Consider the following 56,388-nt stretch of genomic DNA (forward strand, 5'->3'; position numbering starts at 1 on the left):
GGGGGGGGGGGGGGGGGGGGGGGGGGGGGGGGCGCGCCCCCCCCCCCCCCACCCCGCCCCCCCCCCCCCCCCCCCCCGCCCCCCCCCCCCCCCCCCCCCCCCCCCCACTTCTGCGATCTCGGCGAGGAGGGCTACACGTGCCCTGTCGCCGATGCTCTCCGCCGGGAGAGTGCGTCGACGCTGGCCGCGACCAGGAGAACCAGGCCGGTGACCATCCAGACGGTGCCCTGGGGCTGGTCGAGCAGGCCCATCCCGTTGTCGATGACGGCCACGACGGTGCCGCCGATGACGGCATCGATGACCCGGCCCTTGCCGCCGAAGAGCGAGGTGCCGCCGATGACGGCGGCGCCCACGGCGTACAGCAGGGTCGTCTCGCCGCCCGTGTTCGGGTTCACCGAGTTGGTCCGGCTGGCGATCATGATGCCGGCCACCGCCGCCATGGTGGAGCAGAGGACGAAGCACGACAGGCGCACCCGGAACACGTTGATCCCGGCCCTCCGTGCCGCCTCGGCGTTGCCGCCGACCGCGTAGACGTGCCGGCCCCAGGCGGTGCGGGTCAGCGTGAAGGTGAGCAGGATCAGCAGGCCGACGATCACCACCAGCGAGACCGGTACCCCCTTGAGCGAGGTCAGCGCCGGGTTGCGGCTGCGCTCGACGGAGAGGTAGCCGACCACGGCGAGCACCACGACCGTCAACAGCCCGGTCTTCAGCGCCCACAGCAGGATCGGCTGCACCGTGAGGTTCTTGGCGCGGCGGCGCGCATCGGTGATGTACGTCGAACCCGCATAGCCCACGATGCAGACGATGCCGAGCACCCAGCCGAGCCAGACCGGCAGGTTGGCGTTGTTGAGGCCGTTGATGAAGTCGTTGCGGATGGGGATCGTCCCGCCCTCACCGATCATCGTCAGGAGTACGCCCTGCAGCCCGAGGAACGCGGCCAGCGTGACCACGAACGACGGGATCCCGAGTCGAGCCACCAGCAGCCCGATGGTCAGGCCGATCACCGCTCCGGTGAGAAGAGCCGCCAGCAGCGCCGGGATCAGTGGCCACTCCTGTCGGGTCAGGCACACCCCGAGCACCCCGGCGCACGTCCCGCCCGCGAACCCCGCCGACAGGTCGATCTCGCCCAGCAGCAGCACGAAGACCAGGCCCATCGCGAGCACGGTCACGCCTGCCGACTGGCCGATCAGGTTGGCGAAGTTGAACGAGTTGGTGAACTGCTCGGGACGCAGCGCGGAGAAGACCACGACCAGGGCGATCAGACCCAGCACCGCGGGCAGCGAGCCGACCTCACCACCCCTGAGCTTGGCCATGTAGGCCCGGAAGATCCCGCCCAGCGAGTTGTCGGGCTCCGGGTCCGGTGCCGCGGCGATCGTCGGGTCATCGGTGTCGGTACTCATGCCACACCTCCGTGGCGCAAGCGCCAGAATACGGAGGCGGTGGCATGCAAGGCCCGATCGCTCGCTCGCTTGCGCTCGCTCATGCCGCACCTCCCTCAGGGACGACGCCGGTGGTGATCGCCTGGACGACCCGTTCGCGCGTCGTGGAGGCGGCCTCGATCTGCCCGACCATGCCGCCCAGATACAGGACCGCGATGTCGTCGGCGACCTCGAAGACGTCGTTGAGGTTGTGGCTGATCAGCAGGACGCCGAGACCCCGGTCGGCCAGGCGCCGCACCAGCCGGAGAACCTGCTCGGTCTGCGCCACGCCGAGAGCCGCGGTCGGCTCGTCGAGGATGACCAGCTTCGAGTTCCACAGCACGGCGCGGGCGATCGCCACGGTCTGGCGCTGGCCACCGGAGAGGGAGGCCACCGGCGTACGCACCGATTTCAGCGTACGCACCGAGAGACCGTCCAGCGTCTCACGGGCACGCTGCTCCATGCTGTCCTCGTCGACCAGCCGGAGCCGCTTCATCTCCCGGCCGAGGAACATGTTGTGGACCACGTCGAGGTTGTCGCACAGCGCGAGGTCCTGGTAGACCACCTCGATCCCGAGCGCGGCGGCGTCCTTGGGGTTGGTCACCTTCACCGGCTCTCCCTCGAAGAGGTAGTCACCGGCGTCGAAGAGATGGATCCCGGCCATTCCCTTGACCAGCGTGCTCTTGCCGGCACCGTTGTCACCGACGAGCGCGGTGACCCGGCCCGCCTGCACCGTGAGGTCCACTCCGCGCAGGACCTGCACGGCGCCGAAGGACTTCTCGACGCCGTGCAGCTCCAGCAGCGAACTCACTGAGGCACGCCGTTCTCGGTGCACAGGTCGGCGATCGCGCCGGCGCACACCTCGGCGGCGTCGGCCTGGCCGTCCTCGATGACCGTCTTGACGCTCTCCTTGGTGACCCAGACGGGCTCGGCGAGCACCGAAGGCACGTCCGTGCCGGCCTCGGTGTCCTCGACGCTGCCGGTGGCCAGCGCCTCGGCAGCCTCCTCGTCGCCCTCGATCAGCGCGATCGCCAGGTCCGCGGCGGCCTTGGCCTCGAGCGCGGTGTTCTTGTAGACGGTGCCGCACTGGAAGCCCTGCAGGATGTTCTGCAGGCCCTCGACCGAGGCGTCCTGGCCGGTCACCGGGATCTTGCCCTGGGCGTTGTTGGCCTTCAGCCGGGCGATGATGCCGCCGGCCATGGTGTCGTTGGCCGAGACCACGCCGTCGATCTTTCCGCCGTTGGCGGTGTACATCTGGTCGAAGACCTTGCCGGCCTTGGTGGCGTCCCACTCCCCCGACTGGTCGCCGACGAGCTTGTAGGTGCCGTCGGCGATCTTCGGCTCGAGCGCCTTCTCGTAGCCCGACTTGAACAGGGCCGCGTTGTTGTCGGTGGCCGCGCCGTTGACGTAGACGATGTTGCCGCCCTTCTTGCCCCCGGCGGTGATGCACTCGTCGAGGCCCGTGCCCATCAGCTCGCCGACCTTCACGTTGTCGAAGGAGACGTAGTAGGAGGCACCGCCGTTGAGCGTCAGCCGGTCGTAGTCGATGCTCGTCACGCCCGCGTCGGCGGCCTTCTTCAGGCAGGCCGCGCCCGACTCGGAGTCGAGGTTGGTGATGATGATGACCTTGACGTTCTCGTTGATCATGCTGTCGCACAGCTGACCGAACTTGGCGGTGTCGCCCTGGGCGTTCTGGATCGTCGCCTCGAGGCCGGCGTCGGCGAACGCCTTCTCGAGGTTGGGCCGGTCCTGGGACTCCCATCGGGGAGACGTGGTCGCGTCGGGGAGGATCACTCCGACGTCGGTGCCGCCCGAGTCTCCCGAGTCGCCACCGTCATCCGAGCCTCCACATGCCACGAGCGATGCGGTCGACAGGGTCGCCACCGCTGCGACCGCCATCAGGCGGCCGATCTTGTGCGTGTTCATCGTCGAACTCCTCAGTCCTGGGTGTGATCTAAGTCACGTCGGGGTGCAACCTATCTCCTTCAGCGGCGATGTGAAGCGGTTCTGAGGAGATCTCGACAGCGGATTGATAACGGCCGTATGCCTTCAGGTCACCAATGCTCGTTACGTTGCGACGGCTCCCACCCGCCCACGTCCACTAGAACAGCGATCACGTGACCGCCATCTCGGATTTCCGCACGCCCACGACCAGCCGGGCAGACAGCGAACCCAAGAGCCCCAAATCTGGGCACACCTCTGGACACATCAGCGAGATCCACGGCCTGCGCGGCATCGCCCTGGCGCTCGTGGTCGCCTTCCATCTCTTCGGCAACGGCCGGGTCTCGGGCGGGATCGACGTCTTCCTGGTGATCTCCGGCTTCCTCGCCACCCGGTCGCTGGTGGGCAGGGCCGAGCGCGGCCGGGTGAGACTGGGCGAGCACTACGGACGTACGTTCGCACGGCTCGCCGCGCCGGCGCTGATCGTGCTGGCGGCGACTGCCGCGCTGATGGTGGTCTTCATCCCGCAGACGCTGTGGACGCAGACGACCCGCGAGCTGATCGCGGCAGCGACCTACACGCTCAACTGGGAGCTCATCGCCAGCCAGCTCTCCTATGGCGCCGCGGGGCCGTCCTCGACGCCGGTGCAGCACTTCTGGTCGCTCGCGGTGCAGGGGCAGTTCTTCCTGCTGTGGCCGCTGGTCGTCGTCGCGCTGGCTCTGGTGCTGCGCGTCGTGGCGCGCGGCCGGCCGGGGCGGCACAGCCTCGCCCGGGTGCTGTTCGTCCTGACCGCGGCCGCCTTCGCCCTCTCCTTCGCCTATGCGATCAAGGTCACCGGAGCCGACCAGGCGGCTGCGTACTTCAACTCCATCACGCGCTTCTGGGAGATCGCCGCCGGTGCCCTGACCGCGCTCGCGCTGCGCCGCCTGAGCCTGCCCGAGAAGATCAAGCCGTACGCCGCGTGGACCGGCCTCGCCCTGGTCGTGACCTGCGGTTTCGTGATGGACGGGGCGGACCACTTCCCGGGGCCGCTGGCCCTGTGGCCGGTCGCCGGGGCGCTGCTGGTGATGGTCGGCTCCACCCCGTCGCCACGTGGGCCGCGGCGCCTGCTGGAGACCCGCCCGCTGCGGTTCGTCGCCGACATCTCCTATGAGCTCTACCTGTGGCACTGGCCGCTGCTGATCGCGTGGCTCTACTACGCCGGCGGGGAGCGGCTCACCGTCGCCTCGGCCGCGGGCGTGCTGGTCGTCGCGACGCTGCTCGCCTGGGCGACCAACCGGCTGGTGACCCGCCAGGTCCAGACGTACGTCATCAGGCCCGGCGGTCCGCGAGCCCTGGTCGCAACGCTGGCTGCTCTCGTGGTCGCCGTCGGCGCCGGCTGGAGCGGCCTGGCCGCGATCGAGCACTCCGAGGACAGGGCGATCGCGGCGGCGGCCCGGCTCGCCACCGCCGACCCGTTCACGACCGAGTGCCTCGGTGCGTCGGCGCTGGCGTCGAGCTCCACGGGAGGCTCGTGCCGCAACCCCGACCTTCGAGGCGAGCTGATCCCGGCGGTGGCCGCGATCGGCGCGGACGACGAGAACCGGGGCGAGTGCTGGTCGTTCGAGGAGCGTCCGGTGCGCTTCAGCGCCTGCCCCAACGGGGCACTCGAGGGCTACCGGAAGCGGCTGCTGATGGTCGGCGACTCGCACGCGGTCGCTCCGGTCGGCGCCCTCGACCTGATCGGCGACCAGCGCAACTGGCGCATCGACGTCGCCGCCCGTGCCGCCTGCCACTGGAACACCCGGCCGCTCGGCCGGAGCATCGCCGACAACCGCCCCGCCTGCGCGGAGTGGAACCGGCAGCTCGAGGCCTACCTGCGCGCTCCCGAGCAGCAGGACCTCGACGCGATCATCGTCACCCACTCGGCCCGCAAGACGACCCAGCCGCTGGGCGGCGAGACGCCGTACGAGTCGACGGTCGACGGTCTGGTCGAGGCCTGGAGCCACCGGCCCTCGAAGAAGGTCCCGGTGATCGCGCTCGTCGACAACCCGATGTTCGAGCCCGACAACGCCGCCTATCTGCGCACCACACTGGGCTGCATCCAGCGGCATTCCCCCGAGACCGCCGGCGAGGCGTGCGGGCGGCCGCGCACCGACGTACTCGTCAAGGACCCGCACCGCGACGCGGTCGCCCGCGACCCCAACGCGCACCTCGTCGACCTGACCCACCTGTTCTGCGAGGACGAGGTCTGCCCGGCGGTGATCGGCAACGTCATCGTCTACCGCGACGGCAACCACATCACCTCGCGCTACGCCCGCACCCTGGCGCCCTACCTCAGCCGGGAGCTCGCCCGGGTCGTCGACTAACGGGCGACGGCGAGCGCGTCGATCTCGACGAGCATCTCCTCGCGCGGCAGGCCGGTCATCACGGTCGTGCGGCACGGAAGGATGCCGCCCTCGGCGACACGCGAGCCGATGAACTCGCCGTAGGCGTCGTTCATCGCGGCGAAGTCGTCCCGGGTGGTGAGGTAGACCCGGAGCATCAGCACGTCCTCGAAGCCCGCACCGGCGGCGGCCAGGATCGCCTCCACGTTCTGCAGGGTGCGTACGGTCTGGGCCTTCACGTCGCCGGGGAACAGGTACTCGTTCGTGGCGGGGTCGACCGGGCCCTGACCGGAGACCTGGATCAGGCCGCCGCGGACCACGCCCTGGGAGAAGGTGTGCGCCGGAGCCGGGACCTGGTCGGTGGAGATGCGGATGTCGGACATGGGATGGGTTTCCTCTCGGGGTGTTCTCATGAGCTCCGGCCGGCCCAGTCGGCGGAGATCGCTTCGGTGGCCGCGAGGAGCTGCGGCACCAGGGCGCGCACCCCCTCGCGGGGCAGGATGACGTCGGGCACGGAGACAGAGACCGCGGCGACGACGCGCCCGGCCTCGTCGCGTACAGGCGCCCCGACGCAGTTGATGAAGTCCTCGTGCTCGGCGGCGTCCTCGGCCCAGCCCTGCTCGCGGGTCCGGGCGAGCACCTCGTGGTAGCTCGCCGCGTCGGGGATGGTGCGGCTGGTGAACGGCCGGAAGTCGATGCCGGCGACCACCGCCTCCTGCTCCCCCGGAGGCAGCCCCGCGACCAGCACCTTGCCGACGGCTGTCGCGTGCAGGGCCGCGGGCAGACCCACCCGGGAGTACATCCGCACCGAGTGGGTGCTCTCCACCTTGGCGAGGTAGATGGCCGTGCCGTTCTCGTACGCAGCCAGGTGGACGGCCTGGCCGCCCGTCTCGGCCGCGAGGCGGGTCAGGTGGGGCTGGGCCACGTCGCGGATCGCGTGCTGGGAGAGCGCCGCCGTGCCGAGGGCGAACAGCCGGGAGCCGAGGTGGTAGCGCTGGCGGTCGTCGCGGCGTACGAAGCGGTCCGCCTCCAAGGTGTGCAGCAACCGCATCGCGGTGGTCTTGTGGACGCCGAGGCTGGCGGCCACCTGGTCGAGGGAGCGCTCGCCCTCACCGAGCTCGATGAGGATCTGCAGCGCGCGGGAGAGACTCTGGCTCATCGGGCCGCCTCACGGATCGCCGGGGAGTCGATGCCGGCGGCGCTCACCCGGGTCGCGGCCCAGTCGTACTCGGAGCAGTCGAGCAGCCTGGCGCGTACGTCGGCGGCCGGAGGCCGCGCGTGGTCGCCGGTCGCGGCCAGCACCCCCGCCGCGACCAGGTGGCCCTGACGCAGCCGGCCGACCGGGCCGGTCCCGTCGACAAGTGCGGCGAGGTAGCCCGCCGCGAAGCCGTCGCCCGCGCCGACCGGCTCCACGACGTCGACCCGGAGCGCCGGGACCTGGGTGGCGCTTCCGTCCGCGTCGTACTCCCCGGCCGCGTGGGAGTCGGCCTTGATCACCAGGCGAGGGCGCTCGCCCAGGAGCTCGCGGAGGTCCTGCGGAGCATGCGCGCCGAGCGCTGCGCGTGCCTCGTCGGCCCCGAGCAGAACGATGTCGGCCGCGCGCAGCAGGTCGATCAGCGGCGCGGTGCTGCGCCCGGCCCACAGGGCCGGTCGCCAGTTGAGGTCGACGCTGAGCCGGAAGCCGAGCTCGTCGCGCAGCGCCAGCAGGCGGGTGACCAGCGTCGATCCCTCCTCGAGGATGCCGAGGGTGATCCCGGAGGTGTGCACCACCTCGGCCGAGGCCAGCGCCTCCATGACGCCGGGTCGGTCCAGCAGGGCGGCGTCCATCGCGGCCGCCGCGGATCCGGCTCGGTAGTAGTGCATGCGGCTGCCGCCGGGGGCGGGGTCCTTGACGTAGATCCCGGTCGGGCGCTCGGGATCGCGCTCGGCCTCGACGATCACGCCGCGGCCGGTCAGGTCGTCGGTCACGACGTCGCCGAACGGGTCCTGACCGAGCCGGGACACCCAGGCGGTCCGCACCCCGAGGGCGGCCAGGGCGCCGGCCACGTTGGCCTCGGCGCCACCGACCGAACGGCGCAGGGTCGTCGCCCCGGCGAGCGGCTGGTCGCCCTCCGGACGCAGGACGACCATCGCCTCCCCGAGACAGACCACTCGCACGTCTCCGCTGCTGCCCACGGATGGAGCTCCTCCCCTGTTGGTTCATCGCCGAGCCGTTGACGCCCGGTGTGCCCGATGCTACAACTAACGAATCGAAATACGCAATCATCGTTGCATAATGTGCAACAAAGGAAGGATGGGCCATGGATCACCCGGCAGCCCACATCGACACAGCGGCCGTCGCGGCGCTGCGCGAGGAGCGGGTCGACTGGCGCCACAAGGCGATCCCGCCCGCGCTGTGGGGACGTACGGTCGCCGAGGTGCTCGAGGCTGCGCCCCGGCTCTCGCAGCTGCCCACGCCCGTGCTCTCCCTCTCACGCGTCGCGATGACCCACAACCGTGACGTGCTGGCCGCCTGGTGCGCGGAGCGCGGCATCGCCCTGGCTCCGCACGGCAAGACCACGATGGCTCCGCAGCTGTGGGCCGAACAGCTCGCCGCCGGCGCCTGGGCGATCACCGTGGCGAACCTCCCCCAGCTCGCCGTCGCCCGCGCCTTCGGCGTCTCCCGGGTGATCGTGGCCAACGCGATCGTCTCCCCGCTCACCCTGCGCTGGATCTCCGACCAGATCACCGACGACGCGGGGCTGGAGGTGCTGGTGTGGGCCGACTCGCCACGGACGGTCGCCCTGATGCACGAGGCGCTCGCCGCCCATGCCGCCGAGGCCGGGCCACGCCGACCGCTCGGCGTCCTCGTCGAGCGTGGCGCCACGGGCGGTCGCACCGGCGCCCGTGACGAGGCGACCGCGGTCGCCGTGGCCGAGGCCGTCGCGGGCTCACCCCACCTGGAGCTCGCCGGGGTCACCGGCTACGAGGGCGCCCTGGCGCACACCACCGACGAGGCCGCGCTCGGCGTCGTCCATGCGTACGTCGACAGCCTGGTCTCCCTGCACCGGCGGATCTCCCGCCTGCTGCCCGCCGGTCGGACGCCGGTGGTGAGCGCGGGCGGCAGCGCCTACTTCGAGCAGGTCGCCGACGCGCTCGCTCCGTTGGTGGCCGACGAGGAGGCCCGCATGGTGCTCCGCAGCGGCGCCTACATCACCCACGACGACGGCTTCTACCGCGGCATCTCGCCGCTGGGGAGCGAACCCCGCACGACCGGCCCCGGCCTGCGCAGCGCTCTCCACGGCTGGGTGCGAATCTCCTCCCAGCCGGAGCCGGGCCTCGCGCTCTTCGACGCTGGCAAACGCGACCTTCCCTTCGACGAGGGCATGCCCGAGGCGCAGCTGCTGCGGGCACGGACGACCGGCTCCCCCGCGACCCCGCTCTCCGGGGTCGCGGTGACCGCGCTCAACGACCAGCACGGCTTCCTCCGCTGGGACCCCGCCACCGAGGCGCCCGTCCTGATCGGCGACGAGCTCCGTCTCGGGCTCTCGCACCCGTGCACCGCCTTCGACAAGTGGGGCCTCATCCCGGTCCTCGACGACGCCGACGCCGACGACCCGCTCGTCGTCGACCTCGTGCGCACCTGGTTCTGAGAGGACCCCACCATGACCGACCTGCTCATCCGGGACGCGACCGTCATCGACGGCAGCGGCGCTCCGGCCTTCCACGCCCACGTCAGCATCGACGCCGGGCGGATCACCGGCATCCACACCGATGCTCCGGCACCGGTCGCGCGGCGCACCATCGACGCCGCCGGGCGGGCGCTGACACCGGGGTTCATCGACATGCACGCCCACTCGGACCTGCAGATCCTGGTGAACCCCGACCACACCGCGAAGGTGAGCCAGGGCGTCACGCTCGAGGTCGTCGGCCAGGACGGCCTCTCGTTCGCGCCCGCCGACCCGGCGGCGCGCGCCCACCTGCGCCGCCAGATCGCGGGCTGGAACGGCGAGCCGGACGACTTCGACTTCGACTGGGACACCGTCGCCGGCTACCTGGACCGCCTCGACCACGGGATCGCGTGCAACGCGGCGTACCTCGTGCCGCAGGGGACTCTGCGGCTGATGGTCGTCGGCCCCGACGACCGGCCCGCCACCCCTGCCGAGATCGCCGAGATGGCTCGGCTGCTCCGGGTCGGCCTCGACGAGGGTGCCGTGGGCATGAGCAGCGGTCTGACCTACCCGCCGAGCATGTTCGCCGACGACGACGAGCTGGCCACGCTGTGCCGGGTCGTCGCCGAGGCGGGCGGCTACTACAGCCCGCACCACCGGTCCTACGGAGCCGGTGCGCTGGAGGCGTACGCCGAGATGATCGAGGTCGCCCGGGCCTCCGGGTGCGCTCTGCACCTGACCCACGCGACCATGAACTTCGAGCCCAACCGCGGGCGCGCCGGGGACCTGATCGACATCATCGACGCGGGGCTGGCCGACGGGGGCGACATCACCCTCGACACCTACCCCTACCTCCCCGGCGCCACCACGCTCAGCGCCGTGCTGCCCAGCTGGTCGACCTCCGGCGGTCCCGACGCCCTGCTCGCGCGGATCGCGGACCCCGGGGACCGTGCCCGGATCGCGCACGAGCTCGACCATGTCGGCACCGACGGCTGCCACGGCTGCGTGACCGACTGGCGCACGATCCAGATCAGCGGCGTACGCAACCCCGAGCTGTCGCGTCACGTCGGCCGGACCGTCGCCGAGATCGCCGAGGAGACCGGCCAGGTGGCCACGGACGTCTTCTTCGACCTGCTCGTCCGCGACCGGCTGGCCACGACGATCCTCCAGCACGTCGGCCACGAGGAGAACGTGCAGACGATCATGCGGCACCGCACCCACTGCGGCGGCAGCGACGCGATCCTCGTCGGCGAGCGCCCGCACCCGCGCGCGTGGGGCACCTTCCCCCGCTACCTCGCCCGCTACGTACGCGAGCTCGGTGTGCTCGACCTGGTCGACTGCGTCCACCACCTCACCGGCCGTCCCGCGGCCAGGCTCAAGCTGCGCGAGCGTGGCCTCGTCCGGGAGGGGTACGCCGCCGACCTGGTGCTCCTCGACCCCGACACGGTCCAGGACACCGCCACGTTCGAGCAGCCGCGGCAGCAGGCGCGCGGCATCGACTGGGTGCTGGTCAACGGCACCGCCGTCATCGAGGACGGCCAGCGCACGGACGCACTGCCCGGACGGGCACTGCGCCGCACCGACGAAGGGACCCGAGCCCGATGAGCAACCACGTGATCGAGACGCTACGGGCCGACCAGGCGCTGGTCGTCGTACGCGCCTCCCGGCTCGACGACCCCGTCGCGCTCTGCCACGCACTGGCCGCCGGGGGCATTCGGACCGTCGAGCTGACCTACACGACCCCGGGCCTCACCGATCTCCTCGCCCAGGTCAGCGCCCGGATCGAGGCCGACGACATCGTGGTCGGCGCCGGAACGGTGCTGAGCGCCGATCAGGCTCGCGCCGCGCTCGCGGCCGGCGCCCGGTTCCTGGTGACGCCCGGCCTGCCGCCGGAGGCGGCGGAGATCGTCGCAGAGGGTCACGCCGCGGGTGCAGCCGTCGTCCTCGGTGCCCTCACCCCGACCGAGGTCCTCACCGCGACCACGCTCGGCGCCGATGCGGTCAAGATCTTCCCGGCACGGGCCGTCGGCCCGCGCTACTTCTCCGACCTGCGGGGACCTTTCCCCGAGGTCGCCCTGATCCCTTCCGGCGGAGTCGACGAAGACAACGCCGCGGAGTTCCTGCGGGCCGGCGCCATCGCCGTGACCGCCGGGACGTCGGTGGTCCAGCCCGCCGACGTCGACGAGGCCCGGTGGGAGCAGATCACCACCAACGCCGCCCGGTTCCGTGCAGCTCTGCGCTGAATCCATCCCCCACCCGACACCACGGGAGAACCAACCATGCATTGGCTCCAGACAAGCACCACCGGCCTGCTGCTGCTCTGCGCAGCGGCGATCGCCGTGCTCCTCTTCCTGATCATCAAGGTCAAGCTCGAACCCTTCATCGCCCTCTTCATCAGCGGCATCGGCCTCGCCGTCGCGGCCGGCCTGTCCGTCGAGCAGATGGTGGGCACCGCCCTCTCCGCGAAGGAGTCGCTCATCGAGACCGGCTTCGGCGGCGTACTGGGCCACATCGCGCTCATCATCGGTCTCGGCACCGTCCTCGGGTCGCTGCTCGAGCGGTCCGGCGGCGCCGATGTCCTCGCCGCGAGGCTGATCGGCATCTTCGGCGAGCGCGGCACCCCGGTCGCGATGGGCCTGGTCGGCCTGATCTTCGGCATCCCGGTCTTCTTCGACATCGGCATCTTCGTGCTCGCGCCGCTGGTCTACGTCGCGGCTCACCGCGGCGGCAAGTCGCTCGTCCTATACGCCCTCCCGGTTCTCGCGGGCCTGTCGATGACGCATGCCTTCCTGCCTCCCCACCCCGGCCCCACGGCGCTGGGCGGCCTCCTCGGCGTCGACCTCGGCTGGCTGATCATCATGGGCCTGCTGTGCGGCCTGCCCGCGTTCGCCGCGGCCGGGATCCTCTTCCCCACGTGGATCGCCCGTCGGGTCCAGGTCTCGGTGCCCGAGGAGTTCCTGGTCGCGGAGACCGAGTCGGAGCAGGACAAGACACCCGCCACGCCGGTCGCGCTCTCCCTCGTCCTCGGGGTCATCGCGGTGCCACTGGTCCTGATCCTCGGCGCGACCTTCGGCACGATGCTGCTCGACCCGGGCCGGCTGCTCAGCCTGCTCACCTTCTTCGGCAACCCGGCGATCGCGCTCACCATCGCGGTGCTCCTCGCCTTCTGGCTGCTCGGCATCCGGCGCGGGATGAGCCTCGAGGAGATCTCCGAGTTCACCGGCGCCTCGCTGCGGCCGGTCGGCATGATCCTGCTCGTCGTCGGCGCCGGCGCCTTCTTCGGCGCGGTGATCACCGCGACCGGTGTAGGCACCGCGCTCGCTGACGTGCTCTCCGACGCCGGACTGCCGATCCTGCTGCTGGCCTACGTCATCTCCTGCGCGCTCCGGATCGCCCAGGGCTCCGCGACCGTGGCGATCGTGACCACCGGCGGCATCATCGCGCCGACCCTCGGCACCGGCTACTCGCAGCCCGAGCTCGCGGTGATCGCCGTCGCGATCGCCGCCGGCTCGATCATCCTCAGCCACGTCAACGACGGCGGCTTCTGGATCGTCTCGCGCTACTTCAACCTCACCGTGAAGCAGACCCTGGCGACCTGGACGGTGCTGGAGACCGTGCTCTCGATCGTCGGCTTCGCGGCCGCCGCCGTGGCCTGGGCGATCGTCTGACCCAGGTCGAACTGCTAGGCCGACGCCCACGCCTGCGCGAGCAGGTCGCGGGTGTCGGTCAGCAGCTGCGGCAGGGTCTTGGTGCGGCCGATGATCGGCATGAAGTTCTGGTCGCCGACCCAACGGGGCACGATGTGCTGGTGCAGGTGGGCGGCGATGCCGGCGCCGCCCGCGGTGCCCTGGTTCATCCCGATGTTGAAGCCCTCGGCCTGCGAGACGCCTGCGAGGGTGCGTACGGCCTGCTTGGTGAGCACCGCCATCTCGGCGGCCTCCTCGTCGGTGGTCTCGACGTAGCCGGCGATGTGGCGGTAGGGGCACACCATCATGTGGCCCGGGGCGTACGGATAGAGGTTGAGCACCACGAAGCAGGTCTCGCCGCGGTGGACGACCAGGCCCTCGGCGTCCTCGAGCGTCGGCACCCGGCAGAACGGGCACTCCGTCTCCGAGGGGTCGGTGGGCTTGTTCTCGCCGCGGATGTAGGCCATCCGGTAGGGCGTCCACAGCCGCTCCAGACCGTCGCCCTCGCCGATGCCGTCCTGGGTGAGTACGCCGTCCATCTCTGTCACGCGGCAAACACTACTTAACCCCTCACAGGCCCCTTCAGGACAGGCTCAGTCGGGCGCTTCCCCGCCCCGCAGCGCGTACGCCCCGGCGACGGCGGCGGCGAGCAGCACGACCAGGCAGGCCGACGTGATCCCGGACAGCGCCTGCCAGGGGAACGTCAGCGGCGCCTCGGGCACGTCGCGTACGACCGCCTGCCGCATCAGCCAGCCGGTGAACCCGGTGACCGCGCCGCCGACCAGCAGAGCGCCGGCGCCGGTGAACACCGTCTCCCAGAGCGCGGTCCGGCGCACCTGGGCAGAGGTGGCGCCGACGAGCCGGGCGGTGGCGGTCTGGCGGCGGCGCTGGCTCGCCCCGATCAGGACCGCGTTGACGGCCGCGATCGCGGCGTAGACCCCGGCCGGGCCGAGCATCACCCACAGCACGACCGTGTTCATCTCGCGCGCCTCTGCCGAGACCGTGCCGACCCACTCCTCGCCGGTGCTCACCTTTGCCCCGGTCTCCCGGATCGAGCGTGCGGTCCCGCCGACGTCCGCGCCGGCGTCGGTGCGCACGAAGACCGTGCCGGTGTCGCGGGCGACCCTGTCGATGCGTGGCAGGTCGTCGGGCACGATGATGTCGCTCCACAGGTTCGGGGCGTCGGGGACGACGGCGACCAGACGCACCTCGACGACCCGGCCGTCGATGCGCATCCGGCGGGTCTGGCCGACCCGGCCGCCGAGGTCGGTGACGTAGGAGGCGGTGACCGCCATCGCCCGGCCGTGCAGGTCGGTGAGACTCCCCTGCGTCGCCTGCAGGCTGCGCGTCGCGGCAGCGCTGGAGACGTCGACGACCTCGACGTCGTCGGGACCGCCCCCGAACCCGACCTGCGCCGTGCGGCGTACGTCGCTCACCCCCACCCCGGGCACGTCCTGGATCCGCTCGGGGCGCTCTGCCTCCTCGACGACCAGCTCCGACCTGAGCGCGGCCCGGTCGGCGCCCTCGCTCCAGTCCGCGGTCGCACCGACCGCGAGCACCATCGAGCCGGCCACCGCCATGATGGCCACCACCGGCGCCGCCACAGCGGCGGTCATCCGGCTGCTGGTGCGGGCGAGGTCACGGGCCAGGTGCGCCGCCGGGTCCCGGCGCGCCACCGTGGCACCGGCGTACGCCGCGAGCTCGGTGTAGAGCAGGCCGCCCACCGCGTTGGCCCCGATCACGGCGACGATCGGCAGGAACATGCCCACGAGCAGGGCGAACAGCAGCGGCATCTCGGGTGCGAGCACGGCGGTCGCGACCAGCGCGCCGGCCGCGGTGAGCGCGACCAGCGCCTGGATCACCGTCGGTCGTCGTCGCTCGAGGACCGCGTCGCGGAGCGCCTCGACCGGCTGCGTACGTCCGGCGCGGGCGCCCGCGCGCCAGGCCCCGACCAGGGCGACCCCGACACCGCAGGAGGCGGCGATCGCCCATCCGGTGCCCTGGCTCGGCATCGCCAGCAGGACCGGGGTGACCCCGGCCTGGTGCAGGATGCGCAGCACCGGCACCGTCACCGCGGTGCCGAGCAGGCAGCCCGCGAACGTGCCGACGGCCGCGACCGCGAGCGCCTCCCCGAGCAGCAGGGTCCGGACCTGGCGCGGGGTGGCGCCGAGCAGACGGAGCAGGCCGAGCTCGCGGCGCCGGGTGGCCACCACGAACCCGAAGGTCGAGGAGACCACGAAGAGCGCCAGGAAGAGCGAGATTCCGGCCATGATGCCGAACAGCGACCCGAGGTCGTCGATCTGCGTCCGGGTCTGCGGGTCCAGCCCGTCGGTGGCGGTGCCGAGCGCTCCCAGCATGTTGGTGGCGAGGGTGATCAGGGCGATACCGCCGGCGAGAGCGACGGCGGCCCCGGCGTAGGGAGGCCAGGACTGGCGCAGGCTCTTCAGGCTGTGCGCGACCATCGCGACGACGCTCATCGCAGCGGCTCCAGCTCGGCCATGCGGGCGGCGATCCGGGCGGCGTCGCTGCGCTCCATCTGCCCGACGACTTGGCCGTCGGCGAGGAACAGCACGCTGTCGGCATACGAGGCGGCGAGCGGGTCGTGGGTGACCATCACGACCGTCTGCGCCGGCCCGTGGGTCACCGGCGCGTCGACGAGGTTGCGCAGCAGCTCGAGCACCTCGCGTCCGGCGTGACGGTCCAGCGCGCCGGTGGGCTCGTCGGCGAAGAGCACAGCCGGCCGGGCGTGCAGCGCACGCGCGATCGCGACGCGCTGCTGCTGGCCACCGGAGAGCTCCGGCGGCCGCCGCCTGGCGAGCCCATGCAGACCGACCTGCTCGAGCGCCCCGACCACCTGAGCGCGATCCGGGCGCCGCCCGGCGAGGCGGGCGGGCAGGGCGACGTTGTCGTACGCGGTGAGAGCGTCGAGCAGGTTGTACTGCTGGAACACGAAGCCCATCATCTGTCGGCGCAGCTTCGTAAGGGTCGTCCGGTTCAGGCCGGCCAGGGCGGTGCCTGCGACCCGGACGCTGCCCCGGGTGGGCCGGTCGAGGCCGGCGGCGATCTGCATCAGCGTGGACTTGCCCGATCCCGAGGGGCCCATGATCGCGGTGAACGTCCCGGCGGCGAAGGCATGGCTCACGCCCCGCAGTGCGTCGACCTTGCCGGAGCGGGAGCGATAGGTGCGGGTGACGTCGTCGAGCACGACGGCGGGCGGGCCGGGCGGCCGGGGAGCGTGGACGGCGTCCGGGATGGTGGCGGTCATGGTTCCAGCAAACGCCTCCTAGGCGGCGCGCACACGGGCGCAGACGCCACGGCGAGGTAGCGCGTGCGCTACCCCGCCGCGGGGTCGTGAGTGCCTAGGCTCGAGGGGCATGAGACCTCCACCCGACGTCTGGGCCGCGCTGCGCTCCTCGCCCTGGCGGCTGCTCGCCTCCAGCTGGCCCTGGCGCGCCCTGGCCTACCTGGCCTCCGGTGCGCTGGTCGGTCTCGTCGTCGCCGTCCTGCTGTTCGTGCTGGTCGGCGTCGGACTGCTCACCCTGGTCATCCTGGTCGGGGTGCTGGTTCTCGCCGGGATCCCGCTGCTGGCGGCGCTCGTCGCCGACGTGGAGCGGGTACGCCTCCGGCTGATCCTGCCCGAGGCACGTCCGGGATCGGCCGAGCCTGCGCCGATCGCCTGGAGCGACCGGCTCCGGGCACTGCGCCGGCTGCGGATCTCCGGACCCGAGGTCGGCTACACCGTGCTGTTCGCCACGGTCATGTGGCTGGTCGACGCCGTCGCGCTCAACCTGATCATCACCATCCCGGGCGTGCTCGTGCTCGCCCCGGCCCTGGTCCGGATCGACGGTCCCGTCGCCTTCGGACCCTGGCAGCTCACCACGCCCACCGAGGCCTGGATCGCCGTGGCCCCGGGGCTGCTGCTGCTGATCGCCGGCCTGTACGCCGCCACCCTCCTCGCCGCCGCCCAGGCCAGCCTAGCGCGGCTCCTGCTCGAACCGGCCCAGGCCCGGCTGGCCGTGGCAGTCGCCGACCTGCGCCGGTCCCGGGTCGACCTCGTCGACGCCTTCGAGACCGAGCGCAGCCGGATCGAGCGCGACCTGCACGACGGCGCGCAGCAGCGGCTGGTCGCGCTGACCATGACGCTCGGCCTGGCCGAGCTGGAGGTGTCCGAGGGTGCTGGGCTCGACCTCGTCCGGCAGGCCCACGCCCAGGCCGAGACGGCGCTGGCCGAGCTCCGCGCCACCGTCCGCGGGATCCATCCGCGGGTGCTGGTCGACCACGGGCTCACCGCTGCCGTCCGCGAGCTCGCCGACGCCGCCGGGCTGCCGGTCTCGGTCGACCTGCGGGTGGACGGTCGACTGCCGGCGCCGGTCGAGGCCGCGGCGTACTTCGTGGTCGCCGAGGCGCTCACCAATGCGGTCCGCCATGCCCATGCCCGCTCCGCGCGCGTGCAGGGGCAGGTCACCGGTGACCGGCTGCAGGTCTGCGTACGCGATGATGGGGCCGGCGGCGCCACCGTGCGTCCCGGGGGCGGGCTCGCCGGCCTGGCCACCCGGCTGGCCGCCCTGGACGGGACCCTGGAGGTCACCAGCCCGCCGGGCGGACCGACGGAAGTGAGGATGACGTGCCCGACCGTGCTCCCCTGAGGATCGTCCTGGCCGAGGACGCCGCGCTGCTGCGCGAGGGGCTCCTCGCCATCCTCGAGCGCGCCGGCCACGAGGTCATCGCCGCGGTCGGCGACGCCGACGCCCTGCTCGCCTTCACCGACCACACCCGCCCCGACGTGGTGATCACCGACATCCGGATGCCGCCGACCCACACCGACGAGGGGCTGCGCGCCGCTGCCGAGCTCCGCCGACGGCACCCCGACCTGGCGGTCCTGGTGCTCTCGGCCTACGTCGCCGACGCCTACCTCGCTGAGCTCCTCGACACCACCGGTGGCGGCGGCATCGGCTACCTGCTCAAGGACCGGGTCGGCCACGTCCGCGACTTCCTCGACAGCCTGGACCGGGTGGCCGGCGGCGAGACCGTCGTCGACCCGCAGGTCGTACGCGGCCTCCTCAACCGGCACCAGCCAGACGGTCCGCTCGACGTGCTCTCGGAGCGCGAGCGAGAGGTCCTGGGCCTGATGGCCGAGGGGCGTACCAACGGCAGCATCGCCACCGCGCTCTTCGTCTCCGAGGCCGCCGTGCGCAAGCACGTCGGCAACATCTTCGCCAAGCTCCGCCTCGACCCCACCACCGACCGACGCGTCTCGGCCGTCCTCGCCTACCTGCGCGAGGCCTAGCCGAGCGGCGTGGGGATCAGAAGGTGATCCCCCGGGCGGCGAACCGGTCGCGGACCAGGTCGGCGGCGGCCTGGCCGTCGCGAGCAGCCGCTGCGGCGTACGTCTCGGCTGCCGCGGCCTGGAAGCTGGTGTCCGGGGCGTAGGAGAACTGGGAGTAGATCAGCGTGGTGTCCCAGTCGCGGGTGGAGAGGCCGAGTGCCTCGTAGCCCTCGCGGATCTCCCACAGCGCCTGGCTCCAGATCTGGCCGTCGTAGTGGACCTGGTTGCGGCGGTCCTCGAGGGTCAGGTCGAGGTGGAAGCTGCGGATGCAGTGCGGGGCGTCGGTGTAGGAGGTCGCGTCCCAGTCCATCGGGCAGGAGGGGTCGGCAGCGACCGGCCAGCCGAACTCCGAGGCGGCGTCGAGCCCGACGGTCACGGCGAGGTAGTCGCCGAACGACTCCCCGATCGCGCCGGCGTCCAGGCTGCTGCCGTAGCCGGGAACCTGGCTGGCGTGGACGGCGTGGCCGTACTCGTGGACGATCACCTCGGCGTCCTCGGCGTCGTCGACACCGCCCTTGCCCAGCCGGATCCGGTAGGGCTTGTCGGTCTGGTAGGAGTTGTCGCCGCCGTACTGGTTGATCTTGACCGAGAACGGCTGGTTCAGGACGCCCGGGAGCGTCTCGCCGAAGCCGAGGGTGTGCAGGTAGGTCTGCGCCCGGGTCACCCAGAAGTAGCCCATGACCTGCTCGAACTGGTCCTGGTGGCGGTCGTAGGAGTAGCTGTTGGTCGTGGAGTACGCAGGCGTGCCGGTGCTCGACTCGACGACGGCGTAGTCGCCGCGGAGGTAGCCCGAGCCGTCCAGGTGGGTGAGCGGCACCTCGGCGTAGGCGCTGTCCGGGACCGCGCTAGCGGCGTCCTTCTGGTCGGTCAGGTCCTGGTCGTTGCTGGACTGGACCGGGTTGACCATGAACACGCGGGCGGTGCCCTCGGAGGAGCCGCTGCCTGGGGCCGCTGTCACCGGGCTCAGCGGGACGGCGAACCCGGCGGTGGCCGCCAGGCCTGCGGTGACGGCGATCGAGAGTCTGCGCATGTGGGGCATGGTCATCTCCTGGAATGAACGGCCGTGTGGCCGGGTGATACCGGGAGGCTATACCGCGAGGATGTCCTTGGACAGGAGTTCTTCCAGAGGAAGGTCGGGATCGAGCTCGATCCCGAAGCCGCGGGCATGGCCGTCGATGACGAACCAGATGGACCGAGCGGTGAGCCGCTCCAGCGTCTCGGCGGGCAGCCGGTCGCCGGTGCGGGTCAGCCAGCGGCGTACGGCCCCGAAGACCGCGCCGACCAGACCGTAGATCAGCGGGTCGAGGGCCTCAGCCTCCTCCTCGGTGGGCGTGCCCCCGAGGGCGAGGACGGCGGTGCCGACGATCGCCGAGATCCGGCCGGCGAGCTGCTCCATCCCCTGCTGGAACGGGCCCTCGTCGTCGCCGCCTTCGATGTCGTGGTCGGCAGCGAGGTGGAGGGCGGGATGCGCCCGCGCCCAGTGGATGTAGGTGCCGATGATCCGCTCGATGATCTGCGGGACCGTGCCGTCGAGGGTGATCCCCGGCAGCAGATCGGACCAGAGCCCGTCGAGGATCGCCTGCTGGACAGCCCGGTCGAGGTCGGCGCGGTCCTCGAAGTGGCGGTAGATGACCGTGCGGGACAGCCCGGCGCGCACCGCGATCTGCTGCACCTGCACGTCGGCGCCGGGCTCACCGGCCTCGATCACCGCGATCGCGGCGTCGATGATCTGCTGGCGGCGCTGCTCGTTGTGCTTGCTCCACCGGTCCTGCCGACCATCGCGCTTCTCGGCCACCCGCTTCTCCCCCTGCTCCCGTGACATTTGTCGAGAGCGTCTCAGCGCTCCTTGCGACGCCCAAGAGAGTATCGGGGTTTCCGCGACTTCGCGGCGATGCCCCGCATCTCCTCGACATCGGTGATCTTCACCCGCGGACGGCCGGACTCGGCGCCACGTCGCTTCTCCTCGCGGTCGATCGCCTGCCAGCCGGCCAGGTCGACCATGCCGGGCTGGCGGCTGCGTACGACCGCGGTGATCTCACCGGCGTCACCGACCGGAGCCGGGATGCGGTCCGTGTCGAGGTCGTCGAGCAGCTGCTCGACCGTCTCCTCGGCGTCGGACTTGTTGGTGCCGATGAAGCCGTTGGGACCGCGCTTGACCCAGCCCGCGACATAGACGCCCGGGAGCACCCGGCCGCGCTCGTTGGGGACGGTGCCGGTCGCGGCGTCGTAGGGAAGGTCGGCCACGGGCAGCCCTTTGTAGCCGACCGCACGCAGCAGCATCCCGGTCTCGAGGACCTCGGTCTCGCCGGTCGGAACCGCCCGGACGACGCCGTTCTCGTCGCGCTCGAGGCGGTTGCGGCCGACCTCGACCCCGGTGACCCGGCCCTCACCCAGCACGCGCACCGGCGAGCTGAGGAAGCGAAGGACGATCGTACGCAGCTCCGGACGGACCTCGCGGCCGGCGAGCTCGCGCAACAGCCGGGTGGTGGTGCCGCCGCCGGCGAGCGCCACCTCGATCGGCATGTCTCCGGTGTCGACGATGACGTTGATCCCGGTGTGGCCCATCAACCCGACCAGCTCGGGCACGGTGAAGGCCGCCTCCCCGGGCCCCCTGCGCCCGAGGACGACGACCTCCTTCACCGCGCTGTCGCGCAGCACCGCCAGCGGTCCCTCGGCAACGTCGGTCCGGGCCAGCCGCTCGGGGTCCTCGGCAAGGATCCGGGCGCAGTCGAGCGCCACGTTGCCGTTGCCCACCAGGACGACCCGACGCGACCGGAGGGACTCCACATCGAGGTGGATGGGCAGGTCCTGTTTGTCCGGGTGGCCGTTGTACCAGCCGACGAAGTCGGTCGCGCTCAGCGAGCCGGGCAGGTCGTCGCCCTCGATCCCGAGAGCGCGGTCGCTCGCCGCGCCGACGGTGTAGACGACCGCGTGGTAGCGAGCGGTCAGCTCGGCGTGGGAGACGTCCTTGCCGACCTCGACGCCCAGGAAGTAGCGGAACCCGGGCTGCGACTCGATCTGCGCGAAGAGCTTCTCGACCTGCTTGGTGTTCTGGTGGTCGGGCGCTACACCGGCCCGGACCAGGCCGTACGGCGTCGGCAGCCGGTCGAAGACGTCGACGGAGATCTCGGGGTGCTTGAGCAGCTCGTCGGCGGCGTACATCCCCGCCGGCCCGGCGCCGACCACCGCGACCCGGAACGGTCCAGTGCGGGTCAGCCGGCGCTGGGGGTGGACCAGGGCGAGCGGGGTGCGGTCCTTGTGCGGGAAGACCTCGAAGTACTCCGCGTTGATCGCCAGGAACGGCGTCTGCGCGGCCGTCAGGGTCGTGTGCGGGACGATCGCATCGGCCGGGCACGCCGTGACGCAGGCTCCGCAGTCGACGCAGCTCTTGGCGTCGACGTAGAGCATCTCGGCCTCGCCGAAGCCGGGCTCGCCCGGGGCGGGGTGGATGCAGTTGACCGGGCAGGCGACCACGCACGAGGCGTCCGCACAGCACGACTGAGTGACGACATGAGGCACTTTGTGACTACCGTTCTAGGGCGTCGGGCTCAGGGGATCAGTAGGACGCCGCGCGCGGCTCGGCGCGGAAGCGCGAGGCGCGGCCGTCGATGCCGGTCATCCTCCACAGCAGCTTGGCCGGGCCCTTGCGGATGCCGAGGTTGTCGGCCAGGAGGCGTACGTCACCGAAGAGGTCACGCAGCAGCTTCTCGGACTCCTCCGACTTCCACCAGATCTCGCGGGCGACCTCGTCCGGGATGCCCATGTCGTGGCGGGCCTGCTTGCTCGGGACCATGATCACGTCGCAGAGCAGGCGCATGATGATCGGGAAGACGTAGGCCAGCAGGGTCTTCTTCACCCGGCCCAGCTCGGGCACGTGCTGCTCGAGGTACTGGTGGGCGAAGCCGATGTGGCGGGCCTCCTCGGCGATGTGGATCTGCATGATCCGGTTGGCCGCCGGGTGGCTGCCACCGGCGCGCATCGCGCCCTTCTGCAGGTGGTCGATCGGCTCCTCACCGGCGAGGATGCCGGTGAAGAACGCCTCCGGGAACCAGGCACCCGCCGAGGCGAGGAGCGGCACCAGGACCTTGTAGTAGGTCGGCGCACCCGCCACGTCCGGGTTCACCCGGTTGACGAACTCCTGGAACATCTGGGTGTGGTGGGTCTCCTCGGTCACCTCGTGAGTCGCGTAGCGGAACTCCGGGTTGTTGTTCTTCGACCAGACCAGGTGGTTCATCACGCCGCCGATGAGCAGCTGCTCGAACTGCAGGCCGACCTTGGCGACCTGGGCCCAGCGGTACATCCCGATCTCGATCTGGCGCTCCTTGGACAGCGCCTTGTACCACGGGTGGGCACCGATCTCGTCGGCGTCGTTGAGGATCCAGCGCTCATCGCCCGGCTGGACCGCGAGCTCGTCGGAGTCCCAGTCGATGTCCTTGAACGGGTCGAAGTGCACCTCCACCGAGGCCTCGGACAGCGTACGAAGCGTGTCGAGGTAGGCCTGCTTGCCCTGGCGGACGTATCCAGTGGACTTCTCATCCTGAACGGCGGTCATGACGATCGCTCCTTCACCGTTGAGTTCTACGTTGAGCTGCTAACGACGTGACCCACGTTACCCGGACACGCGTCCCGATAACAAGAGTACGCGCGACTTCGTGTCACGTTTATCTTTCCGCCGCTCGGCGGCCCGCCGGAAATGCCGCGAGGGCGGTGCGTGACATGTCACGCACCGCCCTCGAGAGGTCTCGGGTCAGACTTGCTCGTGCGACTCCACAGCGGCGACGATCCGCTCGATCGCCTCGTCGACCGGGATGCCGTTCTCCTGGTGGCCGTCGCGGTAGCGGAAGCTGACCGCGCCCTTCTCGACGTCCTCGCCACCGGCGATCAGCATGAACGGGATCTTCTGGAGCTGGGCGTTGCGGATCTTCTTCTGGAAGCGGTCGTCGGACTCGTCGACCTCGACCCGGATGCCCTTGGCCTTCAGCTTGGCGGCGACCTCGTAGAGGTAGTCGTCGAACGCGTCGGCGACCGGGATCCCGACGACCTGGACCGGGGCGAGCCACGGCGGCATGGCGCCGGCGTAGTGCTCGACCAGCACGCCCAGGAACCGCTCGATCGAACCGAACTTGGCCGAGTGGATCATCACCGGCTGCTGGCGGGTGCCGTCGGCGGCCTGGTACTCCAGGTTGAACCGGTCCGCGGCCGGCTGGTTGAAGTCGTACTGGACCGTGCCCATCTGCCAGGTCCGGCCGATCGCGTCCTTGGCCTGGACGGAGATCTTCGGCCCGTAGAACGCCGCACCGCCCGGGTCGGGCACGAGGTCGAGACCGGTCTCGGACGCCACGTCCTCGAGGATCTTGGTGGCCTCGGCCCAGTCCTCGTCGCTGCCGACGAACTTGTCCTTGTTGGAGTCGTCGCGGGTCGACATCTCCAGGTAGAAGTCGTCGAGACCGAAGTCCTTGAGCACGGTCAGCATGAAGTCGAGCAGGTGCTTGACCTCGGCCGGCGCCTGCTCCTTGGTGCAGTAGGAGTGGGAGTCGTCCTGGGCGAAGCCACGCACGCGGGTGAGCCCGTGGATGACGCCCGACTTCTCGTTGCGGTAGACCGACCCGAACTCGAACAGCCGCAGCGGCAGCTCGCGGTAGGAGCGTCCGCGCGAACGGAAGATCAGGTTGTGCATCGGGCAGTTCATCGCCTTGAGGCGGTAGTCCTGGCCGTCCACGTCCAGCGCCGGGAACATGCCGTCGCCGTAGTAGGGCAGATGGCCCGAGGTGTGGAAGAGCTGCTCGCGCGCGATGTGCGGGGTGCCGACGTACTCGAAGCCGTGCTCGATGTGCTTGGCGCGTACGTAGTCCTCCATCTCCCGCTTGATGATCCCGCCCTTGGGGTGGAAGACCGGGAGGCCGGAGCCGATCTCGTCCGGGAAGGAGAACAGGTCGAGCTCGCGGCCGAGCTTGCGGTGGTCGCGGCGCTCGGCCTCCTCGATCCGGACCAGGTGGGCGTCGAGCGCCTCCTTGGACTCCCAGGCGGTGCCGTAGATGCGCTGGAGCTGCTTGTTCTTCTCGTCGCCGCGCCAGTACGCAGCAGCGCTGCGCATCAGCTTGAAGGCCGGGATCCGCTTGGTGGTCGGCAGGTGCGGGCCACGGCACAGGTCCTTCCACGCGATCTCGCCGTTGCGGTCGAGGTTGTCGTAGATGGTCAGCTCGCCGCCGCCGACCTCGGCGCTGGCACCTTCGGCGGCGTCGGCAGCCGAGCCCTTGAGGCCGATCAACTCGAGCTTGTAGGGCTCGTCGGCCAGCTCGACGCGGGCGTCCTCGTCGGTGGTGACTCGGCGGGAGAACTTCTGGTTGGCCTTGATGATCTTCTTCATCCGGGACTCGATCTTGACCAGGTCCTCCGGGTGGAACGGGGTCTCGACGTCGAAGTCGTAGTAGAAGCCGTCGGTGATCGGCGGTCCGATGCCGAGCTTGGCCTCCGGGAAGAGCTCCTGCACCGCCTGCGCCATCACGTGCGCGGTCGAGTGGCGCAGGATGTCGTGGCCGTCCTTGGAGTCGATCAGGACGCCCTCGACGGCGTCGCCGTCGACCAGCTCGTAGGAGAGGTCCTTCAGGTCCTTCCCGACCCTGGCCGCGATCACGTCGGGGTTGTCCGCGAAGAGCTCCCACGCCTTCGTGCCCGTAGTGACCGCCCGTTCCTCGCGCCCGTCGGGGGTGAGTACGGCGATCTTGATCTCGGACACGGATGCTCCTGTGGGTTCCAGTGGTGTGTGGACCGCGATGCTCGCGCGGCGTTCCGATCGTATCCGCCGCCGGCGGCGTACTGCGAATGGGTGAACCCGTGTCAGATACGGTCGTGAGACAGGCGCGCAGCGGCCCGGACGGTGCCGAGTCTTCGACTCGGTTGACGAGAACCCGTGGGGGCATGCGGCTAGAATTCCGAGCCTCGATCGACGTCCGTCCCAGTCTTTGATGTGAAAGGCCTCGTGCTCCCCACCACCGGCCCCAAGTCCCGTCTCATCGACCCTTCTCGCCGGGTGCGCCGGCTACAGCGGCTCACGTCGATGGCGACCGTCCTGATCACCTTGGGCCTCGGCGCCCTGGCGATGCTGTTCCCCGCCACCGTCGTGGCGCAGCACGCAGCCGACCGGTGGAACAGCGGGCAATGGGCGGAGGTGAGCGTGGTGGAGCGGTGCGAGTTCGACGGCGGCACCGGCGAGATCACCTCCTGCCGCGGCCAGTGGCGCATCGAGGGCGAGCGGGTCACCGGAAGCATCCACGGCACCCTGCGCGACATCGGGCGCGACCCCGACCCGTCGAAGGCGACCTTCCGGATGTGGGTGGTCGACTCCGACGCCTACGGAGAGCATGCGATCAACCCGTGGCCGGCCCGCATCCTCGGGATGGGCCGAGAGCCTGTGCTCTGGGGCGGGATCGCGCTCACGGTGCTCGGACTGGTGGTGCTGCCGAGGCGGCGGGCGTGGCTGCGTACGCCTGGCGAGGAGACGCTCACCGAGGACCTCGGCATCCGGCTGAGCACCCACCCCGCGCACGGACGGGCGTGGCTGGCGCCGGTCGGGCTGGTCCTCGGCCCGGCGCTCATCGCGTTCGGGGCCTGGGTAGCCACTCGGCCGAATCTGCCGATGGTGCTCGTGCTGGCCGGGGGTCTGGTTGCGCTCGCCGGGCTGATCCTCGGGTTCCGGCTGGCCTGGCTCGGGCTGCAGCGCCCGGTCGCGGTCGACCTCGGGCTCTATGAAGGCGGCCTGGTCCTGGAGTACGCCCGCCACACCGACGTCATCCTCTGGGAGGACGTGACCAGCATCGACACCGGTGTCGTCGACGAGCGCAAGGCCAACCCGCGCATCGACGTCACGCTGCACCTGGTCACCGGCGCCGCGCTTCGGCTGCCGCGCGTCGACCACCAGCACTCGTTCACCGCTCACCTGCACCGGATCTCGTCCGCTGGATCGCTGCCGACTGGTTGAGACCGGGTGCGGACGGGGTGAGGTAGCGTCGGCGTCGATGAACCAGATGCGCGCAACCGTGGTCCACAAGGGCGAGCTCTCCGTGCGGTCGGTCCCGCGTCCCGAGCCCGGGCCGGGACAGCTGCTGATCAAGGTGCTGCGCGCCGGGATCTGCGGCTCCGACCTGCACGTCCGAGAGCACGCCGACGAGCTCAACGAGGTGGTCACCGAGATCGGCTACACCACCGCGATGACGCCGGATCAGGAGATCGTGCTGGGCCATGAGCTCCTCGGCGAGGTGGTGGCCTATGGCCCGGAGACCCGCGGTCGCTGGGAGCCGGGCACGTCGGTGACGGCGCTGCCGGTGCTGCGTACGGACGGGGCCGTCCACATGGTCGGCTTCGACGTCGACTCCCCCGGTGGTTTCGCGGAGTACTGCGTCGTCCAGGAGGCCTTCACCTTCCCGGTGCCCGACGGCGTCTCGCCCGACCAGGCCGTGTTCACCGAGCCGCTGGCGGTCGCCTTCCACGCCGTACGCCGCGGCGCGGTCTCCGCACGGCGGCCTGCCGTCGTCATCGGCTGCGGCCCGATCGGGCTGGCCGTCATCCTCATGCTCAAGGCGCAGGGGGTGAAGACGGTCGTCGCCTCCGACCTCTCCCCCGCGCGGCGCGCGCTCGCGGTGAAGTGCGGTGCCGACGTGGTCGTCGACCCGCGCGAGTCCTCGCCGTGGGACGCCTACAAGCAGCGTGGGCCGGTCAACTCGCTGACCGACTACCTGGGCTTCGGGATCGACGCGATGCAGGTCGTACGCCGCATCCCGCTGCTCCCCTGGGAGACGGTGCTGCTCAACGCCGACCGCCTCGGCCAGTCGCCGACCGGTCCGGTCGTCTTCGAGTGCGTCGGGGTGCCGGGGATGCTCGAGCAGATCATGACCGCGGCGCCGCTGCACACGCGCGTCGTGGTGGTCGGGGTGTGCATGGAGCCGGACACGATCCGGCCCGCGATCGCGATCCACAAGGAGATCGACCTGCGGTTCGTGTTCGGCTACGACCCCGCGGAGTTCGCGCGCACGCTGGAGCTGATCGCCGGCGGGAAGGTCGACCCCTCGCCGCTGCACACCGGCACCGTCGGGCTCGACGGCGTCGCCCAGGCCTTCTCGGACCTGGCCGACCCGGAGACGCACGCGAAGATCCTCGTCGATCCGTGGGCGTGACCCGAGACACGGCACCGACGATTCTGGTGGACGGATCACCTACCGGTAGTATCTGATCCATCAGCGGCCCGTTCCGGTCTTGCCCCCGGCCGCTCTCGGTATCAACTCATTATGGCGAGACACATCGCTTGAAAAGTTGACTCCTTGTCTCAGCAGAGCTTCAGCGCGCTCGGCGTGCCCGCAGACCTCACCGCCGTCCTCGATCACCACGGCATCACCACCCCCACCCCGATCCAGGCCGCGACCCTGCCGGACTCCCTCGCCGGGCGCGACGTGCTCGGTCGTGGGCGGACCGGTTCGGGCAAGACGTACGCCTTCCTGCTTCCGCTCGTCGCCCGCCTCGCGGGTGGCGCCAGGGCGAAGTCCGGCAAGCCGCGGGCGCTCGTGCTCGCCCCGACCCGTGAGCTGGTCCGCCAGATCGAGGAGTCGCTGCGACCGCTCGCCGCGGAGGCAGGCCTGAGCGTGCAGACCGTCTTCGGTGGTGTCGGGCAGAACCCACAGGTCATCGGCCTGCGCAAGGGTGCCGACGTCGTCCTCGCCTGCCCCGGCCGGCTCGAGGACCTGATCGCGCAGCGTCACGCCGACCTGTCCTCGATCGAGGTCACCGTCCTGGACGAGGCCGACCACATGGCCGACCTCGGCTTCCTGCCCGCCGTGCGGCGCCTGCTGACGATGACGCCGAAGGGCAGCCAGCGTCTCCTGTTCAGCGCCACGCTCGACAAGGGCGTCAACGTGCTGGTCAAGCAGTTCCTCCAGCAGCCGGTCGTCCACGAGGCCGACTCCGCGCAGTCGCCGGTGGCCGAGATGGAGCACCACGTGCTCCACCTCTCCGCACGCGAGCACCGCATCCCGGTCCTCGCCGACCTGGCCGCCGCTCCGGGCCGCACGGTCGTCTTCACCCGCACCAAGCACGGCGCCAAGGGCGTCGCCCGCCAGCTCGGCCGCGCCGGCATCCCGGCCGTCGAGCTCCACGGCGACCTCTCCCAGAACGCCCGGGTGCGCAACCTGGAGGCCTTCCACTCCGGCCGGGCGACCACCCTGGTGGCCACCGACATCGCCGCCCGCGGGATCCACGTCGACGACGTCACCCTCGTCGTCCACGCCGACCCGCCCGCCGAGCACAAGGCCTACCTGCACCGCTCCGGCCGTACGGCCCGCGCCGGTGCCTCCGGCACCGTGGTCACCCTGATGCTGCCCGACCAGGTCAAGGACGTCCGTACGCTGACCCGCGCCGCCGGGATCAAGCCGACCACCACCCGTCTCGACGGGCCCTCGCACCCGATCCTGGTCGAGCTGGCTCCCGGCGAGCGCACCCGGCCCGGCCCGTTCGTGCCAGTCGTCGCCCAGCCCCCGCGCCGCCCCGCCGGCGAGGGCACCGGCAACCGGAAGAGCCGCCCCGGCTCGCGCGCCCGCAAGCGTCAGCGGGCTGCTGGCTCGCGCTGAAAACGGGTAGTCCGGTAGCGAACTGCCTATTACCGGCCAGTATTTGGGCAGTTCGCTCCCGGACTACCCCGCCAGCCACCTGCCGGACTCAGTCTCGAGACTGAGGACCCCGCCCGCCTGCCGAACTAGGGTGGCCGGGTGACTGTGCACGACGACGACGGCTCCTCCGGCCGGCTGGCGACCTTCTTCGCGACCGACGACGACTGGGAGCGGGAAGGCTCGATCACGCTCGGCGACTGGCTGGTCGGCGCGGTCGTGCTGGTCGCGAGCCTGGCCACCATGGAGCTTATCCGGGGAGTCGGGACGCTCGACTCCAGCGACGCACCGACCTGGGTCGAGTGGACGGCGGTGGTGATCGGCGCGGCGCTGCTCGTCTTCAGGCGGCGCTTCCCGCTCACGATCGCGCTCCTGGCCGGGCTGCACATGTTCGTCACCGGGGTGTGGCTCCCGACCGTGATGGGGCTGCTGCCGATGCAGATCATCTACTTCGTCGCCTTCTTCGCCGGAGCCGCCTGGGCACGGCGCCGGCGGGACATGGTGATCGTGATGGGGCTGATCACCCTGTTCATGTTCGCCTGGCTCTCCTGGCAGTTCGCGGTCGGCAGCGGCATCGACGAGATCCGCGAGGCGACCGCCGACACGGAGGGCTCCTCGCTCATCGGGCCGGTGACCGCCTACGTACTGCTCACCACCTTGATGAACCTGCTCTACTTCGCCGGTGCGATCGTCGGCGGTCAGGTCGCCTGGCGGGGTGCACGGCAGAAGGCCGAGCTGGCCGAGCAGGCCGCGACCATCGCCGCCCAGTCCGGGCAGCTCCAGCGCCGCGCCGTGATCGACGAGCGCCTGCGGATCGCCCGTGAGCTGCACGACGTGGTCGCCCACCATGTCGCGGTCGTCGGCGTCCAGGCGGCCGCCGGGCGCAAGCTGCTCGAACGCGGCCGTCCCGATGACATCGAGGGCGCCGCCGAGGCGCTCGGCAACGTCGAGGCATCCGCGCGCGAGGGCGTCACCCAGATGCGCTCGCTGCTCGGCACCCTGCGCGACCCGGCCGGCGATGTGGAGCCTTTGGGCTCCGCTTCAGCAGAAGTACGCCGCCCCGAGCCGCGCCTCGAGGACCTGCCCGCGCTCCTGGACGAGGTGCGCGAGAGCGGGCTGCGGGTCGACTACCAGGCCGTCGGGCCGGTCGAGGACCTCTCGCTGCCGCTGGCGCACTCGGTCTACCGGATCGTCCAGGAGGCGCTGGCCAACGTACGCCGCCACTCCACCGCCGACCGCGCCCAGGTCGTGCTCCGCGTCGACCGGGCCGCGTCCGCGCCGTACGCCGAGGTCGAGATCACCGACAACGGCCGGCCCCGGCACGGCACCTCCGGCAGCGGCCTGGGTCTGCTGGGCGTACGCGAACGCGCAGCCGTCAGGAAGGCGGAGGTCGACATCGGGCCCAGAGCCGTCCAGGGTTTCCGGGTGCGGGTGCGGTTCCCGCTCGACTCCCTCGTCACGTCGGCGGGAGCGGCGCGATGATCCGGGTGCTGCTCGCCGACGACCAGCAGCTGGTGCGCTCGGGGTTCCGTCTCATCCTCTCGATGGAGGACGACATCTCGGTGGTCGGTGAGGCCTCCGACGGCGCCGACGCGATCGCGAAGGCGCGCGAGCTGCGGCCCGACGTGGTGCTGATGGACGTACAGATGCCCGGCACCGACGGCATCGAGGCGACACGCACGGTGGTCGCCGAGGGGCACGCCAAGGTGATCATCCTGACCACCTTCGACCGCGACGACTACCTCTTCGACGCGCTGGCCGCCGGCGCGAGCGGCTTCCTGCTCAAGAACGCCGACCCCGACTCCCTGGCCGAGGCGGTGCGGGCCGCCGCCGACGGGCATGCGCTGCTCGCCCCGGAGGTCACGATGCGGGTGATCGGCCGGGTGACCAGCGACAACGCCCCGTCGGCGCCGAGGCCGAAGCCGCCCCGGGAGCTCGACCTGCTCACCGCCCGCGAGCGGGAGGTGCTGCTGCTCATCGGCGAGGGACTGAGCAACAACGAGATCGCCGGCCGGCTGTTCCTCACCGAGGCGACCGTGAAGACCCACGTGTCGGCCTGCCTGGCCAAGCTGCAGCTGCGCGACCGGGTGCAGACCGTGGTCTTCATCCACCGTCACGGCCTGCTCCCCGCCAGCCCGCCCAACGGGTGAGGTCGAGCTCATCCTCGCGACGGATCCGTCCGGTGCGGCACTGAAATAGCGTGGGTCCCGTTCGTTTCCAACGCAGAGGAGATTCGATGCTCGAGGTCAGCGGGCTGACCCGCCGCTTCGGCGAGATGGTCGCCGTCGACGACGTGTCCTTCCCGGTCCCGTCCGGTGGGCTCACCGGGTTCGTGGGCGGCAACGGTGCCGGGAAGACCACCACCATGCGGATGATCATGGGGGTGCTGGCCGCTCACGCCGGGACGGTCTCCTGGCAGGGGCACGAGGTCACCCGCGAGGACCGGCGGCGGTTCGGCTACATGCCCGAGGAGCGCGGCCTCTACCCGAAGCAGCCGATCCTGGACCAGCTGGTCTACCTGGCGCGGCTGCGCGGCATGTCCACCGCCGACGCGCGCCGGGAGATCACCGTGCTGCTGGAGCGGTTCGGGCTGGGCGGTCGCACCAAGGATCCGCTGGAGAAGCTGTCGCTGGGCAACCAGCAGCGGGTCCAGATCATCGCCGCGCTCGTCCCCGCGCCGATGGCGCTGATCCTCGACGAGCCGTTCTCCGGGCTCGATCCCGACGCCATCGACGCGATGGCGGACCTGCTGCGCGAGCATGCTCGCGACGGCGTACCCGTCGTCTTCTCCTCCCACCAGCTCGACCTCGTCGACCGGCTGTGCGACCGGCTGGTGGTGATGGCCCGCGGCCGGGTGGTCATCCAGGGGACGGGTGAGGAGCTGCGCGCCGACGCGGCGCTCCGCTACCGGCTCGTGCTCGACGGCGACGCCGGCTGGGTACGCGACCTGCCGGGGCTCCACGTCCGCGACGTCTCGGGCCCCGAGGCCGAGATCGAGGTCGTCTCCACCGGTGCCGAGCAGAAGCTGCTCACCGAGGCCACCAGCCGCGGGAACGTGCTCGACTTCCACCGCGTCGTACCCCGTCTGTCCGAGATCTACCGGGAGGTCACCGCATGACCACGTCGCACCCCCGGAGCCAGCCCGTGTGGCAGATCGTCGCGCGCCGCGAGATCGCGGTCCGTGCCACCGACAAGTCGACCCTGATCGGCACCGCGGTGATGCTCGCGGTGATCGTGGGCGTTCTCGGCTTCACCGCGTGGAGCGAGAGCCGTGAGAAGACCTACGACCTCGCCTACTCCACCACGGCCTCGCAGGCGATGGTCGAGGGCATCGCCGAGCGCGCCTCCGACATCGACGAGAAGGTACGCATCGTGCCGGTCGCCGTCGACGACGCGGACGCCGCCCGGCACGCGCTCGAGGAGGAGCAGGCCGACGCCTATCTGCGCCCGGCCACCGACGGCTGGACGCTGGTCACGCTCGAGGACGCCGACTCCGAGCTGCGCGACGTGGTCAGCCAGTCGGTCGAGGCGATCGTCCTGGCCGGCAACGCCGACGCGGCCGGCACGACCGCGGCCGAGCTGACCGAGGGATCGGCGGTCGGAGTCGAGCAGCTCGAGGGCGACAGCGAGCTGTCCGCGATCCGCTACGTCGTCGGATACGCGCTCGCGATCGTCTTCTACTTCGCCTCGATCATGTTCGGGATGACGCTGGCCAACAGCGTCGTGGAGGAGAAGCAGTCGCGGATCGTGGAGATGATCGCCGCCGCCGTACCGCTGCGGCAGCTCCTCGCCGGCAAGATCATCGGCAACGCCGTCATCGCCGTCGGGCAGATGCTCATCTATGTGGCCGTCGGACTCGTCGGGCTCAGCCTGACCGACTTCAGCTTCGCCCTGCCGGCCCTGTCCGGTGCGATCGGCTGGTTCGTGGTCTTCTTCCTGATCGGCTTCGTGGTGCTCTCGACCCTGTGGGCGGTCGCGGGCGCGCTCGCCTCCCGCACCGAGGACCTGCAGTCCTCCTCCACCCCGATCACGATGCTGCTCATGGTGATGTTCTTCGGCGCCCTCTACCTCGACGGGGTCGGCGAGCAGATCGGTTCGTACGTCCCGCCGCTCTCGGCCGTGCTCATGCCGATGCGCCTGGTCGAGGGCACCGCGGCCTGGTGGGAGCCGGTCATCGCCGTCGTCCTGCTCCTCGCCTTCGGCGTCGCCCTGGTACGCCTCGCCGAGCGCCTATACAGCCGCGCCCTGCTCCAGACCGGCGGCCAGCTCTCCCTCAAGGCGGCCTGGCGACTGGAGGAGTAGCCGAGGCGTCACCCCCGTCGGCCGAGACGTCACTTGCGTCGGCCGAGATGTCACCGCGGTGCCATCTCGATTCGCGTGAGTGACTTCTCGCCCGACGTACCTGACTTCTCGGCATGATGGGGGCAGTCGACGACGACCCGAGGAGCATGGACATGGCCCGAGAGATCACCACCGTTGTGGAGGACATGCACTATCTGGAGTGCCCGCGGTGGCACCAGGACCGGATCTGGTTCGTGGACTTCTACTCCCACAAGGTCTACTCGGCCCAGGAGGACGGTTCCGATCTCCGGGTCGAGGCGGACGTGCCCGGGCAGCCGTCGGGGCTGGGCTGGCTCCCCGACGGGCACCTCCTGGTCGTCTCGATGCGCGACCGCCGGATCCTGCGCCGTGAGTCGGACGGTTCGCTGGTGACCCATGCCGACCTCAGCGGCCATGTCAGCCATCACCTCAACGACATGGTGGTGGACGAGCAGGGCAGGGCGTACGTCGGGAACTTCGGCTTCGACATCATGGCCGGCGCCGACGTGGCGCCGACCGTGCTGCTGCGGGTCGACCCGGACGGGACGGTGGCCGAGGTCGCCGACGACATGTGGTTCCCCAACGGCAGCGTGATCACCGACGACGGCACGCTGATCGTCGACGAGACATGCGGCAACCGGATCAGCACGTTCGACATCGCGGAGGACGGGTCGCTGAGCAACCGGCGTACGTGGGCGAAGTTCGGTGAGCTCAGCACGCACACCGCGTTCGCGGAGGCGATGGGCGATGCCGTGCTCGCGCCCGACGGCTGCTGCCTGGACGCCGAGGGCGCCGTGTGGACCGCCGACGCGGTCTTCGGCCGGCTGGTCAGGGTCGCCGAGGGCGGCGAGATCCTCGAGCAGATCGAGCCGGGTGGCGGCGTCTTCGCCTGCATGCTGGGCGGCAGCGACGGCAGGACCCTGTACGTCTGTGCCGCGCCCGACTTCTTCGAGGAGGCGCGCAAGGCCAACACCGAGGCACGGCTGCTGGCCATCCGGGTCGACGTGCCCCGGGCGGGACGCCCCTAGCCCCGGTCGGCCTCAGCTCTGGACGTCCGGCGGCGGACCGTCGAGGCGGCCGGCGCGGCTGCGGATCGGTACCGCGACGTGGAGCGCGTTGCTCTCGAGGGTGAAGTCGGTCGGCGTCTCGGTGACGATCTCGCCGTCGAGGTTGACCGGCATCGCCTCGTCGGTGGTGATCCGCACCGCCGAGGTGGTCACGTGGTGCACCTGGTCGTGCTCGATGAAGTGGCCGCTCCTGAGCAGCCGCGCGATGGAGACGTGGTCGCGCATGCGGCCGCGGACGATGGCGTAGACGTCGAGGAGGTCGTCGTCCACCGAGGCCGTGGGCGAGACGGTGTTGCCACCGCCGTAGTGGCGGCCGTTGCCGACCGCGACCTGGAGCAGGTCGTCGAGCTCCACCGTGTCGTGGTCGCCCTCGGGGAACTCCAGCCGCGCGGTGAACGGCCTGTGGTGGCGGTAGGCCTGCAGCGTCGCCACGGGATAGGCCGCCGGCCCGATCAGCTTCTTCAGGCGCGGGTTCAGGGCCTGGGTCACCGCGACGGAGAGACCGAAGGAGGCGACGTTGAGGTAGGCGTGGCCGTTGGCCCGTCCGATGTCGACGTTGATGACCTTCCCCTCGAGCATCTGCTGGACCGCGGTCTGCGGGTCCTGGTCGAGCTCGAGCGTGCGGGCGAAGTCGTTGGCGGTGCCGAGCGGCAGCACCCCGAGCACGACGTCGCTGCCGGCGATCCGGGCCGCGGCGGCACCCACAGAACCGTCGCCGCCGCCGATGACGAGCAGGTCGGGTTGGTCGGCGGCGACCTTGTCGAGCGTGGCCTCCAGCTCCTCCCCCGAGTGGACTGCGTAGGCGTGCACGTCCTCGATCCCCGCGGACCGCAGCATCTCCTCCGACGACGCCAGCGCGTCCTGTCCCCGGCGCGAGCCGGCGTTGACGACGAGGGCGACCTTCACGGAGTCGCGCGACAACAGCGATTGCATATCCACATCAGGAGCGTACGCACTCCACCTGAGTCCGCGCTGGCCCGTTCCTGTGCGTGGCCTGTGCGGCCGGCTACGGGCCCACGGCGCCGGGCGTGACCACCTCGGCGAAGACCCCGAACGCCGGCTCGCCGGCCCGGTTGAGCGGGCGGTGGGAGGCGAGCGTCTTCAGCAGACGTACGTCCCTCTCCCCCGTCTCCGGATGGCTGTCGATCACGGCGCAGCGTGGGATGGGTACGCCGATCCGGAGCGTCGCCCCGCCGACCCGGATCTCCCGGCCGAGCCAGGTCTCCTCGGCGTAGGGCTCGTCGGTCTCGACCACCAGGTTGGGCCGGAAGCGCGCCGCGTCCAAGGCGTCCGCGCCCGCCTGGCGGGCGAGTTCGCGCAGGGACGCCGTGGTCACCACCGACACCGAACCGGCGAAGACGACGTCGCCGCGACGAGCACGGGTCAGCCGCACCGGCCGGTCGAGCCACCTCGAGAACAACGCCGCGTGCGGGCCGCCGAGCAGCTCCAGCTCGACCTCCCGGCCCCAGTAGTCGCAGGTGAGCCGCTCGCCCGTCGCGGCAGGCTCCGCCGTGGCGGTCTCGCCGTCAGGCAGCACGACCTCGAGCCGGTCGCCTGCCAGATTCGCTCGCACCGCGACCAGCGAGGGGTGCTGCACGGTCCGCAGCACCCGCCCGTGGGCCGGGTCGGTCTCGTCGACCGACACCAGCGCGAAGCCGCGGTCTCCCACGACCCCCTGGGCGTCGAGCACCACTCGTTCGTGGGGCAGGTGCCTGGTCCCCTTGATCGGCGCGAACCCCGCTCGTACGACCTTCAGCTCATCGATCACGGGGCCAGTCAACCAGCACTGCGAAACGCCTTGGCACCCTCGGCCGCCAGCTCCGAATAGCCGGTCGTGCCGGCGCCGAGCAGCTCCTCCGCGGCCCGCTTGACCGCCCCGAGGGCGGCGAACGCGAACGCGCCACCGACCGAGATGCGCGCCGCGCCGGCCTCGGCCAGCTCGGGGACCGACGGGCCGCCCGGCAGCAGCAGGACGTTGACCGGGCGGTCGACGGCGTCGACCAGGCGGCGTACGTCCTCGACGGCGATGACGCCGGGCGCGAAGAGCACATCGGCGCCGGCCTCCTGGTAGGCCTGGAGACGGACGATCGTGTCGTCCAGATCGTCGCGGCCACGGATGTGGTTCTCGGCCCGGGCGGTGAGGACGAACTGGTCACCAGCGGCCCCGGCCGCGGCGGCGACCCGCTCGGCGGCCTCCTCGATGGAGTAGATCGTGTCCTTCTCGTTCCCGGCGTAGTCCTCGATGGACCCGCCCGCCAGGCCGGCGGCCACGGCGAGCCGGAACGTCTCCTCGACCTCGGCCACGGTGCCTGCGAAGCCCGCCTCCAGGTCGGCCGAGACGGGCACCTCGACCGCCTCGACCAGCGCCGTGGCGTGCGCGATCACCTCGTCGCGGGTGACCTGGCCGTCGAGGCGGCCCAGGGTCGCGGCGTACCCGCTGCTGGTCGTGGCCAGCGCCGGAAAGCCCAGCGAGGCCAGGACCTTCGCCGAGCCGGCGTCCCAGGCATTGGGCATCAGCAGCGGGCTTCCGGGGACGTGCAGCGACAAGAACTCATCGGCCTTCGACATGGCTGCACCATCCCACGACCGCCTGCTGAGCGCACGCGAGAATCCGACCTAGACTCATCGAACATGGGGCACGATCACGAACACATCTCACCGGCGGCGGACCGGCGCTACCTGATCGCCGCGATGTCGCTGCTGGGTGTGTTCCTGATCGGCGAGGTGACGGTCGCGATCCTCGCCGACTCGCTCGCGCTGCTGGCCGACGCCGGCCACATGCTGACCGACGTCGGGGCGATCGCGGCGGCGCTGTGGGCGATGCGGCTGGCGGCTCGCCCGGCGCACGGCCAGTGGACCTACGGCTGGAAGCGCGCCGAGATCCTCTCCGCGGCGCTCAACGGCATCACCCTGCTGGTTTTCGCCGCGGTCGTGGGCGTGGAGGCGATCCGGCGCCTGATCGACCCGCCCGACGCCGAGGGCTGGCCGATGCTCGTGGTCGCGCTCGTCGGCTGCGGCGTCAACATCCTCGCGGCCGCGCTGATGGCGCGCGCCAACCGCACCTCGCTCAACGTCGAGGGCGCCTACCAGCACGTCCTCTCCGACCTCTACGGCTTCATCGGCACCCTCGTCGCCGCGGTCATCATCCTGCTCACCGGCTGGACCCGGGCGGACCCGGTCGCCTCGCTCGTGGTCGTCGCCCTGATGACGTACGCCGGTGTCTGTCTGCTCCGCGACAGCGGCCGGATCCTGCTCGAGGGTGCGCCGGCCGAGGTCGACGTCGAGGATCTGCGCCGGCACCTGCTCGGGGTCGACCATGTGGTCGAGGTGCACGACCTGCACGCCTGGACGGTCACCTCGGGCCTGCCCGCGGTCTCCGCCCACCTGACCCTGCTGCCCGAGTGCTTCCTCGACGGCAGCGCGCCGAAGGTCCTCGACCGGGTCCAGGCCTGCCTGGCCGGTCATTTCGACGTCGAGCACTCCACCTTCCAGCTCGAGCCCGAGACGCACCTGGCCCACGAGCCGGGCATGCACTGAGCGGTGCCTCAAGGACGGGTCAGCACGGCTCGCAACCGGTCGACGTCATCGCGGACCAGCGAGAACAGTCCGGCCGCGTCCTCGAGGCGGGGCGCTGGGACCGCGAGTGCGACACCGGCGACGAGCACGCCGGCGTCGTCACGAACGGCCGCCGCCAGGGAGCCGTAGCCGAGCTGCCCGTCGCAGACGACGTACGCCTCGGAGACGTCCGCCGCCGGCAGCAGCCCGAGCGCCGCGGCGCCCGGTTCGGTGGCGATGCGCGATGGGTCCGCCAGCGAGGCGGGGGTCAGCGGGAAGTCGGGGTCGACGTCGACCAGCTGCATGCGGCCTTCGCGGAAGGAAGCCAGATGTACACCGGCCCGGATCCGGGCCCGCATCCCCGCCAGAATCTCCCCGGTCTCACGTTCGCGGTTCGGCGCAGCGTTCGATGCGAGCATCGCCACCCGGTGGCCCAGCGCGAACCCGGACAGGTCGGGCAGCCGGACGAGGTACTCGTCCTGGACGAGAAGGTTGACGAGCCGGTACGTCGTCGCCCGCGGGATACCGAGTGCCGCAGAGATCTGCTGCGCGGTGACGCCCGGGCCCGCTCGTGCGATCTCCTCGAGCACGGAGAGCGCGCTCCGTACGGCATGCGGCTGGCGCCCGCTCAGATCGGCACCGCCCGCGCTCACTGGCCACCCAGCAGGTCGTCGGTGGTCGGCTCGTCGAAGAGCCCCATCCGGGCAAACTCCTCTCGTCTACGTACCCGCACGTGCAGATAGCCCAGCGCACCGGCAACGACGACGACGCCCAGCAGAGCCAGCGCCAGCGGCTCGGTGCCGGCGACGACCGCGATGTAGACCACCAGCACACCGGCCAGCGCCACCGCCACCACGCCACAGGCCCAGACCACCGAGCGGGTCAGCTCACCGATCCGGCGCAGGAAGACCGGCGCGGCGACCGCGACCAGGCCATAGGCGACGATGTAGCCAACAGCGGAGACCACGATCAGGACGCTCATCGCCCGCCACGGCGAGAGCCCGACCGCGAGCAGCACCAGCGGCAGCGCCACCGTGGCGGGGACGACGACCGCGAGGGCGCCCAGCGGCGTACTCCGCAGCGGGTCGGTCAACCCGACCGCCCGCGGCAGGACACCTTCGCGACCGAGGCTGAAGACCACCCGCGCCAGCGCGGTCGACGAGGCGATGGCGCAGGCCAGGAACGAGGCGGCAAGCCCGAGGTCGAGCATCCGGCCGAGCAGCGGCACCCCTGCCCCGTCGGAGAGCAGGTTGAGTGCGATGTCGTTGTCGGCCACATGCAGGCCGAAGGAGACACCGGCCGCCTCCTGAGCATAGGCGGAGAGCAGGTAGGTCAGCCCCACCACGATCAAGGTCCAGCGCATCGTGCGAGGGACGGTGAGGAACGGACGCGCCGCCTCGCACCCCAGCGACGCCGCCGTCTCGAACCCGACAAAGGCGGTGATCGCGACCGCGGTCCCGGCCACCAGCCCGCCTGGGCCGGGCAGCCCGGCACGGAACGGCGCGGTCAGCGCATCGGCGCCCACCCGTGACAGGACGGTCACCAGCAGCACCAGCAACGCCGCGACCGAGACGATCTCGACGACCAGGGTGACCCGCACCGAGATCCGGATACCTCGGCGCAGCACCACGAAGCAGACGAGACCGAGGACGACCACACCCATGGCGGTCACCATCGGGGAGGAGGCGGCGACGCCGGCCGAGCCGAGGAAGGTCTGCACCGACAGCGCCGCCCCGACCAGCCCGAACATGGCCACGAACGCGTACCCCACCACCTGCCCGAGCGCGGTCACGTACCCAGCGCTGGGCCCCAGCCCCTTGGTGACGAACGTGTAGAGCGACCCGGGTGCCGCCATCCGGCGAGTGAACTGACCAACGGCATGGCCCACGCCCGCCACCAGCGCCCAGGCCAGCACGACGCAGACCAGCAGCGAGTGTCCGGACCGAACGGCGATCAGAGCCGGCATCGTCGCGGCCGCGGCAACCGGAGCGGTGGCCCCGACCGACTGGGCGAGCACGTCGACGAACCCGACCGTACGCCGCTCCAGGCCGGCCATCGGCGACCTCTCGCCCACCCCAGGGACCTGCGGTGGGTCGATGATCGCCCTGTCGAGTGCGTTCATCGCTGCCTGCTTTCCGTGTGACCGAGGGTTCGGATCAGGCTAAGGGCCTGGCGGTTTCACCCTGGTTACGCAGACGTCACACCGGGCCGCATGCCAGATGAGACCAGGGAATCCCGTTCGGTCGGACCAGAGAGTTTGCGTCGGCGTGATCGAGGCGAAAGACCTGTCGGCGACGGTTGAACCACCTGCCCCCGACCCTGGGAGATCCACATGTCCACCGCAGACCCCGCCACACTCCCGGCGGCCGCCCCACCAGCCACCAAGCGTCTGACCGGGCAGCTCGGTGCCGGCTCGATCGTCTTCATGGTCGTCGCCGCCGCCGCACCGCTGACCGTCATCGGCGGCGGGTTCCCGCTCGCTGCCCTGCTCGGCAACGGTGCCGGCGTTCCGGCCATGTTCGCCATCGGCGGAGTGATCCTGCTCCTCTTCGCTGTGGGGCTGTCCACGATGAGCAGGTACGTCACCCGGCCCGGAGCGTTCTTCACCTACGTCGGCTACGGCCTGGGTCGCCCAGCCGGGCTCGCGGCGGCGTGGCTAGCGATGCTGACGTATACGACGATCCAGATCGCGGTCTACGGGTTCCTCGGGCTCACACTGGGCGGTTGGGTCGAGCAACAGACCGGGTTGGCGCTGCCTTGGTGGGCCTGGGCCCTGGCCCTTGTCGGAACCGTCGGCGTGCTCGGCTACCGTCACGTGGAGCTGTCCGCGAAGGTGCTCGGGGTGCTGCTGGTCGCCGAGGTCGGGATCGTCCTGGTGCTTTCCGCCGTGATCCTGGTCCAGGGTGGGGCCGACGGAATCAGTGTTTCCTCCTTCACTCCGTCGGTGATCATCTCCGGCACACCAGCACTGGCTCTGATGTTCTGCATGGCCGGGTTCATCGGGTTCGAGTCGACCGCGATCTTCCGCGACGAGGCTCGCGACCCGGAACGGACCATTCCGCTGGCGACGTACGCCGCGGTCGCGATCATCGCCATCTTCTACACCTTCACCTCCTGGGCGCTGGTGCAGGGCTGGGGCGACGGGTTCACGGAGGAGATCCAGACCGACTACGAGGGCTTCATCGGCACCACCGCCGCGCGCTACCTCGGTGGCGCGGGCGCGGAGATCGTCACCGTTCTGCTGATGACCAGCCTGTTCGCGTGCGTGCTCTCCTTCCACAACGTCATCACCCGCTACCAGCACTCGATGGCGCACGCGTCGCTGCTGCCGGGGGCGCTCGGGCGGGTGCACGCCAGCCACGAGTCGCCGCATACCTCCTCGCTCGTGCAGACGGGCACCTCCGGCCTCTTCATAGTCGCCTTCGCCGTGCTCGGTCTGGACCCCTACCTCCAGGTGTTCACCTGGTTCTCCGGGGTGGCCACGTTCGCGATCGTGATCCTGATGGCGCTGACCTGCCTCGCAGTCATCGTCTACCTGGTCCGCGGCAAGATCAGCGCCGGGATCTGGCGGACCTGGGTCGCACCTGGACTCGGACTTCTCGGCCTGGTCGCGATCGCCGTGATCCTGTTCATCAACTTCCCGATGCTCCTGGGCGACGTCGACGCCGCGGGCGCCCCACGCTTCGGTGCCCTCACGATCGCCTTCCTGGTCGTGACCGCCGCCTTCCCCATGCTCGGGCTCATCCAGGCGTACGTCCTGAGACGCAGGCGCCCCGAGGCGTACGCGAACGTCATCGACAACATCTCCGAATGAGGAAACCCATGACTCTGCAGATCTCACCCACGGTCACGACGAACCCGGTCTCCTCGCTGAACGCCGCCGAGATCACCGCTGCCAGCAAGCTGCTGCACGAGGCCGGGCACGTGAGCGAGAAGACCAGATTCGCCTACGTCGGACTCGACGAGCCCGCGAAGGCGGATGTGCTCGCGGCGCTCGCCGACACCGGGCCGGTCCCACCCCGCTGCGTACGCGCGCTGCTCCTCGACACCGCGACCGGCGTCGGACTGGACACGCGCGTCGACCTCACCGCCGAGACGGTCACGGTGACCGAGGTGGACAACACCCGAGGTCAGTTGCCGATCCTGGTCGAGGAGTTCACGGCGATCGACGCGATCGTCCAGGCCTCCGCCGAGTGGGCCTCCGCGCTGGAGAAGCGCGGCTACGCGGTCACCGACGTGGTCACTGCTCCACTGTCGCCCGGCTACTACGAGAACCCCGGCGAGGAGGGACGGCGGATCATCCGGGTCTTCCCGTTCGGCTTCGCCGATCCCACCGACCACCCCTGGGCGCACCCGATCGACGGCCTGTGCGCCTACGTCGACATCGTGGCGGGTGAGGTCATCGAGCTGATCGACAACGAGCTGCTCCCGGTGCCTGCCGAGCCTTCGCAGTTCCACCTGGACTCGGGTCGCCCAGCGCCTTTGGAGGGTCTCAAGCCGATCGAGATCACCCAGCCTGAAGGCCCGTCGTTCCAGGTGAGCGGCGATGCCGTGACCTGGGCCAACTGGAGCTTCACCCTCGGTTTCGACGCCCGCGAGGGCCTGGTGCTGCACAACCTCGCCTACGCGGACCCGGACAAGGGCGGCGAGATCCGCCCGGTGGTCTACCGAGCCTCGATCGCGGAGATGGTCGTGCCGTACGCCGACCCTTCGCCGACCCGGTTCTGGCAGAACTACTTCGACACCGGCGAGTACATCTTCGGCCGCTTCGCGAACTCACTGAAGCTGGGCTGTGACTGCCTCGGCGAGATCCGCTACTTCGACGCGACGCTGGCCGACGAGTTCGGCAACCCTCAGACGATCGAGAACGCCATCTGCATGCACGAGGAGGACTTCGGCACGCTGTGGAAGCACACCGATCTCTTCGTCGAAGGCGTCTCCGAGGTGCGTCGCCAGCGCCGCCTGGTGATCTCGTTCTTCACCACTGTCGGCAACTACGACTACGGCTTCTACTGGTATCTCTACCTCGACGGCAAGATCGAGTGCGAGGCCAAGCTCACCGGCATCCTGTTCCCGTCCTCCTACAAGGGCATGGAGGCATGGCCGTACGCCACCGAGGTCGCCCCCGGGGTCGGCGCGCCGTTTCACCAGCATCTGTTCAGCGCCCGCCTCGACATGATGGTCGACGGGGTCGCCAACGCCGTCGAGGAGGTGGAGGCGGTCAGGCTGCCCGTCTCCGAGACGAACCCGTACGGCAACGCGTTCACCTACTCCTCCACGCGCCTCGCCTCCGAGGCTGAAGGCGCGCGGTCGGCCGACTCTGCCGTGGGTCGCACCTGGCACGTGGTCTCCACCGATCGTCGGAATGCGTACGGCCGACCGACCGGTTACGCGCTGCACGCCGAGCAGAACCCGACCCTGCTGGCCGACCCGTCGTCCTCGATCGCGGCGAGGGCGGAGTTCACCACCAAGGAGCTCTTCGTCACCGCGTATTCCCCGTCCGAGCGTTACCCGGCCGGCGACCTGGTCAACCAGAATCCGGGCGGCGACGGGCTCCCCGCCTACATGGCGGCGGATCGGCCACTGGACGGAGCCGACCTCGTGCTGTGGCACACCTTCGGACTGACCCATTTCCCGCGACCGGAGGACTGGCCGGTGATGCCGGTCGACTACGCGGGCTTCAAGCTGGTGCCGTACGGATTCTTCGACCGCAACCCGACGCTCAACGTGCCGGCAAGCGATGCGTCGCACTGCGGGTCGTCCTGCCACTGCGAAGTCTCGGGCGACCAGCACAGTCACGCCGGAGACTGACGTGACTGCCCTGGCGGTGCTGACCCTGGTGCCTGCCGTGGTCGGTGTCGGTTGCTGCGCAGCCGGCATCGACCGGGGCACTCGCTCAGTCGACGTCAGCGCCCTTGGCGCGATGGTGCTGATGCTGGTCGCGATGACCGACACGATGCTGCTCGGGATGAGGTGGGGTGAGCCGGTGCTCGCACCCCTGTGCTGGGCGCTCGTGCTCGGTGTCCTGGGCGCGGCTCTCGTCGGCACGCGCGAGGTCCATGCGGAACGGCTCCCCCGCGGCCTGCATCTGATCGCGATGGCGGCCCTCACCGCGTCGATGGGGACACCCGCCGGGACACATCACCTGCACCACCGGCCCGCTGCCCTTCCGGCCCTCGTCGTGCAGGCTGTCGCGGTGAGTGTGGTCGCCGGTTTCGTCGCGTACGCAGTCATCGAGAGTCGCCGCGACAAGACGCCGACGCTCGCCCGCGTCGAGCTCGGCACCTCATCGGTCTCTCTAGCCGCCATGGCGGCCATGACCTTGCTCTGAGCCTTTGGAGCCGGACGGGGTCAGGCCCGCGCGAGCGCGGTGAGAGCCGCCTCCCGCGCCTGCTCGATCGCGTCCTCGGCGACCCCGCACAGGCGCAGGCAGGCCGAGGCGATCGTGGCGACGGTCGTGCTGCCGACCCGGTCCTCGCGGCGGAGGCTGACCACGCTCTCGACCATCTGCACGAGGAGCTCGCCGAGCCCGGGCTCGCCGCTGCTCGCCGAGACCCGCTCCCCCGCGGCGCGCTCCGCGACCCGGCTGTAGCCGGCGACGAGGTCACCGCGGAGATGACCGTAGCGGTCGTAGACGGGTGAGGCGATGACGTCGGGCAGGCGGTAGAGCATGCCGATGTTGTAGGGCATGGCGACCAGCGCGCTCATGTCGCTGACGGCGAGGGCGTAGAGGCCGACGTCGGGCGTGACCGACCCCATCCCGGCCTCGATCTTCCCGGCCTGCTCGACCCGGTCCTGGACCGAGCGCTCGAGCAGCACCGCGAGGATCTCCTCCTTGCTGCCGAAGTGGTAGTAGATGGAGGCCTGCCTCAGCCCGGCACCGTCCGCGATCTCGCGGGTGGTGGTGCCGGCATAGCCGCGGCTCACGAAGAGCTCGGCAGCGGCAGCGAGGATCTGATCTCGGGGGTTCGCCGCGATCTTTCCGGGGAGCAGCCGTGGACGGCCGCGACCCGGGCGCGGCGAGATCTGTGACACCGTGGCATCGCCTTTTTCTGTCGTGCGATAGATAACATTGGAGAGGGTAAGTTTCGCACTCATATCGAAAGAGTCAAGCGCCCCGAGCACGTGTCCACCCTCGAACCGGTCAGTGCGTGAGCTTGAGCCCGACGACACAGCCGACGAGCGCGACGATCAGCACGACGCGTACGGGGCTGATCGCCTCGTCTCCCGCCACCATCGAGTAGCCGACGGTGAGCGCGGCGCCGATCCCGACCCAGACCGCGTAGGCGGTGCCGATCGGCAGGGTGCGCATGGCCATCGCGAGGCCCACCAGGCTGCCGATCAGGGCGACGCCGAAGACGATCGACGGAACCAGCCGCGAGAACCCCTCGGTCCGGCCCAGGGCGAGCGCCCACACGGCCTCGAGGACGCCGGATACCACAAGAAAAAGCCAGGACATGACCACTCCAGACGGCCGTCTTGTCGCGCTTCCGGGTACGGCTCCCTCGTCCGGCAGCCGGTCTCGGCTGACGTCTTCGACCTTAGCAAACCTGTCACACGATAGAAACTTCGCGGCAACATGGAACGCCGCGTTCTTCAGCACGGGACTCAGCGCCGATCGATGAGAGGATGCGCAGGTGACCTTCACCGTCGGCTTCGTCACCGGAGCCACCCCCGACAAGTGGGCCCGGATCTGGCGAGACCGCAGCCGTGAGCGGCTCGAGCTCGTCCCGGTCACCGAGGAGGACCAGGAGCGGCTGCTGCGCGAGGGCGAGCTCGACATGTGCCTCGTACGCCTCCCCGTGGACCGCGACGGCCTCCACTGCATCCCGCTCTACGAGGAGCAGCCGGTCGCGGTGATGGGCCACGAGCACCTGCTCTCGCTGCTCGAGGAGGTCACCCTCGACGACCTCGCCGAGGAGCAGCTGGTCCTTCCGGAGCGCGGGGGCTGGAAGCCGTCCGCGGAGCAGCTGAAGTGGCCTGCGATGAGCGAGAAGGATGCCGTCGAGACGGTCGCGGCCGGCACCGGGATCGCGATCCTGCCCATGTCGATCGCCCGCCTCTACCACCGCAAGGACGCCGTCTCCCGGCCGGTGACCGGCATCGAGCCCACGACCGTCGGCCTGGCCTGGCTGATCGACAACGACGACGAGCGGGTGCAGACCTTCATCGGCATCGTCCGCGGCCGCTCGCGGAACTCCTCTCGCCACTGAGCCCCGGCAAATGCCGGGTGAACGCCTGGCGACATCTGCTTCGCCTGGATCCCATTCCACCCAGCGGTGCCGCGGCTCGTCCCTAGACTCTGCCCGATCCAGACAGAAGGCAGGCGTTTTCAGGTGAACCGCACGGGGTGGACGACCGTCGTCGCAGGAAGTCTGGGCCTGGTCCTGCTCGCCTGGTTCCTGGTCGCCAACGCGCTCCCGGGCGGTTCCGGGCCGGACAGGCTGTCCGACCCGGTGACCCTGACGGTCGCGGCCGGCTCGGAGCTCGACGACGTCCTATGCGCGGGCGGCACCAGCAAGGCCGAGGAGTCGACCGGCACGCCGGTGCGCTGTGAGCCCAGCGCACTCGTGAAGCGGCTCCGGGAGGAGACCAACGTCGCGCTCGAGCCCGAGTTCATCGGCACCCTCGAGGCCGCCGACGCGATCGTGGCCGACCCGGACCGCTACGACGCGGCCTGGTTCGCCTCCGACGACTACCTGCGCCTCGCCCTGGCCGCCAAGGGCACCGACGACCTGACCTCCTCCGACCCGATCATGCGCTCACCGGTGGTGCTCGGCGTGCACCACGACGTCGCCACCCGGCTCGGCTGGACCGGCGACGCCGACGTCTCCTGGGAGGAGATCGCCCGCCGCGCCGGCGACGGCGAGCTCGGCTTCCTGATGACCAGCCCCGCCTCCTCCAACTCCGGCCTGTCCACGCTCGCCGGTGTGGCCACCGCCTTCGATGCCGAGCCGCCGTTGCAGAGCGAGGACGTCGGCCTGGTCCAGGACGACGTACGCCAGCTCTTCAGCGGGCAGCTCGGCCGCGCGGCCAGCTCCGGATGGCTCTCGGACACGTTCCGGGAGAACCCGACGGCCTACGACGCGATCTTCAACTACGAGTCCGAGCTGCTGACGCTCGCAGAGCAGGTCGAGGACCTGGACATCGTCTATCCCAGCGACGGCACCACCGAGGCCACCTACCCGCTCACGCTCGTCGATGCCGAGAAGCAGAAGGCGTACGAGACGGCGGTCGCGTGGCTGCGCACGGCCGAGGTCCAGGAGGAGCTGAGCGAGAAGAGCGGGCGGAGGCCGGGTCGCACGAGCGTGACGCCCTCCCCCGGCGTACCCGACAACGACGTCAAGACGCTCCCGCTGCCGGACGACCTCGGCACCATCGACGAGCTGATCTTCACCTACTTCGACGAGTTCGCCCCCAAGACGCGGACGACCTATCTGCTCGACACGTCCGCCTCGATGGACGAGATCAAGATGAACCAGCTGCGGCGGGCCTTCGAGGGGCTGGCCGGCGACGACACCTCGATCAGCGGCCAGTTCAAGCGCTTCCGCAAGGGCGAGCGGCTCTCGGTCTACACCTACGCCGACGAGACGAAGTCCCTAGGGTCCCTCGTCGTCGAGGACCAGCCGGAGCGCGACCAGGCGCTCACCCGCCTCATCGACCGCGTCGGCGAGCTGACCGGCCACGGCGGCACCGCCTACTACGACGCCATCGACACCGCGTACGCCGGCATCTTGGCCTCACCCGACGAGGGCGCCACCACCTCGATCCTGCTGATGACCGACGGCGAGCAGAACGGCGGGCAGTCCCATGCCCAGCTCAGCAAGAAGTACGAAGCGGCCTACCGCGACCTCGGGGTGCCGCTCTACGTGGTGCTCGTCGGCGATGCCGCCACCTCGGCCGACGCGAGCATCGAACAGCTGGTCGGCTTCGCCGAGCACACCGGCGGCCGCGAGGTCGTCGCCAAAGACGCTGCCGACCTCCGCACGATCTTCCAGGAGATCCGTGACTACCAGTAGGCCCGAGTCGACGCTCGCCACCATCGTCAACTCCGGCTTCACCGCCGCCGGAGCGGTTCTCGCCGTGCCGCTGGCCGGAGCCGCCGTCGCGACGAGCGCGTGGGGCTGGGCCGTCGGTGCGGTCGGCGCGCTCGCGATCGGCGCCGGCTCCGCCGCCGTCCGCGCGAACCGCCGCGAGCGGCCGGGATCCACGCCCCCGCCACCGCGCGGGATCGAGGGGCGACCGATCCACACCTACTACTTCCTCTCCGAGACCCGCATCGCGATGCTGCACGCCCAGCTCTTCCGCGGCGAGGTCGGAACCGTTCTTCGCGAGGTCGTCCGGAGCTCCTCCGGCAGCGCGGAGGCAGGGCTCGACGTACCGCCGGTCAAGGCGGTGACCAAGTACGTCCGCGACGTCGCCAGGAAGTACGCCCAGGAGGCTCGCCCCACCCGGGAGACCCTGGTCGGCGACGTGCTGGCCGAGCTGCAGCAGCGCGGGCTGCTGCACGAGCCGGACGGCGAGCTCGACCGGGTCGCCGGCCTGGTCGCGCAGACCGCCTCGGACGACCAGTTCCTGCAGTTCACCGTCGCCGGCCCGGACGTGCGCCAGGCGATCCTCGCGGTCCCGGCGCCGGCCACGGACGGACGCGACAACACCGGGACGCTGGAGCAGAAGAGCCATGGGCTCACCATCACCATGCACGTGGGCAGTCGCGGGAAGCAGGAGGACTTCGACGAGCTCGAGCATCGCGACAACGTGGTCGTGGTCGGCGTGCTCCGCAACCTCAGCACCGCCGACCGGACCGCGACCGTCCGGGTGATCGCGATCTACTGAGCGACCCGGGTCCGCGCGGGCCGCGCACACGCGGCAGACTTTCCCCCATGCTCGAACCGACCGACCTCTCCGCGCGCGCGATCGAGGCGCTGCGTACCACCTTCGGCGCCGAGGCAACAGTGGTCGGGAGGGCGCCAGGACGGGTCAACCTGATCGGCGAGCACACCGACTACAACGCCGGGCTGGTGCTGCCGGTCGCACTCCCCCACGCCACCTACGCTGCGGCCGCGCCGCGCACCGACGGCGTCATCCGGATCGCCTCGGGTCAGGAGCCCGAGCTGTTCACCGGCCACATCGACGAGCTCGGTCCGGAGATCGAGGGCTGGCCCGCGTACGTCGCGGGAGTGCTCTGGACGCTGCGCGAGGCCGGCCTCGTCACCGGTGGCCTGGACATGCACCTGGAGTCGTCGGTCCCGCTCGGCGCGGGCCTGTCCTCGTCGGCGTCGGTCGAGTGCGCCACCGCGGTGGCGGCGCTCGGCATCGCCGGCCGGACCCTCGACAAGGACCTGCAGCGGGCGGTCGTCGCGGCCGGGATCCAGGCCGAGACCGAGGTCGCCAAGGCACCGACCGGCGGGATGGATCAGTCGGTCGCGGTCTTCGCCGAGGCCGGCGGCGCCCTGCTGATCGACTTCGACTCCGGCGCGCACCGCAGCGTCCCGCTCGCCCTCGGCGAGCGCACGATCCTGGTCACCGACACCCGGGTCAAGCATCAGCTGACCGACGGCGGCTACGCCTCCCGGCGCGCCCAGTGCGAGAAGGCTGCGGCCGACCTCGGGCTGCGCTCGTTGCGCGGGGCCACCCTGGAGCAGGTCGAGTCCCTCGACGACGAGGTCGTACGCCGCCGGGCGCGCCACATCGTCACCGAGATCGCCCGCGTCGAGCCGACCGTGACCGCGCTCGGTGGCGGCGACTGGGCCGCGATCGGGGAGCTCTTCGCGGCCTCGCACGCCTCGATGCGCGACGACTTCGAGATCTCCGTCCCCGAGCTCGACCTGGCCGTCGCGACCGCGGTCGACGCCGGCGCCGACGGTGCCCGGATGACCGGTGGCGGCTTCGGCGGATCGATCGTCTCGATCCTGCCCCGCGATGCGGTCGAGGCGGTCAGTGCCGCGATCGACAAGGCCTTCGACGGGGCCGGCTACGGCGCCCCGGGCCACCTCATCGCCGAGCCGTCGGCGGGCGCGATGTTCACCGAGTTACCTCGGTGAACATCCCGGCCCGCCCGCCGACTCAGACCAGGCCCGCCTCGGCCAGCATCCGGGTCGCCGTGCCGGTCGCAGCCTGACGGGCCGCACGAAGCAGATCGACGTCGGTCTCGGTACGACCCGGGATCGGGTCGCCCGCATCGGGCGCGAAGGTGAGCGTGTGTACGCCAGCACAGTTCCCGGCCCTCATCTCGGCGACCGTGCTGCGGTAGCGCTCCGGGCGGGTCCGGTAGAGCTCGCCGAGCTCCGGGTTCACCCGGCGCAGGTAGCGCTCGATGACCCGGTCGGCTGGACCGTAGCTGGGAGCCGTCCCGAACGGGCGGGTCACCAGCACGATCGCGTGCGTCGCCCCGAGCGCCGCCGCTGAGGCGACCGGCACCGCTTCGATCAGCCCCCCGTCGAGCCAGCGGCGGCCGCGTACGGTCACCGGGAGCCCTCCGGCCAGGGGCAGCTGGCTCGAGGCGATCACCGAGTCGGCGAGGTCGGTGGGATCGCTGAAGTCCGTGAGCGGGACCGCCTTCGCGGTCACCACGTCGGTGGCCACCGCCGCCAGCCGCGGCGCACCGTCGCGCAGCGCCAGCGACCACTCGAACAGCTCCGCCGATCGTGCGGTGATCCCGCGGGTGTCCACCATCGACTTTCGCCGCAGCATCCGCCCGGCGCCGATGTACTCGGGCGAGGCGAACACCGAGGCGTACGACTCGCTGAAGGCGCCGATCGTCCCGGCCGCCACCGCGGTCGCGTTGGCCGCGCCGGCGGAGGTGCCGACCACCAGGTCGACCGCATCCACCAGGCCCTGGTCGGCGAGCACCGCGGCCATCGTCGCCGACAGCATCCCGCGCATCCCGCCACCCTCGATCACGAGGGCCAAGGTCGCCCCGTCATCCTTGTTCCGACTGTCCCCGCCACGACGGGACCGGAGCAGCTCGACCACTCCCGATTGCAATGCGTCCACCCCTGGATTGTGATGCTACTGGGGAGTAGGACGTGGCATCGGGTCGCTCCGACACGCTCGGACAGGGGCGCACGTCACACGTTGGCAGCGAGCCAGGCTCCCAGGTCGCGGGCCGAGCGGTCGACGACGTTGGCCCAGTCGAGGGCGGTCTCGTCGGCGTTGTCGGAGACGTGCTTGACGACGCGTGCCGGGACGCCGGCCTCCCGGGAGGCCCAGGCGACGGCGAAGGCCTCCATGTCGACCAGGTGAGCACGCTGGGCGAGCTCGGCGCGTACGACCGTGTCGGTAACGAAGAGGTCGCCGGTGGCGCAGACGATGTCCGAATCGCCGACCTCCAGCGCGTCTTCGACCGGGTGACCCAGCGCCCGGATGGCGGCGGACGAGAAGTCGTGGTTGAGCACGGTCCCGACCTCATAGGTGCCGGTGTGGCCGTCGCGCAGCGCACCGCAGGAGCCGATGTTGACGACCTGCCGGATGGTCTTGTCGGACGCCAGCACACGCGATACGGCCGAGGCGGCCGCCACCTTCCCCATCCCGGTGATCACCACCTTGAGTCCGGAAGGGACATGGGTCGCCTCGGCCTTGGTCGCCGACACCACAAGTACGCTCACGGCGGCTGACCTTACCGTCGCCCCGAGAACCAGACGCCGAGTCGGCGCGTTCTAACGCGCCGACTCGGCATGAATTCTGGTCAGGATGAGCCGACTCGGCCCTGGTTCTACTTGAGCTCCGCCGACGAGAGCCCGAGGACCCGCCGCGCCACGATCAGCTGTTGGATCTGCTGGGTGCCCTCGAAGATGTCGAGGATCTTGGAGTCGCGAGCCCACTTCTCCAGCAGCTCACCCTCGGAGTAGCCGATGGTGCCGGCGAGCTCGACGCAGGACAGGGTCACGTCCGAGCCCATCCGGCCGGCCTTGGCCTTCGCCATCGAGGCTTCCTTGGAGTTGGGCTGGCGGTTGTCGGCCATCCAGGCGGCCTGGAGCATGAGGAGATAGGCGCCCTCGTAGTCCGACTCGAGCTGGATGAACTTGGCCGCGGCCGCCGACTGCAGGTGAGCGGGCCGGTCGTAGTCGATCTCGACGCCGGCCTTCTCGAGCAGGTCGCGGGTGTAGTCGAGCGCCGCGCGGGCGCAGCCGACCGCCATCGAGGCGACCAGAGGACGGGTGTTGTCGAAGGTGGCCATCGCACCGGCGAAGCCCTCCTTGACGTTGATCTCGGGGCTGCCGAGGAGATTCTCCGCAGGCACCCGGCAGTCGGTGAAGGTGATCGTGGCGGTGTCGGAGGCCTTGATCCCGAGCTTGTGCTCGAGACGCTCCACCTTCATCCCCGGCGTGCCCTTCTCGACCACGAACGACTTGATCGCAGCCTTGCCGAGCTCCTTGTCGAGCGTCGCCCACACCACGACCGCGTCGGAGCGGTCACCGGAGGTGACGAAGATCTTCTCGCCGTTGAGCACGTAGTGGTCGCCGTCGAGGGTGGCCGTGGTCTTGATGTTGGCCGAGTCGGAGCCGGTGCCGGGCTCGGTGATCGCCATCGAGGCCCAGACGCCGTCGAAGCGCTCGTGCTGCTCGTCGTTGGCGACCGACGCGATGGCCGAGTTACCCAGGCCCTGGCGCGGCATCGCGAGGGTGAGCCCGACGTCGCCCCAGCACATCTCCGAGACGGAGAGGACCGAGGACATGTTGGCGCCGTTCTTGACCTTGCCGTCGTCGGGCTTGGAGTCGCGGCGTACGCCGGTGGCGCCCGCGCCCTCACCCTGCCCGGACTCGGCCAGGCCGTCGGCCATGGCCGCGAGCATGTCGAGCTCGGTGGGGTACTCGTGCTCGGCCTTGTCGTACTTGCGCGAGATCGGTCGCAGCATGTTCATCGCGACCTGGTGCACCTGCTCGCGCAGCGGCTTGAGCTTCTTGGGGTCTTCCAGATTGATGGCCATCAGACCAGCACCGTGCCTTCCATGATCCCGATCGCACGCAGGTCGCGGTACCACCGCTCCACCGGGTGCTCCTTGACGAAGCCGTGGCCACCGAGCAGCTGGACGCCGTCGAGGCCGATCTGCATGCCCTTGTCGGCACACAGCTTGCGAGCCAGCGCGATCTCGCGGGTCGCGTCGATGCCCTGCGCAACCCGGCTGGCGGCCTTGTAGGTCACCAGGCGCATCGCCTGCAGCTCGATCGCGATGTTGGCGACCATGAACGCCACCGACTGGCGGTGGGCGATCGGCTCACCGAAGGCCTCGCGCTCCTTGACGTAGGGCGTCACGTAGTCGAGGACAGCCTGGCCGACGCCGATGGACAGCGCGCACCAGGCGAGGCGGGAGAGCCGCACGGCCTCGGTGTAGGTCGAGCCGTCGGTCTCGCCGAGGACCGCCGCGGCGGGCACCTTCACATCGGTCAGCGTCAGCTTGGTCAGCGAGGCGGCGCGTACGCCCATCGCCGGCTCCGACTCGATGATCAGGCCGTCGGTCGAGGACTCGATGAGGAACAGCACCGGCTTGCCGTCGAGGGCGGCGCCGACCACGAAGAGCTCGGCCTCGGCACCGCGGGCGACCAGCGACTTGGCGCCGTTGATGACGTAGCCGTCGGCGGTCCGGGTCGCCGTGGTCGACGGAGAGAGCACGTCGAAGAGGACCTTGTCCTCGTTGAGGGCGAACGCGGCGGCCGGAACCGAGCCCTCGGTGAACGACGGCAGGTACGTCTGCTGCTGCTCGTCGGTGCCCCACAGGCCCAGCGCGGTCGCGACCGAACCGGGTGCCAGGGCCGCGACGGCCAGACCGAGGTCGCCCTTGGCGAGCGCCTCGGCGACCAGGGTGCCGGCGACCGCGGAGCGGGTCTCGGAGATGCCGCCGAGCTCCTCGGGGACACCCAGGATCGGCAGCCCGATCTCCAGGCTCGACTTGAGCAGCTCGTCCGGCGCGGCGCAGGCCTCGTCAGCCTCGGCAGCGGCGGGACGTACGACCTCGGCGGCGAACTCGGTGACCACATCGACGAGCATCTGCTCGTCCTCGCTCGGGGTCAGGTCGAAGACGCCCTGGGGGATGGCGTTGGGCACGCGCACGCCTGGGGCGCCCCGCTTTCCCTTCTTCTTGAACGCCCGGCTGGTCGCCGCGATCGTCTTGAACCCGCCACGGGTCACCGTGAAGACGACTTGCTCGGTCTGCTTGCGGACACCGAGCCGGTCGAGCGCAGGGCTCTGCGAGAGCTTGCGCAGACCGGCCACGGCGAACCCGATCGGATCGCGCGACTCGCCGGACGGGACGCCGTTCGCGATCCCGCCACGTAGGCCTTGGAGGATACTCATGGGTAGAACTGTAACTGGGAGTTACAACGCGGTCTACACTTCGGGGTGGTGATGGCGGTAACAAACCACGCACGACTTATTTATAGGCTTGGCACATGGCCGACTCCTCGCTCGAATCCCGTGCTCCGCTCGCGCCCCACGGCGCCCTGCCCGAGGGCGGGAAGGTGCGTCCGATGACGCGCTGGGGAACCCCGGTCATGCACCGGCCCAAGAAGAAGGTCGAGGTCTTCGACGCGGCGCTGGCCGAGCTGGCCGCCGACATGGTCGCGACCATGTACGCGGCCGAGGGCGTGGGCCTGGCCGCCGACCAGATCGGCAAGGACGTCGCGATCTTCGTCTTCGACTGCCCCGATGCCACCGGGCAGCGCACCGTCGGCGTCGTCTGCAACCCGGTCCTGACCCTGCCCGAGGGCGAGGACCGCCACCTCGACGTCGACCTGGAGGGCTGCCTCTCCTTCCCGGGCGCGTTCGTGGACTGCGCCCGCCCCGACTGGGCCGCGGTCGACGGTCTCGGCCTCGACGGGGAGCCGGTCCACTTCGAGGGCAACGGCCTGCTGGCCCGGTGCCTCCAGCACGAGACCGACCACACCAACGGGACCGTCTTCGGTGACCGCATCTCCGCCAAGGCGCGCAAGAAGCTCACCAAGGAGCACGACCGCCTGGCCAAGGACTACCCCGCCGAGTGGCCTACCACGGGAGACTCCACAGACTAACCCCCGAAGGAGATCCGCTCGCCGCGCCAATCGGACCTACGGAGAAACTGCTCCCAGCTCAGCGCGCCAGGGTCGATGCGTCGACTCCACTCCATGTCGCGGTCATTGCCGAAGTATCCGAACTCCACTGCATACTCGGCCATCCCGAGGATCTCGTCAACCAGCAGAGGGTTCTCTCCGAACTCGGGGAAACAGGTCAGCAGGCCCTCCCGAGAGTAGGCGCTGCGGTACTCGGCCTTGAGACCGGTGACATGGGAGAACGCGTCGACCATCTCCCTCGGGGAGATGACATCACCGACGACCGGCAGCGCGGCGCCGAGGTAGGCGTCCGGATTCGACAACACCTCCAAGACCGCGGGTCCGGTCGCGGTGAGCGGATCCACGAACGGCGCATGGAAGTCTTCAGGGAGATAGAAGGGCATGTGCACCGCGTCGCCTTCGATGCGCGGGGCGTAGTACTCCAGTGTGTTGGTGTAGAAGAACGCGAGCATGACGACGGTGTGCCCGATCGGCAGGGTCCGAATATGCTCGGCGACGAGCGCCTTGTCGGTGAAGTGCGGGGCGTACTTGGTGCCCGACGACCTCTCGTCAACGTTCTCGAGTGCACTGAAGACGATGTGTCCCACGCCGGCCTCGACCGCGGCGTCGGCGAGCTGGTGCCCGAGGGTGAACTCATCGGTGGATGGCGGCGCAACCGGCGGCGTCATAAGGAAGGCCCCATCAGCCGATCCGAATGCCCGCACGAGCTCGCGCCGATGTCCCGGCTCCAGGGGAACCGTGACGATCTGTGCGCCCATTCTCGCCAGGCTCCGGGCCTGGACAGAGTTGGCGGCTCTGGTCAGGGCTCGCACCCGAAACCGCCCGCTGTCAAGGAGGGAGGTGACAACGCTCCTGCCCTGCTTGCTGGTCGCGCCCGCGACGACGATCAACGGCTCGCTGGCATCAGACATCGTGCTTCCTTCTCTTGTTGGCCCGAAGCCATGCGAGCAGCCAACAGCAGCGCCGGCCGCGCGACGCATCGAGCGTGAGCAGGAGCCGATCATATCGTTAAATCGCGATATGTAAATACATGCTGGCGAGATCGCGGGGCTCAAAGCGTCACATCGGGATATGATGGTTCGTAGATGCGAGGAAGAGGAGACCGTGGCGAAGTCGCATGCAACAGACCCAGGGAACATCAGCCCTCTGGAGGCGGTCGAGGGCCTGAAGGCTCTGGCGAACCCCGCGCGGTTGCAGATCATGGACTGGCTGCGGGACCCGCATGGCGAGTTCTCGCAGTGGGAGCCGATCGCTGATCGGGACGAGGTAGGGGTCTGCGTGAGCCATCTGCAGGCCAAGTCAGGGCTGCCGCAATCGACGGTCTCGTCGTACATGGCAACGCTGGAGCGGGCGGGTCTCGTACGA

General features: G+C 70.6%; 51 protein-coding genes and 1 riboswitch (1 of these 52 cut by a window edge). Of the genes, 25 read left to right on the forward strand and 26 right to left on the reverse strand.

The genetic code is table 11. The features are described 5' to 3' along the window. Positions 1 to 131: 131 nt before the first annotated feature. From ACIO3S_RS13085 to ACIO3S_RS13095, 3 genes are all read right to left on the reverse strand, one after another. The gene (locus ACIO3S_RS13085) at positions 132 to 1,400 is read right to left on the reverse strand and encodes a sugar ABC transporter permease (RefSeq protein WP_400463944.1); all 1,269 of its coding nucleotides are present in this window, start codon (positions 1,398 to 1,400) and stop codon (positions 132 to 134) included. A 79-nt stretch (positions 1,401 to 1,479) separates the two neighbouring features. After that, positions 1,480 to 2,229 carry an ATP-binding cassette domain-containing protein gene (locus ACIO3S_RS13090; RefSeq protein ID WP_400463947.1) on the reverse strand — a complete coding sequence of 250 codons (750 nt, stop codon included), beginning with the start codon at positions 2,227 to 2,229 and terminating at the stop codon, positions 1,480 to 1,482. After that, complete coding sequence (locus tag ACIO3S_RS13095; protein ID WP_400463950.1) at positions 2,226 to 3,344, reverse strand: sugar ABC transporter substrate-binding protein; 1,119 nt, start codon at positions 3,342 to 3,344, stop codon at positions 2,226 to 2,228. The genes ACIO3S_RS13090 and ACIO3S_RS13095 overlap by 4 nt, the downstream gene beginning before the upstream one ends. Positions 3,345 to 3,535: 191 nt before the next feature. Between ACIO3S_RS13095 and ACIO3S_RS13100 the strand changes: the two genes are divergently transcribed. Next, positions 3,536 to 5,707 (forward strand): acyltransferase family protein, encoded by a 2,172-nt coding sequence (locus ACIO3S_RS13100; protein WP_400463953.1) that lies wholly within the window; start codon positions 3,536 to 3,538, stop codon positions 5,705 to 5,707. Here ACIO3S_RS13100 and ACIO3S_RS13105 read toward each other — a convergent pair. Genes ACIO3S_RS13105 through ACIO3S_RS13115 form a run of 3 tightly spaced genes read right to left on the reverse strand, consistent with a single transcriptional unit; the run spans position 5,704 to position 7,900 of the window. Further along, a complete protein-coding gene (locus ACIO3S_RS13105) occupies positions 5,704 to 6,108 on the reverse strand; it encodes a RidA family protein (protein ID WP_400463956.1) in 405 nt (134 codons plus the stop codon). The genes ACIO3S_RS13100 and ACIO3S_RS13105 overlap by 4 nt on opposite strands. Before the next feature lie 26 nt (positions 6,109 to 6,134). Beyond that, complete coding sequence (locus tag ACIO3S_RS13110; protein WP_400463959.1) at positions 6,135 to 6,884, reverse strand: IclR family transcriptional regulator; 750 nt, start codon at positions 6,882 to 6,884, stop codon at positions 6,135 to 6,137. Beyond that, a complete protein-coding gene (locus ACIO3S_RS13115) occupies positions 6,881 to 7,900 on the reverse strand; it encodes a sugar kinase (protein WP_400463962.1) in 1,020 nt (339 codons plus the stop codon). The genes ACIO3S_RS13110 and ACIO3S_RS13115 overlap by 4 nt, the downstream gene beginning before the upstream one ends. Positions 7,901 to 8,025: 125 nt before the next feature. Here ACIO3S_RS13115 and ACIO3S_RS13120 point away from each other — a divergent pair, with 125 nt between their 5' ends. The 4 genes from ACIO3S_RS13120 to ACIO3S_RS13135 are packed head-to-tail and all read left to right on the forward strand — an operon-like array spanning position 8,026 to position 13,043. Next, positions 8,026 to 9,357 (forward strand): amino acid deaminase, encoded by a 1,332-nt coding sequence (locus ACIO3S_RS13120; protein ID WP_400463965.1) that lies wholly within the window; start codon positions 8,026 to 8,028, stop codon positions 9,355 to 9,357. 12 nt (positions 9,358 to 9,369) lie between these two features. Next, positions 9,370 to 10,980: an amidohydrolase family protein gene (locus tag ACIO3S_RS13125; RefSeq protein ID WP_400463968.1), complete on the forward strand. Its 1,611-nt coding sequence runs from the start codon at positions 9,370 to 9,372 to the stop codon at positions 10,978 to 10,980. Further along, positions 10,977 to 11,618, forward strand: coding sequence for a bifunctional 4-hydroxy-2-oxoglutarate aldolase/2-dehydro-3-deoxy-phosphogluconate aldolase (locus ACIO3S_RS13130; protein ID WP_400463971.1), 642 nt, complete (start codon positions 10,977 to 10,979; stop codon positions 11,616 to 11,618). Before ACIO3S_RS13125 ends, ACIO3S_RS13130 begins: the two co-directional genes overlap by 4 nt. A 36-nt stretch (positions 11,619 to 11,654) precedes the next feature. Continuing rightward, positions 11,655 to 13,043, forward strand: coding sequence for a GntP family permease (locus ACIO3S_RS13135; protein ID WP_400463974.1), 1,389 nt, complete (start codon positions 11,655 to 11,657; stop codon positions 13,041 to 13,043). 14 nt (positions 13,044 to 13,057) lie between these two features. On the opposite strand, the gene ACIO3S_RS13140 is transcribed toward ACIO3S_RS13135, so the two are convergent. From ACIO3S_RS13140 to ACIO3S_RS13150, 3 genes are read right to left on the reverse strand one after another with little or no spacing between them, the layout of a single operon-like run. Further along, complete coding sequence (locus ACIO3S_RS13140) at positions 13,058 to 13,600, reverse strand: HIT family protein (protein WP_400464633.1); 543 nt, start codon at positions 13,598 to 13,600, stop codon at positions 13,058 to 13,060. Between the two features lie 54 nt (positions 13,601 to 13,654). Then, the gene (locus ACIO3S_RS13145; protein WP_400463977.1) at positions 13,655 to 15,538 is read right to left on the reverse strand and encodes an FtsX-like permease family protein; all 1,884 of its coding nucleotides are present in this window, start codon (positions 15,536 to 15,538) and stop codon (positions 13,655 to 13,657) included. Then, the gene (locus tag ACIO3S_RS13150; protein ID WP_400463980.1) at positions 15,535 to 16,326 is read right to left on the reverse strand and encodes an ABC transporter ATP-binding protein; all 792 of its coding nucleotides are present in this window, start codon (positions 16,324 to 16,326) and stop codon (positions 15,535 to 15,537) included. Before ACIO3S_RS13150 ends, ACIO3S_RS13145 begins: the two co-directional genes overlap by 4 nt. A 109-nt stretch (positions 16,327 to 16,435) precedes the next feature. Between ACIO3S_RS13150 and ACIO3S_RS13155 the strand changes: the two genes are divergently transcribed. Together ACIO3S_RS13155 and ACIO3S_RS13160 are read left to right on the forward strand one after the other, a co-directional pair. After that, entirely contained in the window at positions 16,436 to 17,707 is a 1,272-nt protein-coding gene (locus tag ACIO3S_RS13155; protein WP_400463983.1) for a sensor histidine kinase, read from the forward strand. Then, positions 17,686 to 18,348 carry a response regulator transcription factor gene (locus ACIO3S_RS13160; RefSeq protein WP_160022814.1) on the forward strand — a complete coding sequence of 221 codons (663 nt, stop codon included), beginning with the start codon at positions 17,686 to 17,688 and terminating at the stop codon, positions 18,346 to 18,348. Before ACIO3S_RS13155 ends, ACIO3S_RS13160 begins: the two co-directional genes overlap by 22 nt. 16 nt (positions 18,349 to 18,364) lie before the next feature. On the opposite strand, the gene ACIO3S_RS13165 is transcribed toward ACIO3S_RS13160, so the two are convergent. From ACIO3S_RS13165 to thrS, 5 genes are all read right to left on the reverse strand, one after another. Continuing rightward, positions 18,365 to 19,417, reverse strand: coding sequence for a M36 family metallopeptidase (locus ACIO3S_RS13165; RefSeq protein ID WP_400463987.1), 1,053 nt, complete (start codon positions 19,415 to 19,417; stop codon positions 18,365 to 18,367). Positions 19,418 to 19,474: 57 nt separating this feature from the next. Then, positions 19,475 to 20,209 carry a TetR/AcrR family transcriptional regulator gene (locus tag ACIO3S_RS13170; RefSeq protein WP_400463990.1) on the reverse strand — a complete coding sequence of 245 codons (735 nt, stop codon included), beginning with the start codon at positions 20,207 to 20,209 and terminating at the stop codon, positions 19,475 to 19,477. A 14-nt stretch (positions 20,210 to 20,223) separates the two neighbouring features. Then, entirely contained in the window at positions 20,224 to 21,906 is a 1,683-nt protein-coding gene (locus ACIO3S_RS13175; protein ID WP_400463993.1) for an FAD-dependent oxidoreductase, read from the reverse strand. Between the two features lie 37 nt (positions 21,907 to 21,943). Further along, a complete protein-coding gene (locus tag ACIO3S_RS13180; protein WP_400463996.1) occupies positions 21,944 to 22,939 on the reverse strand; it encodes a diiron oxygenase in 996 nt (331 codons plus the stop codon). A gap of 195 nt (positions 22,940 to 23,134) precedes the next feature. Beyond that, positions 23,135 to 25,123, reverse strand: a complete 1,989-nt coding sequence (gene thrS, locus ACIO3S_RS13185; RefSeq protein ID WP_400463999.1) for a threonine--tRNA ligase — start codon at positions 25,121 to 25,123, stop codon at positions 23,135 to 23,137. A gap of 243 nt (positions 25,124 to 25,366) precedes the next feature. On the opposite strand from thrS, the gene ACIO3S_RS13190 reads away from it, so the two are divergent. The 8 genes from ACIO3S_RS13190 (at position 25,367) to ACIO3S_RS13225 (ending at position 34,384) form a co-directional block, all read left to right on the forward strand. Beyond that, positions 25,367 to 26,365, forward strand: coding sequence for a hypothetical protein (locus ACIO3S_RS13190; RefSeq protein WP_400464002.1), 999 nt, complete (start codon positions 25,367 to 25,369; stop codon positions 26,363 to 26,365). Between the two features lie 37 nt (positions 26,366 to 26,402). Continuing rightward, positions 26,403 to 27,557, forward strand: coding sequence for a zinc-binding dehydrogenase (locus tag ACIO3S_RS13195; protein ID WP_400464005.1), 1,155 nt, complete (start codon positions 26,403 to 26,405; stop codon positions 27,555 to 27,557). Between the two features lie 144 nt (positions 27,558 to 27,701). Continuing rightward, positions 27,702 to 29,000, forward strand: coding sequence for a DEAD/DEAH box helicase (locus ACIO3S_RS13200; protein ID WP_350843904.1), 1,299 nt, complete (start codon positions 27,702 to 27,704; stop codon positions 28,998 to 29,000). Between the two features lie 138 nt (positions 29,001 to 29,138). After that, a complete protein-coding gene (locus ACIO3S_RS13205) occupies positions 29,139 to 30,518 on the forward strand; it encodes a sensor histidine kinase (RefSeq protein ID WP_400464009.1) in 1,380 nt (459 codons plus the stop codon). Further along, positions 30,515 to 31,186 carry a response regulator gene (locus ACIO3S_RS13210; protein WP_400464012.1) on the forward strand — a complete coding sequence of 224 codons (672 nt, stop codon included), beginning with the start codon at positions 30,515 to 30,517 and terminating at the stop codon, positions 31,184 to 31,186. Before ACIO3S_RS13205 ends, ACIO3S_RS13210 begins: the two co-directional genes overlap by 4 nt. Before the next feature lie 86 nt (positions 31,187 to 31,272). Beyond that, a complete protein-coding gene (locus tag ACIO3S_RS13215) occupies positions 31,273 to 32,154 on the forward strand; it encodes an ABC transporter ATP-binding protein (protein ID WP_400464015.1) in 882 nt (293 codons plus the stop codon). Beyond that, positions 32,151 to 33,338, forward strand: coding sequence for an ABC transporter permease (locus ACIO3S_RS13220; protein ID WP_400464018.1), 1,188 nt, complete (start codon positions 32,151 to 32,153; stop codon positions 33,336 to 33,338). Before ACIO3S_RS13215 ends, ACIO3S_RS13220 begins: the two co-directional genes overlap by 4 nt. A 152-nt stretch (positions 33,339 to 33,490) precedes the next feature. Further along, on the forward strand, positions 33,491 to 34,384 hold the full coding sequence (locus ACIO3S_RS13225; RefSeq protein ID WP_400464021.1) for an SMP-30/gluconolactonase/LRE family protein: 894 nt from the start codon (positions 33,491 to 33,493) through the stop codon (positions 34,382 to 34,384). Between the two features lie 12 nt (positions 34,385 to 34,396). Here ACIO3S_RS13225 and ACIO3S_RS13230 read toward each other — a convergent pair whose 3' ends face one another. The 3 genes from ACIO3S_RS13230 to ACIO3S_RS13240 all read right to left on the reverse strand — a co-directional run bounded on the left by ACIO3S_RS13230 (position 34,397) and on the right by ACIO3S_RS13240 (position 36,991). After that, positions 34,397 to 35,356: a lipid kinase gene (locus ACIO3S_RS13230; protein ID WP_400464635.1), complete on the reverse strand. Its 960-nt coding sequence runs from the start codon at positions 35,354 to 35,356 to the stop codon at positions 34,397 to 34,399. 73 nt (positions 35,357 to 35,429) lie between these two features. After that, positions 35,430 to 36,191 (reverse strand): MOSC domain-containing protein, encoded by a 762-nt coding sequence (locus ACIO3S_RS13235; RefSeq protein WP_400464024.1) that lies wholly within the window; start codon positions 36,189 to 36,191, stop codon positions 35,430 to 35,432. A gap of 8 nt (positions 36,192 to 36,199) precedes the next feature. After that, positions 36,200 to 36,991 carry an isocitrate lyase/phosphoenolpyruvate mutase family protein gene (locus tag ACIO3S_RS13240; protein ID WP_400464027.1) on the reverse strand — a complete coding sequence of 264 codons (792 nt, stop codon included), beginning with the start codon at positions 36,989 to 36,991 and terminating at the stop codon, positions 36,200 to 36,202. A gap of 63 nt (positions 36,992 to 37,054) precedes the next feature. On the opposite strand from ACIO3S_RS13240, the gene ACIO3S_RS13245 reads away from it, so the two are divergent. Continuing rightward, the gene (locus ACIO3S_RS13245) at positions 37,055 to 37,960 is read left to right on the forward strand and encodes a cation diffusion facilitator family transporter (RefSeq protein ID WP_400464030.1); all 906 of its coding nucleotides are present in this window, start codon (positions 37,055 to 37,057) and stop codon (positions 37,958 to 37,960) included. A gap of 8 nt (positions 37,961 to 37,968) precedes the next feature. Here the strand turns inward: ACIO3S_RS13245 and ACIO3S_RS13250 are convergent, their stop codons facing one another. Next, the gene (locus tag ACIO3S_RS13250) at positions 37,969 to 38,631 is read right to left on the reverse strand and encodes a helix-turn-helix domain-containing protein (protein ID WP_400464033.1); all 663 of its coding nucleotides are present in this window, start codon (positions 38,629 to 38,631) and stop codon (positions 37,969 to 37,971) included. After that, the gene (locus ACIO3S_RS13255) at positions 38,628 to 40,100 is read right to left on the reverse strand and encodes an APC family permease (protein WP_400464036.1); all 1,473 of its coding nucleotides are present in this window, start codon (positions 40,098 to 40,100) and stop codon (positions 38,628 to 38,630) included. The genes ACIO3S_RS13250 and ACIO3S_RS13255 overlap by 4 nt, the downstream gene beginning before the upstream one ends. A 210-nt stretch (positions 40,101 to 40,310) precedes the next feature. Here ACIO3S_RS13255 and ACIO3S_RS13260 point away from each other — a divergent pair, with 210 nt between their 5' ends. Genes ACIO3S_RS13260 through ACIO3S_RS13270 form a run of 3 tightly spaced genes read left to right on the forward strand, consistent with a single transcriptional unit; the run spans position 40,311 to position 44,309 of the window. Beyond that, a complete protein-coding gene (locus ACIO3S_RS13260; RefSeq protein ID WP_400464039.1) occupies positions 40,311 to 41,792 on the forward strand; it encodes an APC family permease in 1,482 nt (493 codons plus the stop codon). A gap of 8 nt (positions 41,793 to 41,800) precedes the next feature. Next, positions 41,801 to 43,789 (forward strand): primary-amine oxidase, encoded by a 1,989-nt coding sequence (locus ACIO3S_RS13265; protein WP_400464042.1) that lies wholly within the window; start codon positions 41,801 to 41,803, stop codon positions 43,787 to 43,789. Between the two features lies 1 nt (position 43,790). Beyond that, positions 43,791 to 44,309, forward strand: coding sequence for a hypothetical protein (locus ACIO3S_RS13270; protein WP_400464045.1), 519 nt, complete (start codon positions 43,791 to 43,793; stop codon positions 44,307 to 44,309). 20 nt (positions 44,310 to 44,329) lie between these two features. On the opposite strand, the gene ACIO3S_RS13275 is transcribed toward ACIO3S_RS13270, so the two are convergent. After that, the gene (locus tag ACIO3S_RS13275; RefSeq protein ID WP_160022780.1) at positions 44,330 to 45,013 is read right to left on the reverse strand and encodes a helix-turn-helix domain-containing protein; all 684 of its coding nucleotides are present in this window, start codon (positions 45,011 to 45,013) and stop codon (positions 44,330 to 44,332) included. A 109-nt stretch (positions 45,014 to 45,122) separates the two neighbouring features. Next, positions 45,123 to 45,437, reverse strand: coding sequence for a multidrug efflux SMR transporter (locus tag ACIO3S_RS13280; RefSeq protein ID WP_160022778.1), 315 nt, complete (start codon positions 45,435 to 45,437; stop codon positions 45,123 to 45,125). 10 nt (positions 45,438 to 45,447) lie between these two features. Then, positions 45,448 to 45,511, reverse strand: a riboswitch (guanidine-III (ykkC-III) riboswitch). A 104-nt stretch (positions 45,512 to 45,615) separates the two neighbouring features. Between ACIO3S_RS13280 and ACIO3S_RS13285 the strand changes: the two genes are divergently transcribed. The 4 genes from ACIO3S_RS13285 (at position 45,616) to galK (ending at position 50,022) form a co-directional block, all read left to right on the forward strand. Next, entirely contained in the window at positions 45,616 to 46,191 is a 576-nt protein-coding gene (locus tag ACIO3S_RS13285) for a LysR family substrate-binding domain-containing protein (protein WP_160022776.1), read from the forward strand. A 123-nt stretch (positions 46,192 to 46,314) separates the two neighbouring features. After that, on the forward strand, positions 46,315 to 47,997 hold the full coding sequence (locus ACIO3S_RS13290; protein WP_400464050.1) for a VWA domain-containing protein: 1,683 nt from the start codon (positions 46,315 to 46,317) through the stop codon (positions 47,995 to 47,997). Then, complete coding sequence (locus ACIO3S_RS13295; protein ID WP_400464053.1) at positions 47,984 to 48,814, forward strand: hypothetical protein; 831 nt, start codon at positions 47,984 to 47,986, stop codon at positions 48,812 to 48,814. Before ACIO3S_RS13290 ends, ACIO3S_RS13295 begins: the two co-directional genes overlap by 14 nt. 47 nt (positions 48,815 to 48,861) lie before the next feature. Next, complete coding sequence (gene galK, locus ACIO3S_RS13300) at positions 48,862 to 50,022, forward strand: galactokinase (RefSeq protein ID WP_400464056.1); 1,161 nt, start codon at positions 48,862 to 48,864, stop codon at positions 50,020 to 50,022. Positions 50,023 to 50,044: 22 nt separating this feature from the next. On the opposite strand, the gene ACIO3S_RS13305 is transcribed toward galK, so the two are convergent. From ACIO3S_RS13305 to ACIO3S_RS13320, 4 genes are all read right to left on the reverse strand, one after another. Next, positions 50,045 to 50,974, reverse strand: coding sequence for a patatin-like phospholipase family protein (locus ACIO3S_RS13305; protein WP_160022768.1), 930 nt, complete (start codon positions 50,972 to 50,974; stop codon positions 50,045 to 50,047). Positions 50,975 to 51,048: 74 nt separating this feature from the next. After that, on the reverse strand, positions 51,049 to 51,585 hold the full coding sequence (locus ACIO3S_RS13310) for a nucleosidase (protein WP_400464059.1): 537 nt from the start codon (positions 51,583 to 51,585) through the stop codon (positions 51,049 to 51,051). 107 nt (positions 51,586 to 51,692) lie between these two features. Continuing rightward, on the reverse strand, positions 51,693 to 52,907 hold the full coding sequence (locus ACIO3S_RS13315) for an acyl-CoA dehydrogenase family protein (RefSeq protein ID WP_400464062.1): 1,215 nt from the start codon (positions 52,905 to 52,907) through the stop codon (positions 51,693 to 51,695). Further along, entirely contained in the window at positions 52,907 to 54,271 is a 1,365-nt protein-coding gene (locus ACIO3S_RS13320; RefSeq protein WP_400464065.1) for an acyl-CoA dehydrogenase family protein, read from the reverse strand. Before ACIO3S_RS13320 ends, ACIO3S_RS13315 begins: the two co-directional genes overlap by 1 nt. Positions 54,272 to 54,366: 95 nt before the next feature. On the opposite strand from ACIO3S_RS13320, the gene def reads away from it, so the two are divergent. Beyond that, positions 54,367 to 54,984 carry a peptide deformylase gene (gene def, locus ACIO3S_RS13325; protein ID WP_400464068.1) on the forward strand — a complete coding sequence of 206 codons (618 nt, stop codon included), beginning with the start codon at positions 54,367 to 54,369 and terminating at the stop codon, positions 54,982 to 54,984. On the opposite strand, the gene ACIO3S_RS13330 is transcribed toward def, so the two are convergent. Next, on the reverse strand, positions 54,981 to 55,934 hold the full coding sequence (locus ACIO3S_RS13330) for an NmrA/HSCARG family protein (RefSeq protein ID WP_400464071.1): 954 nt from the start codon (positions 55,932 to 55,934) through the stop codon (positions 54,981 to 54,983). The two genes, def and ACIO3S_RS13330, sit on opposite strands and share 4 nt — an antisense overlap. 193 nt (positions 55,935 to 56,127) lie before the next feature. Here ACIO3S_RS13330 and ACIO3S_RS13335 point away from each other — a divergent pair, with 193 nt between their 5' ends. Next, positions 56,128 to 56,388: the 5' portion of an ArsR/SmtB family transcription factor gene (locus ACIO3S_RS13335; protein WP_400464074.1), read on the forward strand. It continues 93 nt past the right edge of the window; only the first 261 of its 354 coding nucleotides appear in the window; its start codon is at positions 56,128 to 56,130; the stop codon falls past the right edge of the window.

This window comes from Nocardioides sp. NPDC087217, from assembly GCF_044744805.1.
Taxonomy (GTDB): Bacteria; Actinomycetota; Actinomycetes; order Propionibacteriales; family Nocardioidaceae; genus Nocardioides.

What these genes read in the sequence shown, in the direction of transcription:
- ACIO3S_RS13215 (WP_400464015.1), top strand. Translation starts at nt 31,273, where the DNA reads ATGCTCGAGGTCAGCGGGCTGACCCGCCGCTTCGGCGAGATGGTCGCC.
- ACIO3S_RS13135 (WP_400463974.1), top strand. Translation starts at nt 11,655, where the DNA reads ATGCATTGGCTCCAGACAAGCACCACCGGCCTGCTGCTGCTCTGCGCA.
- ACIO3S_RS13165 (WP_400463987.1), bottom strand. Translation starts at nt 19,417, where the DNA reads ATGCGCAGACTCTCGATCGCCGTCACCGCAGGCCTGGCGGCCACCGCC.
- ACIO3S_RS13265 (WP_400464042.1), top strand. Translation starts at nt 41,801, where the DNA reads ATGACTCTGCAGATCTCACCCACGGTCACGACGAACCCGGTCTCCTCG.
- ACIO3S_RS13145 (WP_400463977.1), bottom strand. Translation starts at nt 15,538, where the DNA reads ATGAGCGTCGTCGCGATGGTCGCGCACAGCCTGAAGAGCCTGCGCCAG.
- ACIO3S_RS13220 (WP_400464018.1), top strand. Translation starts at nt 32,151, where the DNA reads ATGACCACGTCGCACCCCCGGAGCCAGCCCGTGTGGCAGATCGTCGCG.
- ACIO3S_RS13180 (WP_400463996.1), bottom strand. Translation starts at nt 22,939, where the DNA reads ATGACCGCCGTTCAGGATGAGAAGTCCACTGGATACGTCCGCCAGGGC.
- ACIO3S_RS13170 (WP_400463990.1), bottom strand. Translation starts at nt 20,209, where the DNA reads ATGTCACGGGAGCAGGGGGAGAAGCGGGTGGCCGAGAAGCGCGATGGT.
- ACIO3S_RS13195 (WP_400464005.1), top strand. Translation starts at nt 26,403, where the DNA reads ATGAACCAGATGCGCGCAACCGTGGTCCACAAGGGCGAGCTCTCCGTG.
- ACIO3S_RS13085 (WP_400463944.1), bottom strand. Translation starts at nt 1,400, where the DNA reads ATGAGTACCGACACCGATGACCCGACGATCGCCGCGGCACCGGACCCG.
- ACIO3S_RS13210 (WP_400464012.1), top strand. Translation starts at nt 30,515, where the DNA reads ATGATCCGGGTGCTGCTCGCCGACGACCAGCAGCTGGTGCGCTCGGGG.
- ACIO3S_RS13315 (WP_400464062.1), bottom strand. Translation starts at nt 52,907, where the DNA reads ATGGCCATCAATCTGGAAGACCCCAAGAAGCTCAAGCCGCTGCGCGAG.
- galK (WP_400464056.1), top strand. Translation starts at nt 48,862, where the DNA reads ATGCTCGAACCGACCGACCTCTCCGCGCGCGCGATCGAGGCGCTGCGT.
- ACIO3S_RS13130 (WP_400463971.1), top strand. Translation starts at nt 10,977, where the DNA reads ATGAGCAACCACGTGATCGAGACGCTACGGGCCGACCAGGCGCTGGTC.
- ACIO3S_RS13140 (WP_400464633.1), bottom strand. Translation starts at nt 13,600, where the DNA reads ATGGACGGCGTACTCACCCAGGACGGCATCGGCGAGGGCGACGGTCTG.
- ACIO3S_RS13245 (WP_400464030.1), top strand. Translation starts at nt 37,055, where the DNA reads ATGGGGCACGATCACGAACACATCTCACCGGCGGCGGACCGGCGCTAC.
- ACIO3S_RS13255 (WP_400464036.1), bottom strand. Translation starts at nt 40,100, where the DNA reads ATGAACGCACTCGACAGGGCGATCATCGACCCACCGCAGGTCCCTGGG.
- ACIO3S_RS13330 (WP_400464071.1), bottom strand. Translation starts at nt 55,934, where the DNA reads ATGTCTGATGCCAGCGAGCCGTTGATCGTCGTCGCGGGCGCGACCAGC.
- ACIO3S_RS13125 (WP_400463968.1), top strand. Translation starts at nt 9,370, where the DNA reads ATGACCGACCTGCTCATCCGGGACGCGACCGTCATCGACGGCAGCGGC.
- ACIO3S_RS13260 (WP_400464039.1), top strand. Translation starts at nt 40,311, where the DNA reads ATGTCCACCGCAGACCCCGCCACACTCCCGGCGGCCGCCCCACCAGCC.
- ACIO3S_RS13120 (WP_400463965.1), top strand. Translation starts at nt 8,026, where the DNA reads ATGGATCACCCGGCAGCCCACATCGACACAGCGGCCGTCGCGGCGCTG.
- def (WP_400464068.1), top strand. Translation starts at nt 54,367, where the DNA reads ATGGCCGACTCCTCGCTCGAATCCCGTGCTCCGCTCGCGCCCCACGGC.
- ACIO3S_RS13150 (WP_400463980.1), bottom strand. Translation starts at nt 16,326, where the DNA reads ATGACCGCCACCATCCCGGACGCCGTCCACGCTCCCCGGCCGCCCGGC.
- ACIO3S_RS13105 (WP_400463956.1), bottom strand. Translation starts at nt 6,108, where the DNA reads ATGTCCGACATCCGCATCTCCACCGACCAGGTCCCGGCTCCGGCGCAC.
- ACIO3S_RS13095 (WP_400463950.1), bottom strand. Translation starts at nt 3,344, where the DNA reads ATGAACACGCACAAGATCGGCCGCCTGATGGCGGTCGCAGCGGTGGCG.
- ACIO3S_RS13320 (WP_400464065.1), bottom strand. Translation starts at nt 54,271, where the DNA reads ATGAGTATCCTCCAAGGCCTACGTGGCGGGATCGCGAACGGCGTCCCG.
- ACIO3S_RS13155 (WP_400463983.1), top strand. Translation starts at nt 16,436, where the DNA reads ATGAGACCTCCACCCGACGTCTGGGCCGCGCTGCGCTCCTCGCCCTGG.
- ACIO3S_RS13225 (WP_400464021.1), top strand. Translation starts at nt 33,491, where the DNA reads ATGGCCCGAGAGATCACCACCGTTGTGGAGGACATGCACTATCTGGAG.
- ACIO3S_RS13110 (WP_400463959.1), bottom strand. Translation starts at nt 6,884, where the DNA reads ATGAGCCAGAGTCTCTCCCGCGCGCTGCAGATCCTCATCGAGCTCGGT.
- ACIO3S_RS13280 (WP_160022778.1), bottom strand. Translation starts at nt 45,437, where the DNA reads ATGTCCTGGCTTTTTCTTGTGGTATCCGGCGTCCTCGAGGCCGTGTGG.
- ACIO3S_RS13230 (WP_400464635.1), bottom strand. Translation starts at nt 35,356, where the DNA reads ATGCAATCGCTGTTGTCGCGCGACTCCGTGAAGGTCGCCCTCGTCGTC.
- ACIO3S_RS13240 (WP_400464027.1), bottom strand. Translation starts at nt 36,991, where the DNA reads ATGTCGAAGGCCGATGAGTTCTTGTCGCTGCACGTCCCCGGAAGCCCG.